This window comes from Ornithinimicrobium sp. (assembly GCF_035267225.1).
Classification (GTDB): Bacteria; Actinomycetota; Actinomycetes; order Actinomycetales; family Dermatophilaceae; genus Ornithinicoccus.
Window position 1 is genome coordinate 1 of the sequence record NZ_DATFMA010000121.1, and the last position, 56,059, is coordinate 56,059.

The 56,059-nt window shown below is 71.1% G+C and carries 55 protein-coding genes and 1 tRNA gene (1 of these 56 cut by a window edge); 37 read left to right on the top strand and 19 right to left on the bottom strand.

Annotated elements, in window-relative coordinates:
* From VJ976_RS11950 to VJ976_RS11990, 9 genes are all read left to right on the top strand, one after another.
* Positions 1-981: MazG family protein (locus VJ976_RS11950; protein ID WP_324100451.1), on the top strand; the 981-nt coding region annotated here is incomplete at its 5' end.
* A gap of 105 nt (positions 982-1,086) precedes the next feature.
* The gene (gene eno, locus VJ976_RS11955) at positions 1,087-2,367 is read left to right on the top strand and encodes a phosphopyruvate hydratase (protein WP_324100452.1); all 1,281 of its coding nucleotides are present in this window, start codon (positions 1,087-1,089) and stop codon (positions 2,365-2,367) included.
* Positions 2,368-2,590: 223 nt separating this feature from the next.
* The gene (locus VJ976_RS11960; RefSeq protein WP_324100453.1) at positions 2,591-2,992 is read left to right on the top strand and encodes a septum formation initiator family protein; all 402 of its coding nucleotides are present in this window, start codon (positions 2,591-2,593) and stop codon (positions 2,990-2,992) included.
* A complete protein-coding gene (locus VJ976_RS11965; RefSeq protein ID WP_324100454.1) occupies positions 2,982-3,521 on the top strand; it encodes a DUF501 domain-containing protein in 540 nt (179 codons plus the stop codon). The genes VJ976_RS11960 and VJ976_RS11965 overlap by 11 nt, the downstream gene beginning before the upstream one ends.
* A complete protein-coding gene (locus VJ976_RS11970) occupies positions 3,518-4,495 on the top strand; it encodes a Ppx/GppA phosphatase family protein (protein ID WP_324100455.1) in 978 nt (325 codons plus the stop codon). The genes VJ976_RS11965 and VJ976_RS11970 overlap by 4 nt, the downstream gene beginning before the upstream one ends.
* Positions 4,492-5,319 carry a uracil-DNA glycosylase gene (locus VJ976_RS11975; protein WP_324100456.1) on the top strand — a complete coding sequence of 276 codons (828 nt, stop codon included), beginning with the start codon at positions 4,492-4,494 and terminating at the stop codon, positions 5,317-5,319. Before VJ976_RS11970 ends, VJ976_RS11975 begins: the two co-directional genes overlap by 4 nt.
* Before the next feature lie 35 nt (positions 5,320-5,354).
* A tRNA-Leu gene (locus VJ976_RS11980) sits at positions 5,355-5,428 on the top strand.
* Between the two features lie 107 nt (positions 5,429-5,535).
* Positions 5,536-6,441: a Bax inhibitor-1/YccA family protein gene (locus tag VJ976_RS11985; protein ID WP_324100457.1), complete on the top strand. Its 906-nt coding sequence runs from the start codon at positions 5,536-5,538 to the stop codon at positions 6,439-6,441.
* Between the two features lies 1 nt (position 6,442).
* The gene (locus tag VJ976_RS11990; protein WP_324100458.1) at positions 6,443-6,751 is read left to right on the top strand and encodes a hypothetical protein; all 309 of its coding nucleotides are present in this window, start codon (positions 6,443-6,445) and stop codon (positions 6,749-6,751) included.
* An 8-nt stretch (positions 6,752-6,759) separates the two neighbouring features.
* On the opposite strand, the gene VJ976_RS11995 is transcribed toward VJ976_RS11990, so the two are convergent.
* Positions 6,760-7,980 (bottom strand): acetyl-CoA C-acetyltransferase, encoded by a 1,221-nt coding sequence (locus tag VJ976_RS11995; RefSeq protein ID WP_324100459.1) that lies wholly within the window; start codon positions 7,978-7,980, stop codon positions 6,760-6,762.
* Positions 7,981-8,071: 91 nt separating this feature from the next.
* Between VJ976_RS11995 and ald the strand changes: the two genes are divergently transcribed.
* Entirely contained in the window at positions 8,072-9,193 is a 1,122-nt protein-coding gene (gene ald, locus VJ976_RS12000; protein ID WP_324100460.1) for an alanine dehydrogenase, read from the top strand.
* On the opposite strand, the gene VJ976_RS12005 is transcribed toward ald, so the two are convergent.
* Genes VJ976_RS12005 through VJ976_RS12020 form a run of 4 tightly spaced genes read right to left on the bottom strand, consistent with a single transcriptional unit; the run spans position 9,162 to position 14,898 of the window.
* Positions 9,162-10,175: an SGNH/GDSL hydrolase family protein gene (locus VJ976_RS12005; RefSeq protein ID WP_324100461.1), complete on the bottom strand. Its 1,014-nt coding sequence runs from the start codon at positions 10,173-10,175 to the stop codon at positions 9,162-9,164. The genes ald and VJ976_RS12005 overlap by 32 nt on opposite strands.
* A 27-nt stretch (positions 10,176-10,202) precedes the next feature.
* Positions 10,203-11,207: an NAD-dependent epimerase/dehydratase family protein gene (locus tag VJ976_RS12010; RefSeq protein WP_324100462.1), complete on the bottom strand. Its 1,005-nt coding sequence runs from the start codon at positions 11,205-11,207 to the stop codon at positions 10,203-10,205.
* Positions 11,207-13,879 carry an alpha/beta fold hydrolase gene (locus VJ976_RS12015; RefSeq protein ID WP_324100463.1) on the bottom strand — a complete coding sequence of 891 codons (2,673 nt, stop codon included), beginning with the start codon at positions 13,877-13,879 and terminating at the stop codon, positions 11,207-11,209. The genes VJ976_RS12010 and VJ976_RS12015 overlap by 1 nt, the downstream gene beginning before the upstream one ends.
* Positions 13,876-14,898 carry a 3-oxoacyl-ACP synthase III gene (locus tag VJ976_RS12020; RefSeq protein ID WP_324100464.1) on the bottom strand — a complete coding sequence of 341 codons (1,023 nt, stop codon included), beginning with the start codon at positions 14,896-14,898 and terminating at the stop codon, positions 13,876-13,878. Before VJ976_RS12020 ends, VJ976_RS12015 begins: the two co-directional genes overlap by 4 nt.
* A 124-nt stretch (positions 14,899-15,022) precedes the next feature.
* Between VJ976_RS12020 and VJ976_RS12025 the strand changes: the two genes are divergently transcribed.
* From VJ976_RS12025 to VJ976_RS12065, 9 genes are all read left to right on the top strand, one after another.
* Complete coding sequence (locus VJ976_RS12025) at positions 15,023-15,817, top strand: hypothetical protein (RefSeq protein ID WP_324100465.1); 795 nt, start codon at positions 15,023-15,025, stop codon at positions 15,815-15,817.
* A gap of 87 nt (positions 15,818-15,904) precedes the next feature.
* Complete coding sequence (idi, locus tag VJ976_RS12030; protein ID WP_324100466.1) at positions 15,905-17,563, top strand: isopentenyl-diphosphate Delta-isomerase; 1,659 nt, start codon at positions 15,905-15,907, stop codon at positions 17,561-17,563.
* Positions 17,556-18,212 (top strand): lysophospholipid acyltransferase family protein, encoded by a 657-nt coding sequence (locus VJ976_RS12035; protein ID WP_324100467.1) that lies wholly within the window; start codon positions 17,556-17,558, stop codon positions 18,210-18,212. Before idi ends, VJ976_RS12035 begins: the two co-directional genes overlap by 8 nt.
* Positions 18,209-19,288, top strand: coding sequence for a glycosyltransferase family 2 protein (locus VJ976_RS12040; protein WP_324100468.1), 1,080 nt, complete (start codon positions 18,209-18,211; stop codon positions 19,286-19,288). The genes VJ976_RS12035 and VJ976_RS12040 overlap by 4 nt, the downstream gene beginning before the upstream one ends.
* Entirely contained in the window at positions 19,285-20,472 is a 1,188-nt protein-coding gene (locus VJ976_RS12045; protein WP_324100469.1) for a cytochrome P450, read from the top strand. Before VJ976_RS12040 ends, VJ976_RS12045 begins: the two co-directional genes overlap by 4 nt.
* Positions 20,469-21,944 (top strand): phytoene desaturase family protein, encoded by a 1,476-nt coding sequence (locus VJ976_RS12050; protein ID WP_324100470.1) that lies wholly within the window; start codon positions 20,469-20,471, stop codon positions 21,942-21,944. Before VJ976_RS12045 ends, VJ976_RS12050 begins: the two co-directional genes overlap by 4 nt.
* Entirely contained in the window at positions 21,941-22,837 is an 897-nt protein-coding gene (locus VJ976_RS12055; protein ID WP_324100471.1) for a phytoene/squalene synthase family protein, read from the top strand. The genes VJ976_RS12050 and VJ976_RS12055 overlap by 4 nt, the downstream gene beginning before the upstream one ends.
* Entirely contained in the window at positions 22,834-23,217 is a 384-nt protein-coding gene (locus tag VJ976_RS12060) for a lycopene cyclase domain-containing protein (RefSeq protein WP_324100472.1), read from the top strand. The genes VJ976_RS12055 and VJ976_RS12060 overlap by 4 nt, the downstream gene beginning before the upstream one ends.
* Positions 23,210-23,542 carry a lycopene cyclase domain-containing protein gene (locus VJ976_RS12065; protein ID WP_324100473.1) on the top strand — a complete coding sequence of 111 codons (333 nt, stop codon included), beginning with the start codon at positions 23,210-23,212 and terminating at the stop codon, positions 23,540-23,542. The genes VJ976_RS12060 and VJ976_RS12065 overlap by 8 nt, the downstream gene beginning before the upstream one ends.
* Positions 23,543-23,596: 54 nt before the next feature.
* Here VJ976_RS12065 and msrA read toward each other — a convergent pair whose 3' ends face one another.
* Positions 23,597-24,262: a peptide-methionine (S)-S-oxide reductase MsrA gene (msrA, locus tag VJ976_RS12070; protein ID WP_324100474.1), complete on the bottom strand. Its 666-nt coding sequence runs from the start codon at positions 24,260-24,262 to the stop codon at positions 23,597-23,599.
* A 69-nt stretch (positions 24,263-24,331) separates the two neighbouring features.
* Between msrA and VJ976_RS12075 the strand changes: the two genes are divergently transcribed.
* Both VJ976_RS12075 and VJ976_RS12080 read left to right on the top strand, forming a co-directional pair.
* Positions 24,332-24,673, top strand: coding sequence for a hypothetical protein (locus VJ976_RS12075; protein WP_324100505.1), 342 nt, complete (start codon positions 24,332-24,334; stop codon positions 24,671-24,673).
* A 17-nt stretch (positions 24,674-24,690) separates the two neighbouring features.
* The gene (locus tag VJ976_RS12080; RefSeq protein ID WP_324100501.1) at positions 24,691-26,010 is read left to right on the top strand and encodes a glutamate mutase L; all 1,320 of its coding nucleotides are present in this window, start codon (positions 24,691-24,693) and stop codon (positions 26,008-26,010) included.
* Here VJ976_RS12080 and greA read toward each other — a convergent pair.
* Entirely contained in the window at positions 25,998-26,495 is a 498-nt protein-coding gene (gene greA / locus VJ976_RS12085) for a transcription elongation factor GreA (protein ID WP_324100475.1), read from the bottom strand. The genes VJ976_RS12080 and greA overlap by 13 nt on opposite strands.
* A gap of 144 nt (positions 26,496-26,639) precedes the next feature.
* Positions 26,640-27,011 (bottom strand): DUF4307 domain-containing protein, encoded by a 372-nt coding sequence (locus tag VJ976_RS12090; protein WP_324100476.1) that lies wholly within the window; start codon positions 27,009-27,011, stop codon positions 26,640-26,642.
* A gap of 114 nt (positions 27,012-27,125) precedes the next feature.
* Between VJ976_RS12090 and mca the strand changes: the two genes are divergently transcribed.
* Both mca and VJ976_RS12100 read left to right on the top strand, forming a co-directional pair.
* Entirely contained in the window at positions 27,126-28,223 is a 1,098-nt protein-coding gene (gene mca / locus VJ976_RS12095) for a mycothiol conjugate amidase Mca (RefSeq protein ID WP_324100477.1), read from the top strand.
* A complete protein-coding gene (locus VJ976_RS12100; RefSeq protein ID WP_324100478.1) occupies positions 28,220-28,438 on the top strand; it encodes a hypothetical protein in 219 nt (72 codons plus the stop codon). The genes mca and VJ976_RS12100 overlap by 4 nt, the downstream gene beginning before the upstream one ends.
* On the opposite strand, the gene trhA is transcribed toward VJ976_RS12100, so the two are convergent.
* A complete protein-coding gene (gene trhA / locus VJ976_RS12105) occupies positions 28,419-29,156 on the bottom strand; it encodes a PAQR family membrane homeostasis protein TrhA (protein ID WP_414693636.1) in 738 nt (245 codons plus the stop codon). The two genes, VJ976_RS12100 and trhA, sit on opposite strands and share 20 nt — an antisense overlap.
* A 103-nt stretch (positions 29,157-29,259) precedes the next feature.
* Here trhA and VJ976_RS12110 point away from each other — a divergent pair, with 103 nt between their 5' ends.
* The 4 genes from VJ976_RS12110 (at position 29,260) to VJ976_RS12125 (ending at position 33,715) form a co-directional block, all read left to right on the top strand.
* Entirely contained in the window at positions 29,260-30,024 is a 765-nt protein-coding gene (locus VJ976_RS12110) for an isoprenyl transferase (protein ID WP_324100479.1), read from the top strand.
* A gap of 225 nt (positions 30,025-30,249) precedes the next feature.
* On the top strand, positions 30,250-31,632 hold the full coding sequence (locus tag VJ976_RS12115) for a PhoH family protein (protein WP_324100480.1): 1,383 nt from the start codon (positions 30,250-30,252) through the stop codon (positions 31,630-31,632).
* A 267-nt stretch (positions 31,633-31,899) separates the two neighbouring features.
* Positions 31,900-32,820, top strand: coding sequence for a hypothetical protein (locus tag VJ976_RS12120; protein WP_324100481.1), 921 nt, complete (start codon positions 31,900-31,902; stop codon positions 32,818-32,820).
* Positions 32,821-32,899: 79 nt separating this feature from the next.
* Positions 32,900-33,715 carry a DUF1206 domain-containing protein gene (locus tag VJ976_RS12125; RefSeq protein WP_324100482.1) on the top strand — a complete coding sequence of 272 codons (816 nt, stop codon included), beginning with the start codon at positions 32,900-32,902 and terminating at the stop codon, positions 33,713-33,715.
* 24 nt (positions 33,716-33,739) lie between these two features.
* Here VJ976_RS12125 and VJ976_RS12130 read toward each other — a convergent pair whose 3' ends face one another.
* Both VJ976_RS12130 and coaA read right to left on the bottom strand, forming a co-directional pair.
* Entirely contained in the window at positions 33,740-35,185 is a 1,446-nt protein-coding gene (locus VJ976_RS12130; protein WP_324100483.1) for a class II fumarate hydratase, read from the bottom strand.
* A gap of 27 nt (positions 35,186-35,212) precedes the next feature.
* Entirely contained in the window at positions 35,213-36,166 is a 954-nt protein-coding gene (gene coaA / locus VJ976_RS12135; RefSeq protein WP_324100484.1) for a type I pantothenate kinase, read from the bottom strand.
* 51 nt (positions 36,167-36,217) lie between these two features.
* Between coaA and glmS the strand changes: the two genes are divergently transcribed.
* Genes glmS through VJ976_RS12150 form a run of 3 tightly spaced genes read left to right on the top strand, consistent with a single transcriptional unit; the run spans position 36,218 to position 39,993 of the window.
* Positions 36,218-38,077 carry a glutamine--fructose-6-phosphate transaminase (isomerizing) gene (gene glmS / locus VJ976_RS12140; RefSeq protein WP_324100485.1) on the top strand — a complete coding sequence of 620 codons (1,860 nt, stop codon included), beginning with the start codon at positions 36,218-36,220 and terminating at the stop codon, positions 38,075-38,077.
* 13 nt (positions 38,078-38,090) lie between these two features.
* Complete coding sequence (locus VJ976_RS12145; RefSeq protein ID WP_324100486.1) at positions 38,091-38,441, top strand: holo-ACP synthase; 351 nt, start codon at positions 38,091-38,093, stop codon at positions 38,439-38,441.
* Between the two features lie 49 nt (positions 38,442-38,490).
* A complete protein-coding gene (locus VJ976_RS12150; RefSeq protein WP_324100487.1) occupies positions 38,491-39,993 on the top strand; it encodes an NAD(P)H-hydrate dehydratase in 1,503 nt (500 codons plus the stop codon).
* On the opposite strand, the gene leuA is transcribed toward VJ976_RS12150, so the two are convergent.
* From leuA to leuC, 3 genes are all read right to left on the bottom strand, one after another.
* Positions 39,977-41,650, bottom strand: coding sequence for a 2-isopropylmalate synthase (gene leuA / locus VJ976_RS12155; RefSeq protein ID WP_324100503.1), 1,674 nt, complete (start codon positions 41,648-41,650; stop codon positions 39,977-39,979). The two genes, VJ976_RS12150 and leuA, sit on opposite strands and share 17 nt — an antisense overlap.
* A gap of 233 nt (positions 41,651-41,883) precedes the next feature.
* Positions 41,884-42,480, bottom strand: a complete 597-nt coding sequence (gene leuD / locus VJ976_RS12160) for a 3-isopropylmalate dehydratase small subunit (protein ID WP_324100488.1) — start codon at positions 42,478-42,480, stop codon at positions 41,884-41,886.
* Positions 42,480-43,901: a 3-isopropylmalate dehydratase large subunit gene (gene leuC / locus VJ976_RS12165; protein ID WP_324100489.1), complete on the bottom strand. Its 1,422-nt coding sequence runs from the start codon at positions 43,899-43,901 to the stop codon at positions 42,480-42,482. Before leuC ends, leuD begins: the two co-directional genes overlap by 1 nt.
* A 94-nt stretch (positions 43,902-43,995) precedes the next feature.
* Here leuC and VJ976_RS12170 point away from each other — a divergent pair, with 94 nt between their 5' ends.
* From VJ976_RS12170 to VJ976_RS12190, 5 genes are read left to right on the top strand one after another with little or no spacing between them, the layout of a single operon-like run.
* Complete coding sequence (locus tag VJ976_RS12170) at positions 43,996-45,135, top strand: 3-isopropylmalate dehydrogenase (protein WP_324100490.1); 1,140 nt, start codon at positions 43,996-43,998, stop codon at positions 45,133-45,135.
* Entirely contained in the window at positions 45,128-46,294 is a 1,167-nt protein-coding gene (gene alr / locus VJ976_RS12175) for an alanine racemase (protein WP_324100491.1), read from the top strand. The genes VJ976_RS12170 and alr overlap by 8 nt, the downstream gene beginning before the upstream one ends.
* The gene (locus VJ976_RS12180) at positions 46,291-47,295 is read left to right on the top strand and encodes an alpha/beta hydrolase (RefSeq protein WP_324100492.1); all 1,005 of its coding nucleotides are present in this window, start codon (positions 46,291-46,293) and stop codon (positions 47,293-47,295) included. Before alr ends, VJ976_RS12180 begins: the two co-directional genes overlap by 4 nt.
* The gene (tsaE, locus tag VJ976_RS12185) at positions 47,292-47,795 is read left to right on the top strand and encodes a tRNA (adenosine(37)-N6)-threonylcarbamoyltransferase complex ATPase subunit type 1 TsaE (protein WP_324100493.1); all 504 of its coding nucleotides are present in this window, start codon (positions 47,292-47,294) and stop codon (positions 47,793-47,795) included. Before VJ976_RS12180 ends, tsaE begins: the two co-directional genes overlap by 4 nt.
* Complete coding sequence (locus VJ976_RS12190) at positions 47,792-48,418, top strand: low molecular weight phosphatase family protein (protein WP_324100494.1); 627 nt, start codon at positions 47,792-47,794, stop codon at positions 48,416-48,418. The genes tsaE and VJ976_RS12190 overlap by 4 nt, the downstream gene beginning before the upstream one ends.
* Here the strand turns inward: VJ976_RS12190 and VJ976_RS12195 are convergent.
* Together VJ976_RS12195 and VJ976_RS12200 are read right to left on the bottom strand one after the other, a co-directional pair.
* Entirely contained in the window at positions 48,387-48,746 is a 360-nt protein-coding gene (locus VJ976_RS12195; RefSeq protein ID WP_324100504.1) for a S24/S26 family peptidase, read from the bottom strand. The genes VJ976_RS12190 and VJ976_RS12195 overlap by 32 nt on opposite strands.
* A 27-nt stretch (positions 48,747-48,773) precedes the next feature.
* Positions 48,774-49,490, bottom strand: a complete 717-nt coding sequence (locus VJ976_RS12200) for an ABC transporter substrate-binding protein (RefSeq protein WP_324100495.1) — start codon at positions 49,488-49,490, stop codon at positions 48,774-48,776.
* A 444-nt stretch (positions 49,491-49,934) separates the two neighbouring features.
* Here VJ976_RS12200 and VJ976_RS12205 point away from each other — a divergent pair, with 444 nt between their 5' ends.
* Together VJ976_RS12205 and pheA are read left to right on the top strand one after the other, a co-directional pair.
* Positions 49,935-51,503, top strand: coding sequence for a sugar transferase (locus VJ976_RS12205; RefSeq protein WP_324100496.1), 1,569 nt, complete (start codon positions 49,935-49,937; stop codon positions 51,501-51,503).
* Between the two features lie 47 nt (positions 51,504-51,550).
* A complete protein-coding gene (pheA, locus tag VJ976_RS12210) occupies positions 51,551-52,492 on the top strand; it encodes a prephenate dehydratase (RefSeq protein WP_324100497.1) in 942 nt (313 codons plus the stop codon).
* Between the two features lie 15 nt (positions 52,493-52,507).
* Here pheA and VJ976_RS12215 read toward each other — a convergent pair whose 3' ends face one another.
* From VJ976_RS12215 to VJ976_RS12225, 3 genes are all read right to left on the bottom strand, one after another.
* A complete protein-coding gene (locus tag VJ976_RS12215) occupies positions 52,508-53,140 on the bottom strand; it encodes a GDSL-type esterase/lipase family protein (RefSeq protein ID WP_324100498.1) in 633 nt (210 codons plus the stop codon).
* Positions 53,141-53,235: 95 nt separating this feature from the next.
* Positions 53,236-54,312: a GNAT family N-acetyltransferase gene (locus VJ976_RS12220; RefSeq protein ID WP_324100499.1), complete on the bottom strand. Its 1,077-nt coding sequence runs from the start codon at positions 54,310-54,312 to the stop codon at positions 53,236-53,238.
* Positions 54,309-56,059, bottom strand: part of the annotated coding region (locus VJ976_RS12225; RefSeq protein WP_324100500.1) for a multifunctional oxoglutarate decarboxylase/oxoglutarate dehydrogenase thiamine pyrophosphate-binding subunit/dihydrolipoyllysine-residue succinyltransferase subunit (this coding region is incomplete at its 5' end). 513 nt of the annotated region lie beyond the right edge of the window; 1,751 of its 2,264 annotated nt are in view. The genes VJ976_RS12225 and VJ976_RS12220, both read right to left, overlap by 4 nt.

The following is a 56,059-nucleotide window of genomic DNA, read 5'->3' on the forward strand; positions in this document are numbered from 1 at the left end:
ACCTCCCCCCGGGTGGCGCCCGGGCTGCTCTCGTATCAGGCCTGGCAGTCCCTCGAGCAGGCCACCGGGCTCTATGCCCGCACTCTGGAGCCCGCGAGCACCGCGAGCGTGGTCGCAGCCACCGGGTATGAGGTGCACGCGGTCGGGGACGAGCCGGCACCTGTCCTGGCGCGTCGCCTGGTCGATCTGGCCGATGGTGGTCGAGTCGTGTGGGTGGGCTCGCTGGACGCCGACCCGGGCCTGAGCGAATCCCTCGCCTCCGAGCTCGCCGGCCGCGAGGACCCGCCTGAGCTGGAGGTGCTCATCGGCTCCTGGGACGTCCCCGGCGCGCGGCTGCTCGACGCCGTCACGGTGATGGACCGGCTGCGCTCGCCGGGAGGCTGCCCCTGGGACGCGGAGCAGACCCACGAGTCGCTGGTGCCTTACCTGGTCGAGGAGACGTACGAGTGCGTGGAGGCGCTGGAGTCCGGGGACCGGGAGCACGCGCTGGAAGAGCTCGGAGACGTGCTGCTGCAGGTGCTCTTCCACGCGCGGGTCGCCGAGGAGGCCGAGGACGGCTACGACATCGACGACATCGCGGCAGCGCTGGTGGACAAGCTCATCCGCCGGCATCCGCACGTCTTCGCGGGAGCGAGCGCCGAGAGTCCGCACTCGGTGGAGTCGAGGTGGACCGAGCTGAAGCGGGCCGAGAAGCCCGATCGCGAGCATCCGGTGGACGGCATCCCGGCCGGGATGCCCGACCTCGCTCGCGCGGTGAAGGTGACCTCACGGCTGACCCGCGCCGGCCACGGGGCGTGGCTCGGCGAACAGATCGCCCTGGCCGGGGAGCACGGCCCGTCGGGACGCCTGGCCGCCGACCTGCTCAGGGCGGTGGTGCGGGGCCAGGAGGAGGGGATCGACCCCGGCAACGCCCTGCGCCAGACTCTGCGCGCGGTGGAGTCCTCCAGCCGCGAGATCGGGACCGGCGACCGCGACCCCTGACGGGCCCGACCACGGCGCGGGTTGGTACACCGCCGCCTCCCCCTCGGCGGCTAGGCTGGCTGGCGCGAGCCCCGTCCACGCCCACCCCGCCGTCAGGAGTGCCCCATGGCCGTCATCGACGCCATCATCGCCCGCGAGATCCTGGACTCGCGTGGCAATCCCACCGTGGAGGTCGAGGTCGGTCTGGACGACGGCACGGTGGGCCGGGCGGCGGTTCCGTCCGGCGCTTCGACCGGGCAGTTCGAGGCCGTGGAGCGCCGGGACGGTGACACCAGCCGCTACCTCGGCAAGGGGGTGCAGGAGGCTGTCCAGGCCGTGATGGACGACCTGGAGCCGCGGTTGCTGGGCTTCGACGCCAGCGAGCAGCGCCTCGTGGACCACGAGATGGTGGCCGTCGACGGCACCGACAACAAGGAGAAGCTGGGCGCCAACGCCATCCTCGGCGTCTCGCTCGCGGTCGCCAAGGCCGCCGCCGAGTGCGCTGGGCTGCCCCTGTTCCGCTACCTCGGCGGGCCCAACGCGCATGTGCTGCCGGTGCCGATGATGAACATCCTGAACGGCGGGTCGCACGCCGACTCCAACGTGGACATCCAGGAGTTCATGATCGCTCCGGTCGGCGCCGGGTCCTTCCGCGAGGCGCTGCGGTGGGGGGCGGAGGTCTACCACGCGCTGAAGTCGGTGCTCAAAGAGCGAGGCCTGGCCACCGGCCTGGGCGACGAGGGCGGATTCGCGCCCGACCTGGGCTCCAACCGAGAGGCCCTCGACCTCATCCTCGAGGCGGTCACCAAGGCCGGCTACACCCCCGGCAGCGACATCGCCCTGGCCCTGGACGTGGCCGCGACCGAGTTCTGCGAGGACAACCAGTACTCCTTCGAGGGCCAGGTCAAGACGGCCGCCGAGATGACCGACTACTACGCCCAGCTCGTCGAGGACTATCCGCTGGTCTCCATCGAGGACCCGCTCGACGAGGACGACTGGAGCGGGTGGACCACGATCACCGACCGCCTCGGTGGCCGGGTGCAGCTGGTCGGCGACGACCTCTTCGTGACCAACCCCACCCGGTTGCAACGCGGCATCAGCGAGCGGTCCGCGAACGCGCTGCTGGTCAAGGTCAACCAGATCGGCTCGGTCACCGAGACGATGGACGCGGTGACCCTGGCTCAGACCCACGGTTTCCGGTGCATGATGAGCCACCGCTCCGGCGAGACCGAGGACGTGACGATCGCCGACCTCGCGGTGGCCACCAACTGTGGCCAGATCAAGTCCGGGGCCCCGGCCCGTTCCGAGCGCGTGGCGAAGTACAACCAGCTGCTGCGGATCGAGGAGGAGCTGGACGAGGCAGCCCACTACGCCGGGGCCGAGGCCTTCCCTCGGTTCAGCGCCTGATCCGGAGCCGGTGTCGATGGCCTCGGCGGGGAGCAGCAAGCGACGGGCGGCCAGCCAGCGGGTTGAGGGCGCCGCCCGCACCGCACCGCCCAAGCGAGCCGGGCCGGCGCGGCGAGGACCCGGGCACTCGCGCCCGCAGACCTCGCGTGCCGGCACCCGCCCGGGCGCGCCGTCGGCCCACGGCGCCACGGGTTCGCCCCCGGGACGCGGGGGTGCGCCGCAGGTGTGGCGCCTGGCCGCCCTGTCGCTGGTGCTCGTGCTCCTCGGGGTGTTCTTGTTCCCGACCGTCTCCGGCTTTGTTGAACAACGCCGCGAGGTCAGCAGGCTGGAGCGCCAGATCGAGGCTCAACGCGCCGACATCGCCGAGCTGGAGAAGCAGAAAAGGGAGTGGAACAACCCCGACGTCATCGAGCGGCGGGCCCGGGAGCGGTTGCGGTTCGTCCGTCCTGGCGAAGTCGCCTTCACGGTGGTCGACGACACGGGCGAGATGCTGACCGAGCCGGTCCCCGGGATGACGGCCGTGACCAACGACGTGCACGAGTCCCGCCCGTGGTACGGGGAGATGTGGGAGTCGATCAGGACCGCCAACGAAGGGCTGCCGGAGACCGCGCCCGATGCCCCCTGAGACCCGGCTGCGGCGCGACCTGGAGACGGTGCGGGTCCAGCTCGGTCGACCACCCCGCGGCGTGGTCGACATTGCCTACCGATGTCCCTGCGGATGCCCGGCGGTCGTGCGCACCCGCCCCACGCTTCCGGACGGCACCCCGTTCCCCACGCTGTTCTACGCCACCTGCCCGGCCCTGACCGCGGCTGTCTCGAGACTGGAGAGCGAAGGGATGATGGCCGAGATGACACAGCGTCTGAGGAACGACCCCAGCGGCCCGCTGGCCCGGGCCTACCACTCGGCGCACGAGGACTACCTACGCAGACGAGCCGAGCTGGGGACCCCGGCCCGACTCGCCGGCGTGTCGGCCGGTGGCATGCCCACCCGCGTGAAGTGCCTGCACGTGCTGGTCGCGCACAGTCTGGCCACCGGCCCCGGGGTCAACCCGCTGGGCGACGAGGCCGTCGCGGCCCTCGGGTCATGGTGGAGCGACAGCTGCTGCGCGGCGAGGCTGACGGGTGACGTGGATGACGAGGGGGCAGGTTCGTGAGCGGCCCGCAGCGCGTGGCCGCGGTGGACTGCGGGACGAACTCGATCCGCCTGCTGGTCGCCGACGTCGACCCTGGAGCGGAGCAGCCGGTCGGCGACGTGGTGCGCACCATGGACGTCGTCCGGCTGGGCGCAGGGGTCGACCGCACCGGCCGCTTCGACAGCGCGGCGGTGGAACGGACCCTCCAGGTGGCTCACCGGTACGCGCAGCAGTGCCGGTCGACGGGCGTGCGGTCCGTCCGCTTCGTGGCCACCTCGGCGACCCGGGACGCCGCCAACGCTCGCGACTTCACCGACGGCATCGCCGAGATCTTCGGCGACTTCGGCACCACGGTCGAGGTGATCAGCGGTCAGGAGGAGGCTGCGCTGTCCTTCGCCGGGGCGACCGCCGAGCTGAATGGGGCGCTCGTGCCCGCTCCCTACCTGGTCGTGGACATCGGGGGTGGCTCGACCGAGTTCGTCCGGGGCGCCGGTGCGCTCGAGCAGGCCACGTCGGTGAACATCGGGTGCGTCCGGATGACCGAGCGGCACCTGCGCAGCGACCCTCCCACCGAGGAAGAGGTCTGGGCGTGCCTGGCCGACATCACGGGGGCGATCGACGAGGTGACCGCCACCGTGGACCTGGGCGGGGTGGGGACGCTCATCGGGCTGGCCGGCACGGTGACCACGGTGACGGCGCGGGCGATGGGCTTGCACGCCTACGACCCGGTGCGCATCCACGGGTCCGTGCTGCCGGTCGAGGACGTCGTCGACGCGGCCACCGGCCTGCTGCGGGACGACCGGGACACCCGTGCCGCCGCCGGGTACATGCACCCGGGGCGAGTGGACGTGATCGGCGCCGGAGCGCTCATCTGGCGCACGGTGGTGCAGCGCCTCGTCCGGGACTCGGGGATCGGCACGGTGCGGACCTCCGAGCACGACATCCTGGACGGCATGGCGTGGTCTCAGGTGGCTCCCGAGCCCACAGGCGGATGAACCAGGGCGAGCCCCACCCGATGACCGGCCAGTACTTCGACTCGCCGGTTCCCCCCGGCGCCGGCTGGCCGGGCGACCCGGCCACGGCCGCCACCCGGCGCGCCGGTGACCCTGAGCAGGTGGCGGCGCTGGCCGCCTCCGCCGGCGACGTGCCCGAGCTCGACGCCCGGGTCTCGGTGTGCCGGGCGTGTCCGCGCCTGGTCGACTGGCGCGAGAGCGTGGCCCGCGAAGGGCGACGAGCCTCGTTCGCTCACGAGCCCTACTGGGGACGCCCCGGGCCCGGCTTCGGCGACCCGGCACCCTCCGTGCTCGTGGTCGGGCTGGCGCCGGCGGCCAACGGCACCAACCGGACCGGCCGCATGTTCACCGGGGACCGCAGCGGCGACTGGATCTACTCCGCTCTGCACCGCGCCGGGTACGCCGAGCAGCCGGGCAGCAGGCACAGTGGCGATGGGCAGCGTCTGCGCGGGGCGCGGATCGTGGCCGCCGTGCGATGCGCGCCACCGGGCAATGCACCCACCGGTGCGGAGCGCGCGGCCTGCCGCCCGTGGCTGGCGCGGGACCTCGGCCTGGCCGAGCCGACGCTGCGTTCGGTCCTGGCCCTGGGCTCGATCGCCTGGGACGCCACGATCGCCGCCGCCCGCGCGCTGGGTTGGCAGGTGCCGCGGCCCAAGCCCCGGTTCGGCCACGGGGCGCAGACCGGGCTGACGACCGGCGACGGGCGCCGCATCGAACTGTTCGCGAGCTACCACGTCAGCCAGCAGAACACCTTCACCGGACGCTTGACCGAGCCCATGCTCGACGCCGTCATCGCCCGGCTGTAACACGCCGCGGCGATACACTCACGCGCACCGGAGCGGCCCCCGTAGCCCAACCGGCAGAGGCAGCCCACTTAAAATGGGCCCAGTGCGGGTTCGAACCCCGCCGGGGGCACGTCGAGCACAGATGTCCGGGAACACCGGGGCGACGTCAAACGCTCTACTATGTACCACCTAGATGCGTGTGCGCAGCGCACTCGCACCAGAGACTACGGAGGGCAGATGGCCACCAACCCGGTGTTCAACCGGATCGACCGCGAGACCAGCGGCTACGCCGGTTTCGGAAACCCGCCACAGCAGGGCGGTGGGCAGTACGCACCGCCGCGCGGCGCCCCGCGTCAGGGCCCGCCACCCCCCAGCGGGTACGGCGGCCAGTCCGGGTCGATGTCGAACGAGCAGCTGGAACAGATGTACGGCCAGGCTCCGGCCACGCCGCAACAGACCGGCCGGCTGACCCTCGACGACGTCATCATGAAGTCCCTGATGCTGTTCGGCATCGTGGTGACGGTGGCGGCCGCGACCTGGTTCTTCGTGCAGCCCCCCGAGGGCAGCACGCAGATGAACCCGTTGGCGATGCCGATCTGGTTGGTCGGCATGTTCGGCTCGCTGGGTCTGTCGTTCGCCATCGCCTTCTCCAAGAAGGTCAACGTCCCGTTGATCATGGTTCACGCCGTGCTGCAGGGCGCCTTCCTGGGCGCGGTGAGCGCGGTCTTCAACGCTTCCTACCCGGGCATCGTCAGCAGTGCGGTGCTCGCCACGATGGGCACCTTCGCCGGCATGTTCCTGGCCTGGAAGGTGGGCTTCATCAAGGTCACCAGCAAGTCGCGCCGCATCTTCGGGATGATGGCGATGGGCTACATGGTGTTCCTGCTCATCAACATCGGCGCGAGCTTCCTCGGCTTCGGCAACGTCTACGCCAGCGGTGGGATCCTCGCGATCGTCATCTGCCTCTTCGGGGTCGGCATGGCCTCCTACTCTCTGGCCATCGACTTCGACTCCATCGACCGTGCCGTCGGCGCCGGTGCTCCGGAGAAGTACTCGTGGCTGCTGGGTCACGGGCTGGTGGCCAGCCTGGTCTGGCTGTACATCGAGTTCCTGCGCCTGTTCGCGGTGCTGCAGAACGACTGAGATGACCGGCTCCGCCGAGAACGCGGCGGAGCGAGCCCAGCGTGAGCTCGAGCGCGTGGTCCGGCGGTGGCAGCAGCTGCCCCTGGGCCACGCGCTTGCTGCGTCCGAAGTGGCGCGACACACGGTGCAGCGTCTCGCCGACGAGGTGGCCGCCGCGCAGACGCACCGGCCCGAGCAGCCGGTCCCGGACCTCGGCCCTGCGGTGCTGATGGATCAGCTCGCGGTCGTGGTGTACGACCACCAGGAAGCGGGCTTGAGCGCGCGCCATCGAGCCGAGGCCCTCACCACCCTGAGGCGGTCCCTGCCGTAGCCCGGTGCTCAGAGGCGCTCGAGCACCATCGCCATGCCCTGCCCGCCGCCGACGCACATCGTCTCCAGGCCGAACTGCGCGTCGCGGACGCGCATCGCAGTCAGCAGGGTGGTGGTGATGCGAGCGCCGGTGGCGCCGAACGGGTGACCGTAGGCGATGGCGCCGCCGTGCACGTTGAGCCGCTCCAGGTCCATCCCCAGGTCGTCGGCGCTGGCCAGCACCTGGACGGCGAACGCCTCGTTGATCTCGTACAGATCCATGTCCGCGATGCCCAGACCCGCCCGCTGCAGCGCGAGCCGCGAGGCTCCGACCGGACCCAGACCCATGATCTCGGGTGACAGAGCTGTGGCGGCGGTGGACACGATCCGCGCCAACGGGGTCAGCCCCAGCTCGGCGGCCCGGGCGTCGCTCATGACGACGACGGCCGCCGCACCGTCGTTCAGCGGGCAGCAGTTGCCCGCGGTGACGGTGCCGTCGGGTCGGAAGACCGGCGACAGCGCCGCGACCTGGTCGTAGGTGACACCCGCCCGAGGCCCGTCGTCGGTGCTCACGACGGTCCCGTCCGGGAGGGTGACCGGGGTGATCTCGGCGTCGATGGCACCCCGGCGGATGGCCTCCTCGGCCCGGTTCTGGCTGACCACCCCCCACTCGTCCTGGCGCCGGCGGCTGATGTTGCGGACGGTGGCGACGTTCTCGGCGGTCTGACCCATGGCGATGTAGGCGTCCGGCATGGCGCCCAGCCCCCGGGGGTCCACCCACGTGTCGTTGCTCACCGCCATGGCGGCTGTTCGCTCGGCCGCCGCGGCGAACCGGGGGTTTGCCGTCTCCGGCGCGTCGCCCCCGGCGCCGGCGAAGCTGCTGTAGCGAGAGACGCACTCGACCCCGGCGCTGATGAAGGCCGAGCCCTCCCCGGCCTTGATCGCGTGGAAGGCCATCCGGGTGGTCTGCACGGACGAGGCGCAGAACCGGTTCACGGTGGAGCCAGGCAGGGCATCTGCGCCCATCAGCACGGCCACGACCCGGGCCATGTTGCGCCCGTGCTCCCCGCTGGGCTCGGCGCAGCCGAGGTAGAGGTCGTCGAGCTCGTCGGTGTCGAAGCCCGGCAGGTCCGCCAGCGCTCCCTCGATGGCCACGGCGCTCAGGTCGTCGGGACGCACTCCGGTCAGCCGCCCCTTGACCGCCCTCCCGATGGGGGTGCGGCGTGCAGCGACGATGACGGCCTCGGCCATGGTCGAACTGTACGCGTGTGCCCGCCTCCTGCCACGATGAGGTCACCACACCAAGGGGCCCCTGCGGGCCTGCGAGTCAAAGGAGACCGTGATGCGCATCGGCGTGCCCACCGAGGTCAAGAACCATGAGTACCGAGTGGCGTTGACGCCCGCCGGCGTGCACGAGCTCGTACGCCACGGCCACGAGGTGCTGGTGCAGCACGACGCGGGCCAGGGCTCCTCACTCGACGACGACGAGTTCGTCGCCGCCGGGGCGACGATCGCCCCCGACGCCGAGACCACCTGGGGGGAGGCGGACATGGTGATGAAGGTGAAGGAACCGATCGAGAGCGAGTACAGGCACCTGCGCAAGGACCTGGTGCTCTTCACCTACCTGCACCTGGCCGCGTCCCGGCCGTGCACCGAGGCCCTCGTCGACGCCGGCACCACCTCCATCGCCTACGAGACCGTCCAGCTCCCCAACGGCAGCCTGCCGCTGCTGTACCCGATGAGCGAGGTGGCCGGGTGCCTGGCACCACAGGCGGGGGCGCACTCGATGATGCGCGCGTACGGCGGTCGTGGGCTGTTGATGGGGGGCGTCTCCGGGGTCGACCCGGCCAAGGTGGTCGTCCTCGGCGGCGGTGTCTCCGGCTCCCACGCTGCGACCATGGCCCTCGGGCTGTGGGCGGACGTCACGGTGCTGGACACCGACGTGGACAAGCTGCGGACCCTGGACCGTCGATGGAACGGGCGGATCAAGACCGCCACCAGCAACGCCTACGTGTTGGAGGAGCATCTGCTCGAGGCCGACATGGTCATCGGAGCGGTCCTCATCCCTGGTGCCAAGGCTCCCTCGCTGGTGAGCAACGATCTGGTGAGCCGGATGAAGCCCGGCAGCGTGCTGGTCGACATCGCCATCGACCAGGGCGGGTGCTTCGAGGACTCCCATCCCACCACCCACGACGACCCCATCTTCGAGGTCCACCGCTCGGTGTTCTACTGCGTGGCCAACATGCCGGGCGCGGTTCCGCGGACGTCGACTTTCGCGCTGACCAACGTGACGTTGCCGTATGCGGTGGCTATCGCCAACAAGGGCTGGCGACAGGCGCTGGCGGACGACACGGTGCTGGCGCCGGGGTTGAACACGGTCGACGGCTCCGTGACCAACGCCGGGGTTGCCGCGGCCCACGACCTGGACCCCGTCAGTCTGAAGCAGGTTCTCCGCTCGGAGTGAAGGGCTCGGGTACCTCGGGACGGTGACGTCGCAGGAGCTGGGCCCAGCGGCCCCGCTCGCCGCGGACGTTGCCGTCCACCGCGACCCCGCTGACCTCGCTTCCCGGATCGTCGACGGCTCGCTCGGCTGCAGCAGGCAGAGGCTCGACGGCCTCGCCACGTCGGTGGTCCAGGGAACGCCCGGAGTCGATGGTGGACTCGCCCAGCGCATCGAGCACACTGGGCAGCATCGCGGCCGCGGCTCGGGCATACCCCGCCGAGGAGGGGTGGAACCGGTCGGCGCTGAACAGCTCGGGTAGCTCGTGGAAGTCCGGCCCGATCAGGTCACCGATGGACACGGTGCGCCCGCCGGTCTCCACCACGGCAACGGTCTGCGCCGCGGCGAGGTCGCGGCTCCATCGTTGAGCCAGTGCCCGCAGGGGTTGCGGCACCGGACGGATGGTGCCGAGGTCGGGGCACGTGCCGACCACCACGCGGACGCCCGCCCCCTGCAGTGCTGAGGTGGCCTCGGTCAGCGCCCGCACCGACCGCGTCTGGTCGACGCGGTTCTTCACGTCGTTGCTGCCGATCATCACGATGGCCACCTCGGCCTCGGGCATCGCCTCACAGCCGCGTTCGACCTGGTCGGCGAGGTCCAAAGAGGTGGCCCCGCTGCGGCCGAGGTTGACCAGGTGGACGGGGCGTCCGGTGATCGCGGCCACCCCGATGGCCACGGTGGCCCCCATCGTCGTGCTGGCGTCGTCGGCGCCCACCCCGGCGGCCGTGCTGTCCCCCAGCAGGAGGAGCTGGTGCGCACGCCCCGTGCCCGCGCCGTAGGTGCCCGAGTCCTCGTGGCCGGCGCCGGGGGACTCGCCGATGAGGTGGCGGGCGAGCTCGGCCTCGGCGCGCAGGACGCCGACCCCGAGCAGACCGGCCGCGGCCAGCCCGCCCCCACCGAAGGCGGCCCGAGCCGCGATGGTGCGGGCCCGCTCGGCTCGGCTCATGGCGTGACCCGCCCCCGTCCGCTCGGTTCAGCTGCCGGCACGAGACTGTCCGGCATGGTGGTCTCTCAGCCTCGCCAGTCCCTCGGAGAGACTGACCCGCGGAGTCCAGTCCAGGACCTCGCGGGTGCGCTGCTGGTCGAACCAGTGTGCCGTCGACAGCTGGCCGGCCAGGAACCGGGTCACCGGCGGTTGCTGGATGGGCGGGACAACGGGCAGACGGTGGCTGGCCGCGGTGAGCCCTTCGACCAGGCCGCCCACCGCCCACGCCACGGGGTAGGGCACCGAGTGACGAGGTGGAGGCGCGCCGCAGGCGCGGCAGATGTCGCTGACCAGCTCGCCGATCGGCCGCGGCTCGCCGTTGGTCACGACCAGCGCCTGCCCGGCGGCCACGTCGATGCGCCTCAGGGCGGCCACGATCGCTTCGGCGGCGTTGTCGACGTAGGTCGAGTCGACCAGCGCGGCACCGGAGCCGACCAGGACCAGGCGCCCGCGCCGCGCGCGGTCGACGATGCGCCCCACCAGCTGGGTGTCGCCCGGTCCCCAGACCAGATGAGGGCGGATCGCGGCCACGGCGAGGTCTGGTCCGTGGGCGTCCAGCGCCAAGCGCTCCGCCATCGCCTTGCTGCGGGCGTAGTGCCCGTGCGAGCGGGCCTGGTCGTCCGCCGGAGCCGAGCCCTCGCCCACGATCGAGGCGCCGGAGTGGGCCACCGACGGCGAGGACACGTAGACGACCTTGCCCACCCCGGCGGCGCGGGCGGCGTCGAGCAGGTGGCGGGTGCCGTCGACGTTGGTGGCTCGGTAGTCGACCCACCTGCCGACCACGTCGACCTTCGCCGCCAGGTGGACGACGGCTTCGGCGCCCTCGACGGCTCGCCCGACCGCCACAGCGTCGGTGACATCGCCCAGCACCTCGCGGTGCCGACCCCCGGCGGTGCGCCGCTGCATGACGACGACCTCGTTGCCCTGGGCGGCCAGTAGGTCGGCCACGGCTCCGCCGAGCATCCCGCTCGCGCCGGTCACCAGGACGCGCATCAGCGGCTTCTCGTCCTGGGTGCGCTCCTGCCGGAACCCACGACCGGGATCCTGCGCATCAGCTCGTGGATCCGACCCGAGCCACGGCCACGCAGCACGTCGTCCGCCCAGAGCGCCAGGCTCGTCCGGTCCACCTTGGATGCGTGCCGGATGTCCACGGGCAGCCAGTCGCGACGCAGGACGGCCGCCACCGGCACCTCAGCGGCCACCCGCACGGCCGCGCTGAGCCGTGCGTCGGCCAGCGGGGAGGCGCGTCTGCCGATGCGACGCGGCGGCACGACGATGACGACGACCTGCGTCGCGCCGTCGGGGCCCACCCCGACCACCGCTGCGTCCTCCACCTCCGGCAGCGCGGCGACCCGGTGCTCCACGGGGTAGGGCGTCACCAGCCCGTGCGGGGTGCGCAGCACGTGCACCTTGCGGCTCTGGACCCACAGGCGTCCATCGTCGTCGAGGTACCCCACGTCGCCGGTCCGGTGCCATCCGAGCGGTCGCGCGGCCGCCCGCTCCGCGTCCCAGGCGTGGTGGTACCGCTCCTTGACGTGAGGGCCGCGCACCACGATCTCACCGAGGACCCCGGTCGCGTCGGTCAGCTCCTCACCGGAGCCGGACCACGGCGCGATCCGCACGGACACTCCCGTCACCGGGTGGCCGACGCACACTCCGCCTGCGGCCAGGTCGTCCTCGTCGGCCACCGACCAGTCCATCGGCCCGGAGGAAGGCAGTCCGCCTCGGGCCAGGTCGGAGGGGTCGAGCTCGGTGGGGTCGATGGTGGCCACCGGCAGCGCCTCGGTCATGCCGTACGGGGTCTGGGTCTCGGCGGCCGGCATCAGGCGCTTGACCTGTCGCAGCAGCGAGGTGGGCACGGGCGCTCCGGCCGAGAGCACCAGCCTCGGACGGGTGAGGGCCTCGCGCTGCTCCCCTGAGAGCTCGTGCGCCGTGGCCACGACGTTGCGCAGGGCAGCAGGAGAGGCGAACACCGACTCCGCGTCTACGGCGGCGACGGCGTCCGCGAGCGCCGCGGCGGTCAGGGTGTGCGGAGCGGTGACGTCCATGTCGGGCACGGCGCAGGGCAACCCCAGCGGGGGGCCGTACAGGGCGAACGGCGCGAAGGCGGCCACGAAGCCTCGGCCCTCGGTCAAGCCGAAGGTTCGGGCGACCAGGGTGACCTGGGCGCTGAGCTGGGCGCGGGTATAGACGACCCCCTTCGGAGGGCCCGTTGCTCCCGAGGTGAACAGGATCGCTGCCACGTCCGAGGTCGGGTGGTGCGGGTCCTCGGGCAGCGGCGGCAGGGACTGGGCTTCGGCGATGAGGTCGACGACGGCGTCCGCGTCGGCCCGGATGGTCGCACCCGGGACCCGGGTCGAGCGCGCGAGCACGAGCGCAGCCCGGATGCCGATGACGTGGTCCGGCCCCGCGCTACGCAGAGCCGCTCCCAGTCGGCCCAGGCCCAGCCCGGCATCGGCGATGACGACCACCGCCCCGAGCCGCCACACGGCGTAGACGATGGTGTTCAGGTCGATCCCTGGCGGCACCAGCACAGCGACCCGGTGTCCCCTCCGCAGACCATGGGCGTACAGGGCGCGGGCGACGTCCTCGACCCGCCTCGCCAGAGTCTCGCGGGTGATCCGGTTGCCTCCGGTGCCCAGCTCGACGATCGCGGTGGTGCGGCCGCTCGAGGCTCGCACGCTCAGCCCTACCTCGCCGTCGGGTGCGCTGATGCTCTCTCGGGCAGGCGGGTCCGGCCGGGGCGTGGTCTCGCTCGGGCCGAGGGTCGCGGTGATCCAGGACCAGATCATGGGCACCCCCTCGGGAGCGTCTTCGAGGACCAGGTGCGAGGCCTTGGGGTAGACCTGGACGTCGGCCTGCGGGAGGCGCTGCTGAAGGTCGCGCAGGTACCGGGTGGAAAAGACCGGGTCGCGCGCCCCCCACACGAGCAGGGCGGGCACCTCGAGACCGCAGACGCCCCGGCTCACCTCGGCCAAGGTCTCGTGGCTGGGGTGCTCCGGCTCGAACGGGATGTCGGCGACGAAGTCCTGCACGGCGTCACGACGGCCCGGCGAGGCGTACGGTGCTGCGAACGCACGCCGGACTCCACCGGGCAGGCGCGGGCCGCTCAGCACCGTGGTGGCGGCGACGAAGGCAGGAGTCTGCGAGGTGACCAGAGCACGGACACCTCGCCAGCGGGCGACCCGGATGGCCAGGGGTGCCTGCTCGTGTTCCTCCTGGTGCACCGCAGTGTTGGTGAGCACCACGGCACGCACCTGGTCGGGGTGTCGGGTTGCCCATCCGAGCGAGATCGGCCCACCCCAGTCGTGAGCGAGGACCACCACCGGGCCGGCCAGGTCCATGGCTTCGGTGAAACGCCCGAGGTCCTCGATGCGGTCGCTCAGGCGGCGTGGTCTGGTGGTGCGCTCGGAGTAGCCCATGCCGAGCTGGTCCACCGCGACGACCCGCCACCCGGGCGGTGCCTGGGCCAGCACCCGGCGCCACAGGTAGGACCACGTCGGGTTGCCGTGGACGGCCAGGACGGTGCCGACCAAGTCGGCCTGCCGGTCCGGCTCGGGGCAGGTGTCGAGAATGTGCCAGCGCCGGGGGACCCCCTGCGCGTCCGGAACGTGGACGTCACGCGACCACGCCGGATCCAGACCGGGCAGGTCGCGCGGTGTCACCAGACGAGCTCGAGGCAGGTCATGTTCAGGCCCGAGCCGATGCCCATCAGCAGGACCCGGTCGTCGGGCTCGAGCGACTCCACCTCCTTGGCGAGGGTGATCGCCACGGCGGCGGGGCCGACGTTACCCAGGGTGGGGAACGTGAGCGGGATGCGCTCCTTGTCGATGCCGAGGGCTTCGGCGGTACGAGCGGTGTGCACCTTCGAGACCTGGTGCACCACGTACCGTTCCATGTCGCTCCAGTCGAACTCCTCGGCGGCGTCCTTCCACAAGGAGGTGGCCAGCTCGACCCCGGCCAGCAGCAGGCCCGTGGTGTCGGTCCGCATGTGCTCGAAGTCGCCGACGCACAGGTCGTTGTGCTGCGTGGCGGCCCGGGAGGCACCTCCGACCACCCGGTGGGCCCCCGGATGGTCGCTGGAGCGCCCGAGCACCATGGCTGCCGCCCCCGACCCCAGGGTCAACGTGGCGAACTCGCGCTGCAGGTCCTCGGCCGTCGCCTCCGGCGCCGACAACCGTCGCAGCGCGTTCTCCTGCGGGGTACGCGACCCCTCTCCGTCGACGACGAGGGCGTAGTCGATCTGGCCGGCGTCGATCATCGTCGCGGCGAGCTGGATGCCGTTGACGAAGCCCAGGCAGGCGTTGGCGAGGTCGAAGTTGAGACAGCTCGACGGCAGGTCGAGCTGGTGGTGGATGCGCACCGCGACGGAGGGTTCAAGGTGCTCGCGGCTCACCGAGGTGTTGATCAGCATCCCGATCCGGGCGGGATCCACCCCCGACTCGGCGATCGCCTTGGCGCCGGCCTCGACGGCGCCATCGACGAAGCTGGTGCCGACCGGCCACCATCGGCGTTCGACGATGCCGGCCAGCTTCTCGAGCATTCCCGGGCGCAGACCGTTACGTGCGTAGCTGTCCCCGATGATGCGGTCGAACTCGGCGGACGTGACGACCACGGGTGCCTCGACCGCGGTCACGGAGAGCACGGCGGTATCCTGGTGACGGAAGGTGATGTTGCCGCTCAATGGAACCTCGATAGCTGGGCAGACGTTGGGCAGAACGGCACTATCAGATCACAGGCCGCCGAAGTTCTCGCACGGGCACAGGTCGGGGTCTGGGGCCACCCCGTGGCGAGGACAGGAGCACATCATGGCACGAAGCACCACGACCCGCGCTGGCGCGGGACTGACCGCTGTCCTGCTGCTCGGCGGGGTGAGCGCCTGCGGGGGCTCGAGCGACGAGGCCGAGACAGCGCAGCAGTCGCAGCAGCCCGCGACCGCCCTGGAGCCCGGTGACGACGTCGAGCCGACCGCGCTCGTACAGCGGCTCAGCTCGCCGGGGAAGCAGACGCTGAGCTCGTTCACGTTCACCGCCGACGCGGCAGCCGAGGACCAACAGGTGACCATCGCCGGTGGGGTGGATCTCGACGGTGAGTCGCCTACCGCCGAGCTGACGATGGAGCTCCCACCGCTGGGGTCGGTCGACCTGCTGCTCGTGGACGACGTCGGGTACGTCGACATCCCCAACCTCACCCCGCCGGGTAAGTACGTGCAGGTGCCCGCGGATGAGCTGGCCGAGGTGGGGATGTCCGACGTGACGGAGTCACTCGACATCCAGGAGCTGATGCAGAAGTGGGAGTCGAGCGGAGCGGCGATCACCTACGTGGGTGAGGACGAGGTGGACGGGGAGGCCACCGAGCACTTCGAGCTCGTGGTCGACCCGCAGCAGATCCTGGACGAGGCCGGCCAGACCGCCAGCCCCGACCTGGAGGTCGAGGGTGACCTGACCTACGGCGTGTGGGTCGGGCAGGACGATCTGGTCCGGAAGATGCAGCTCGACATCGACGGCGCGGACGCCACCGTCCGGATGGACGACTGGGGCCAGGAGCTGCAGGTGCAGGCTCCGAAGCAGGGTGACATCGTGCAGATGCCGAGCTTCGGATAGCGGTGGCACACCCCCTGTCCTGCTTCGCGCGTGACCGATGGCCCGGATGACCTGGATGACCCCCGTGCCTTGGCATACTGAGCGTCGATGACGCCTCTCGACCACGTCGTGCTGACCGACGAGACCGGCTCGGACGTCGGAACCCTGCCCCGCGCGAGCGTGCATACCGAGTCCACCCCGTTGCACCGCGCCTTCTCGGTGTACCTGGTTGACACGGCCGGGCGCACCGTGCTGACCCGCCGTGCCCTGTCCAAGGTCGCGTGGCCCGGCGTCTGGAGCAACTCGTGCTGCGGCCACCCCCGCCCGGGAGAGGCGCTCACCGACGCGATCTCCCGACGGGTCCGTGAGGAGCTGAGGGTGGACGTGCGCGACCTGCGGTGCGTGCTGCCCGACTTCCGCTACCGGGCGGTGGACCCCGGTGGCGTGGTCGAGAACGAGATCTGCCCGGTGTACGTGGGCTTCGTCGACGCCGACCCCGACCCCGACCCGGCCGAGGTGATGGAGTTCGCGTGGGTGCCCTGGCAGCAGGCGCACCGTGCGCTGACCTCCGCCCCGCAGGTGTTCAGCCCCTGGATGGGCCTGCAGCTGCCGTTGCTCGGGGAGGACCCGCCCGGTCTCGGGGAGCCGGCGGAGCGAGCGCACGACCCTGTCCACCTCCGCGAGCCCACCGCCCCCGCCCCGACCTGGCAGCAGACGCAGGCGCAGGTGGGCGCCATCCTGGCCGAGCAGGTGTCGTGGCTCGCTCGTCGCTGGGCCGACACCGGCCTCGACGCCGCCGACGACCCCGTGCTCACGCGCGACCTCCCGTCGTGGCTGGAGTCCCTGGTCAGCACCGCCGGCAAGCGCATCCGACCGCAGATGTGCCACTGGGGCTATGTGGCCGCCGGTGGCCGGGACGCCACCGAACAGTACGACCAGGTATGCCGGGTCGCCGCGGCGATCGAGCTGCTGCACACCTTCGCCCTCGTTCACGACGACGTGATGGACGAGTCCCTGTGGCGGCGCGGACGGCCCGCGGCTCAGGCTCAGGCGCGCGCCCAGCACGAGAGCGGCGGCTTCGGGGGGGACTCCTCGCGCTTCGGTGACAACATCGCGATCCTGCTGGGAGACCTGGCCCACATGCAGGCCGACCAGCTCGTGGCCGGGCTGCCGCATGACCTGCAGCAGCAGTGGTTCGAGCTGTGCGCCGAGCTCATCGCCGGGCAGAGCGCCGACCTGACGGCGGCCGCGGGCTTCTCGCGCAGCCATGACCAGGCGGAACGCATCGCCTGGCTGAAGTCCGGCGCCTACACCATCGAGCGGCCGCTGCTGTTGGGTGCCGGCGCAGCCGGTGCGGAGCCCGCGACCCTGAGTGCGCTCGGCCGTTACGGTCGGGCTCTGGGTCAAGCCTTCGCGCTGCGCGACGACATCCTGGGCGTCTGGGGCGACCCTGAGGTCACCGGCAAGCCGGGAGGCGACGATCTGCTCGCGCGCAAGCCGACCATGTTGTGGGTAGCGGCCGCGGAGCGCTTGGACGCGGCCGGCCAGCGCGTGCTGAACCGCGTGGGCACGCCGCGCTCCGTCGAGGGCGACGTGGCGCTGCTCCAGGAGGCCATGCTCGAAGCGGGCATCAGGACGTGGGCCGAGAGCCGGGTGCAGTCCCTGGTGGAGCGTGCTCTGCAGGGTCTCGAGGCCGGGGCAGTCACCCACGCCGGGGTGGAAGGTCTCGCCCGGGCCGCCGAGAAGGTGGCCTGGCGCCATGCCTAGTGTGCCCTCGCGCCGCCCAGCCGCACCGGGCCAGGCCCTGCTCTTCTGCTTCGACCAGTTCGTGCGCCTCAGCATGGCCGGCGTCTGGGTCCGCGGGTCGGTCCCGCGCGAGCCCGTGGTCTGGGCCATGAACCACCACCACTGGTGGGACGCTTTCGCCTCCGGTTCCGTCCTGAGAACGGCCGGCCAACACCCGACCGTGCTGGTCTCGGACCGCAACCTCGCCTCGTTCCCCCTGCTGAAGCTGATCGACGCCGTGCCGGCGGCCCACGCCGAGCACGCCGTCGAGTCGCTGCAGGCAGGACGCAGCCTGGTCATCATGCCGGAGGGGGCGATGCTGCCCCCGGCGTCCGTCGGGCCCGTGCGCGGCGGAGCCGGCCGGATCGCCGCGGCTGCGGGCGTTCCGCTCGTGCCCGTTGCGTTGCGAGTGGTCATCCGCGGGCGACAGCATCCCGAGGTCTACGTCGACGTCGGGGACCCGGTCGCTCCCGTCGACCTGCACGCCCGGATGAGCGAGGCCCTCGCGGCGATGGACGAGGCCCTGGCGACGGCGCCCGTGACCGAGCCTCTCCCGGGGTTCCGTCTGACCGTGGCGGGGCGCTCGTCCGTCAACAACCGGCTGCAGGCTCTGGCCAGGCCGCGCCGGTGAGGGCGCTGCGCCTCGGTGCGACCATCCTGGCCGGGGTCAAGGTCGGCGTCCTGTTGCTGAACTGTGCCCGCTTCCCGGTGCTGGGGCCTCGTGGTGACGGCGACCTGAGGAAGACCTCCGTCCTCGTCCCCGCACGGGACGAGGCGGAACGGCTACCGCACACCCTGCCGGCGCTGCTCGCCGCCCACGACGTCGAGGTGGTGGTGCTGGACGACTCCAGCAGCGACGGCACCGCAGCTGTCGCGGAGGATCTCATCGCACGCTCGGGGCATCCGAGGAGCCGGGTCGTACGCGGCCGGCCCCTGCCCGTGGGATGGACCGGCAAGACGTGGGCGTGCCACCAGCTGGCCGAGCACGCGAGCGGGGACACGCTGGTCTTCCTCGACGCGGACATCCAGCTGGCTCCCGGAGCGCTGGCAGCGGCCGTGGGAGAGCAGCAGCGGGTCGGCGCGGACCTGTTCTCGGTCTTCCCGCGCCAGGTGACCGCCAGCCTGGGTGAGCACCTGGTGGTCCCGGTGATCGACGACGTCCTGCTCTGCCTGCTGCCACACCCCCTGCTCAGCCTGCCCATCGACGCCGCCGCCACGGCGAACGGCGGGTGCCTGGTCTTCACCCGGACCAGCTACGAGACGATCGGGGGCTTCCGCGCGGTGCAAGGCGAGCTCATCGAGGACGTCGCTCTGGCCCGGAGGACCCGCGGCCTGGGGCTGCGCCTGGGTTTGGCCCTGGGGGGGCCGATGCTGTCCACCCGGATGTACCGCTCCTACTCTGAGGTGGTGGTCGGTCTGGCGCGTGGGCTGCTGTTCATGAGCGGTGGCTCGCGTCTGCTCCTGGTTCTCGGGTGGCTGGCGCATCTGGGGGCCTACACACTTCCTGCGGCCGCGGTGGCATGGGACCGGCGCTGGGCCGTGCCCCTGCTGCTCGCCCTCGCTGAGCGAGCGCTGGTGGAGGTCAAGACCCGCCGGTACGCGGTGTGGCAGTCAGCTTTGGTCCCTGCGGTTGCCCCGGCGATCGGGCCTCTGGTGTGGCGCGCCCTGCGCGGCCCGGCGACCTGGCGTGGCAGGACCTACGCATGAGCGCGGCGCACGCCACCCTTCCGGCTCCGCCTCGCTCTCGCCTCACCGGGCATCTCGGCCGATGGGGGACCGACCCTCTCGGAACGCTCGAGGCGGGAGCGCGGGAGGGCGAGGTGTTCGAGCTGCAGCTCTGGCGGCGAGCCGTCGTCGGCTACTCGACCGAGTGGAACGCCGCGGTGCTCGGTGACCTGGAGACGTTTCGCAGCCGCGGCGGTCTGAGCGGGCTCTCCCCCTACCTCAACGCAGGGATCGTGCAGACCGACCCGCCGCGCCACCGCCCGGCCCGGGCTGCGCTCAACCCCGGCTTCACCCGCTCCTCTCTGGCGGCCCTGACCGAGACCATGCGCGCAAGCATCGCCCGTCGGCTGCCGACGGGGGCCTTCGACGCCGTCGCGTGGTCCTCCACCGTCGTACGCGCCGTGCTGTCGGCGACCTTCCTCGGCACCCGGGAGACCGACCCGGTCCTGGACCGCTGGCTGGGACCGATGGAACGCCCGCTGCCCCACCCCTTCGTGCCTCGGCCGCTGCGCTTCCGCGCGATGGACGCTCGCCTGCAGCGCGCCCTGGACGACCCGCCCCCGGGGAGCCTGGCCGAGGTGTTCGCCGCCCACGGCGGCATCGCGGAGATGCGCGTCGCCTTGGCGGCGGGCTACGACACCACGGCGCATACGCTGGCCTGGCTGCTGGCGCACGTCGCCGCCGACCCCGACCTGCTGCAGCCGGAGCGACACGAGGCCGCGATGGCCGAGACCCTGCGGCTGTATCCCGCCGGATGGACCGGCAGCCGCCGAGCCGCCCGCGACATCACGGTCGCCGGTGTCGACATCGCCGAAGGCACCCTGGTGCTGTACAGCCCCTACCTCACTCACCGCGATCCCGCCCTGTGGCCCGAACCGACCGCCTTCCGCCCGGAGCGGTTCGAGGCGGCCGAGCCGCCGGCCGGCTACTGGGGGTACATCCCCTTCGCCGCCGGGCCGCGCACCTGCCTGGGTCGGCACTACGCGCAGCTGCTCATGCGCACCGCCCTGGGTGCGCTCAGCGAGCATCGGCTGCGCTTCCTCAGCGGTGACCTGACCCCTCGCGCCGGAGTCACCCTGGCACCGGTGGGACCGTTGAACCTTCATCTGGACGGCCCCCGCCGACCAGGCCCGAGCACCACGACACCACCCCAAGGACGTCCATGAGCCGCATCGTCATCATCGGGGCCGGCCTGTCCGGCCTTGCCGCCGCCTGCCACCTCAGCCGTAGCGGGCACGACGTGCACGTGCTCGAGGCGCGCTCCCAGGTGGGAGGACTGGCGGGAGAGGAGTCCGAGGCCGGGCACACCTTCGACCTCGGTCCGACGGTGCTGACGATGCCCGACCTCATCGAGAGCACCCTGGCCGCCGCCGGAGGCAGCCTGGACCTGCTTCCGATGACGCGCCTGGATCCGGCCTACCGGGCGTTCTTCGCCGATGGCAGCCGGATGGACATCTGGAGCGACCACGAGGCGATGCGGGACCAGATCGCACGGATGTGTGGGCCCGGCGACGCCGAGGCCTTCGACGAGTTCGTGCCGTGGCTGCGGCGGTTGTACGAGGTGGAGATGCCCCACTTCATCGATCGCAACTTCGACTCGCCGCTGGGTCTGGTCAGCCGTCCCGCTCCGGCGCTGGACCTCGTGCGCATGGGCGCCTTCGGCAACCTGTCCTCCTTGGTGGGTAAGCGCTTCACCGACCAGCGGCTGCGAAGACTGTTCACCTTCCAGGCGCTGTACGCGGGGTTGGCGCCGCACGAGGCACGGGGCATCTACGCAGTGATCTCCTACATGGACGCCATCAACGGCGTGTACTTCCCGGACGAGGGGATGCACGCCCTGCCCCGTGCCATGGCCCGGGCCGCGAGCCAGGCCGGGGTGCAGATCCGGCTCGATGCGACGGTCAGCGTGCTGCCGCGGGACTCCTCCGGCCGGGTGACCGGTGTGGTCGTGGATCAGGAGTACCTACCCGCCGACGCGGTCGTGAGTACCCAGGACATCCCCACGACGTACCGGACCCTGTTGGCCGACATGAGCACGCCGTTGTCGTTGCGCCGTCCCCGGTACTCACCATCCGCGGTGGTCTGGCACGTCGGCACCGGCGGAGCGACGCAGGAGCAGTTCCTGCATCACAACATCCACTTCGGGCACGACTGGGAGCGCAGCTTCGACGAGCTCATCGGCGGTGGCCGGTTGATGAGCGACCCGTCGCGCCTGGTCACCGTGCCGACCGTGACCGCTCCGCAGCGCGCGCCGGAGGGCGGGAGCACCCTGTTCGTGCTGGAGCCGGTGCCCGACCTCAGTGGCTCGGTGCGCTGGGAGGACGAGCGGGGCCCGATGCGCGAGCGTCTGCTCGCGTTCCTGGAGGCCGAGGGCTACCCGACCGACATCCGGGCCGAGCAGCTGGTGACCCCCGACGACTGGGCGGACCAGGGTCTGTCGTCGGGGACGCCGTTCTCGCTGTCCCACCTGTTCCGGCAGACCGGCCCCTTCCGACCGCGGAACGCCCCGAAGGCGGTGCCGGGGCTGTTCTTCGCCGGTGCCGGCACGACCCCTGGGGTCGGGGTGCCGATGGTGCTCATCAGCGGCAGGCTGGCGGCGGCACGGGCGATGTCGTACCTGGAGGACGCCGCGGCATGAGCTTCACCCCCGGCCCCGATGAGGACCTGTGCCGCCAGATCACCCGTCAGTACGGGACCACCTACTACTGGGGCGCGCGCATCCTGCCGCCGCGACAGCGGTACGACGTGTACGCCGTGTACTCGCTGTGCCGCAGCGCCGACGACATCGTGGACGCACCCGGCGCTACCAGTGCGGACGCGCAGACGGTGGCCGCCACCCAGGAGGCGCTGACCGCCTTCGCCGAGGACTTCGGCCGGGCGATGCGGGGTGAGCGCTCCGCGCATCCGGTGATCCGGGCGTCCGCCGAGACCGCACGCCGGCGCGAGATCGACCCCGAGTGCTTCGACCGCTTCTTCGCGGCGATGGCCATGGATCTCACTCAGGACAGCTACCGCACCTTCGAGGACCTGATGGGCTACATGGACGGGTCGGCGGCGGTGATCGGCGAGATGATGCTGCCGGTGCTGCGCCCGACCGACGCGCGCGCTCTGGGTCCCGCCCGGGACCTGGGGGTCGCGTTCCAGCTGACGAACTTCCTGCGCGACTTCGCCGAGGACCGCGACCTCGGCCGTACCTACCTGCCGCTGGCGGACCTGGAGCGGTTCGGCGTCCCGCGCGACGTCGACGCGCCGACCCCGCAGTTCGCGGCGCTGATGTCCTTCGAGATCGCGCGGACGCGGGAGCTGTACCGCTCGGCGCAGGAAGGTCTGGCCTACCTGCCCGCGACCTCGGCCCGGTGCGTGCAGACCGCCCGAGGCCTGTACGCCCGCATCCTGGACCTGATCGAGGACGCCGACTACGACGTGTTCTCGGGCCGGCTGCGGCTGCCCACGTGGCGCAAGGCGGGGTACGCCGCCCGGTTGATGCTGACTCCGCCACGTGCGCTGCCCGGGGGCGGGGGCACGGGGTGAGCCACTGGCACTACCTGTTCGTGATGGCCGGGTGCCTGGCGATCACCCTGCCGCTGGAGCTCGTGCTGGGAGCCCGGGTCTGGCGCCGGCCGCGCGCCCTGGTGACCGCGCTGGTGCCCACCGTGGTGGTCTTCGTCGCCTGGGACCTGTGGGGCATCTACCGAGGCTCCTGGTTCTACGCCGACGAGTTCATCACCGGGCTGCACCTGGGCCCGATGCCGATCGAAGAGCTGGTGTTCTTCCTGGTCGTGCCGATCTGCGGCGTGCTGACCTACGAAGCGGTGGGTCGCTGCCTGACCTGGGTGAAAGGAGGCCCGGCGCCGTGGGCGGGTCAGGGCGAGCCGGCGCAGGCGCGCGGAGCGCGGGGGACCGATGCCTGAGTACACCCTCATCGCGCTCTGTTCGGTCCTCCTGGTGCTGGGGATCGAGCTGCTCTGGCTGCGCACCGGGATCTTGCGGACGGCGCAGTTCTGGTTGAGCATGCTCATCGTCTGGGGTTTCCAGATCCCGGTCGACGGGTGGCTGACCAAGGCCGAGGGCACGATCGTGGGCTACGACCCGCAGCAGATCACCGGCCTGCGCGTCGGGTGGAACTCCCCGATCGAGGACTTCGCCTTCGGCTTCTCGATGATCACCCTCACCCTGCTCGTCTGGCAGCGGGTGACCCGGCCGGACACGCAGGAGGCGTCGCCGGAACCGCACTGACGTGGTCCGCCGCCGCGGCGCGACGACCAGGTCAGGTCAGCGCGGTTCCGGCGCTCAGCCGGTGATGTCGCGTTGAGCGGGGAGCTCGTCCTGGCGCACGAGGCCGATCGGGCAGGTCAGACCGTGGGGGCCGTGGTTGCAGTAGCCCCGCGGGTGCTTGTGCAGGTACTGCTGGTGCTCCGCCTCGGCGTAGAAGAACTCTCCCGCGGCCTGCGCCGATGCCATCTCCGTGGTGATGGCACCGTGGCCGTGGTCGGTCAACACCCCTTGGAAGGCAGCCTGCGTGGCCTGCGCCGCCTCCTCCTGCTCCGGCGTCGTCCAGTAGATGGCGGAGCGGTACTGCGTGCCGATGTCGTTGCCCTGCCGGTTGCGCGTCGTGGGGTCGTGGTTCTCCCAGAACACCTTGAGCAGCTCTGCGGGGGTCACGACCCGCGGGTCGTACACGACCTGGGCGGTCTCGGTATGGCCCGTCCGTCCCGTGCACACGTCGCGATAGGTGGGGTCCGCGGTCTGGCCACCCATGTATCCGACCGCCGTGCTGATCACCCCCGGCAGTGACCAGTAGAGGCGTTCAGCGCCCCAGAAGCACCCCATGGCCACGTAGAGCACCTCGGCGTGCTCGCCCCACGGCCCTCGCAGCGGTGCGTCGAGCACCTCGTGTCGACTCGGGACCGGGGCGGCGGCGGAGCCGCGAACAGGCTTGGCTGAGAAGAAGCTCACATCCGAGGGAACGTCCCCCGGGGCCACGTCATTCCGATTCCGCCCGCCCGGGCGCGTAGGTTGTCGCACATGCGCGCACCACCTTTCGCTGTCCCGGCGCAGGCCGAGTCGTGGTCCACCTCGGAGGTGGCTCTGGGGTTCGGGCTTCCCGTCGCGGTCGTTCTGGTCGGGCTCACCGTCTTCCTCGGTGGGCGAAGCGAGCGGCGGGCCCTGCGGACCGACGCCGAGCCACAGGACGGGTTGGGCGCTCCACCCGGCTCGACCGACGTCGGCAGCGTCGAGGGCTTCGGTGCCGAGGAGAGGCCTCGCCTCATCATGGCGGCGAGCCGGAAGGTGCTGATCGGCTTGTTCATCACTTTGGCCGGGGCGCTCGCTCTGCTCTTCTCGACCGTGACCAGGTTGCTGTCCTGAACCTGCTCTGCCTGGACATCGGGTCCACCTACACCAAGGGCGCGCTGGTCGACCCCGATGCCGGACGGCTCCTGGCCACCGCGTCGACCGCCACGACCAGCGACCGGGACGTGTGGGAGGGCGTGGCCCAGGTGCGCGACCTCGTAGCGGCTCAGGCGCCTGCGCCGCTGCTGCACGACGGGGGACATGTGCTGGCGTGTTCCAGCGCAGGCGGCGGGTTGCGACTGGCGGTGGTGGGCTTCGAGAGGGACGTCACGGCTCGCGCCGGGCGGATGGTGGCACTGTCCGCCGGTGCGAGCGTGGTGTTCCTCAGCAGTGGGCGCCTGGGTGAGCAGGAGGTGCAGGGACTGCGCCTGGCCGCGGCCGACCTGGTCCTGCTCGTGGGCGGAACGGACGGCGGGAACGCGGACACGCTCCTACACAACGCGACGCGGCTGGCGCAGGCCGGTCTGAACCTGCCGGTGGTGGCAGCGGGCAACCGGGACGCCACCGCACAGGTGCAGGCGATCCTGGTCGCGGCCGGAGTGACCACCGCCACGGCGGGCAACGTGCTGCCACGGATCGGCCACGTCTCGCCCGAGCCGGCGCGCGCGGCCATCCGCGGCGCGTTCCTCTCGCACGTGATCGGCGGCAAGCAGCTGTCGCGCCATCCGGCGTTCGCCTCGGCGGTGCGTGCCGCTACCCCGGACACCATCCGGGCGGCCGTGGGCGTGCTGAGACAGGTGACCGGGGAGGACGTCATGGTGATCGACGTCGGGGGAGCGACCACCGATGTGTACTCGGCCGTGGAGCCGCACGGGGGTGAGGCGGCCCCACGGCACGACGTCGTGGGCAGCTTGCGGGTGGCCCGCACGGTCGAGGGCGACCTCGGCATGCGTTACAGCGCCGGGGGAGTGATCGCGGCGGCAGGCCATGAGGCGCTGCCCGTGGGCCCTGAGCTGGAGCAGTGGGCGCAGACTGTGGTCACCCGGCCCGGTACGGCGTCACAGAGCAGTCGGGAGCGGCACGCCGACCTGCAGCTGTCCGGGCTGTGTGCGCTGATCGCGGCCCGTCGCCACGCGCGTCCGCACCAGCCCACGGCCGAACCCCGCGCGCTGGGCGAGGTGCGGACCGTCGTCGTCTCTGGTGGGGTCTTCCGGCGCGAAGGGCCGCACCGAGCCCGCGGCGCGGTGGGCCCCGTGCTGAGCGACGTCGGTGGCGGGTGGCAGCCACCGGATCGCGCCAGGGTCATCCTCGACTCGTCGTACGTGCTGGCCGCGATCGGGCTCCTCGCCGAGGACCGTCCGCAGGCCGCGGCCTCACTGGCCGCCGAGGTCGTGGGCGGTCAGGGGCGGTAGGCCTCGGCGCTGACGATCTTGACCTCGATCGACTTGCCGTTCGGAGCCTCGTAGCTGACGGTGTCGCCGGCCTGCTGTCCGAGGATGGCGGCACCCAGGGGGGAGCGCTCGCTGTAGACGTCGATGCTGTCGCCACCGTGGGTGATCTCGCGGCTGCCGATGAGGAACTTCTCGGTGTCGCCGAACATCTCGACGGTCACGACGGTGCCCGGCTCGATGGCCCCTTCCCCGGTGGGGGCTGCCCCGACGGTGGCGTTGTCCAGCAGGTGCTGGAGCTGGCGAATGCGGGCCTCCATCTTGCCCTGCTCCTCCTTGGCGGCGTGGTAGCCACCGTTCTCCTTCAGGTCACCCTCGTCACGGGCCGCTTCGATCCGCTTCGCGATCTCGGTGCGCCCGGGCCCGGACAGCTCCTTCAGCTCGGACTGCAGACGCTCGTAGGCCTCTTGCGTCAGGAAGCTCGACGTTGCCTTGGCGGTCTCGGTCACGATGCTTACTCCTCGGTCGGGGCAGAAAAACAACGTCCGGGCTGTGTGACCGACGAACTCAGGTCACGATCCACGCCCGGACAAGTCATTCATTTTAGCAACGTGCATGAAAGCGACCAAAAGACCGCATTCACTCCGGCCGTGTCACGGCTGCGCGTCGAGGTACTCACAGGTGTCGACGTAGCCGGTCACCGCCGGGGCGGCGGTGCGAACCGTGGCCACGTGGCGACTGGGCGACCGCGAGGCAGCAGCCACTCGCGTGGTCGTCCGCCCCACGACGAAGTGCTGCTCATCCTGAGCCTCGATCACGCACCGCACCGGGCGGTCGGGGTCACGGTGGAGGTCGAAGCGCACGTCCACCTCGTTGTCGGCCACGACCTCGAAGCCGGTGTTCACCCAGTTGACCTTCCCCGATGCGGCAGCCACGCCGAACCACACCGCGACCGCGGTCATCGCGCCGACGCCGACGGCTCCTGTCAGCCACCAGCGGAGCCTGCGCGTGACGGCGACGGCCAAGGTGCTGCCCTCCTCGGGCGGGGGAACGAGGGACGGATGAGATGATGTGTCCAGTATCTCGCACCCGGATCAACGTCTCGGGTGTGCCCACCCGGACGACCCCAAGGAGCACAGGTGGAACAGGGCCTGAGGCTGATGGCGATCCACGCCCATCCCGACGACGAGTCCTCCAAGGGGGCCGCCACCTCGGCCAAGTACGTGGCCGAGGGGGTGGAGGTCCTGGTGGTCTCGTGCACCGGTGGAGAGCGTGGCGACATCCTCAACCCCCAGCTCGCCGCCCATGCCGACAGCATCGCCGACCTGTCCCAGGTGCGGCGCGACGAGATGGCAGCGGCGGCGCAGGCTCTCGGCGTCCAGCACACCTGGCTGGGCTTCGTGGACTCGGGCCTACCGGAAGGGGACCCGTTGCCGCCCCTGCCGGAGGGCTGTTTCGCGCTCGAGCCTGTCGAGGTCACCACCGAGGCGCTGGTGCGGGTCATCCGCGAGTTCCGCCCGCACGTCATCACCACCTACGACGAGAACGGCGGCTACCCCCACCCCGACCACGTGATGACCCACACCGTCAGCATGGCCGCCTTCCAGGCGGCCGGAGATCCCGATGCCTTTCACCACGCCGGCCCGCCGTGGCAGCCGCTGAAGGTCTACTACACCATGTTCTCCCCAGAGCGGCTGCGCAAGCTGCACCAGGCGATGCTCGACGAGGGGTTGGAGTCCCCGTTCGCCGAATGGATCGAGCGCCTGGCCGACCGCCCCGAGCGGGCGATCCACACCCATGTCCGGTGCGACGACCACTTCGCCGACCGGGACGCGGCCTTGCTGGCCCACGCGACGCAGGTGGACCCGGACGGCATGTGGTTCTCCATCCCGATGGAGATCCAGCGACGGGTGCACCCCACCGAGGACTTCGAGCTCGCAGTGTCCCTCGTGCCCGTGGACCTGCCCGAGGACGACCTGTTCGCCGGCCTGGGACCGGTGGCCGAGATGGACGCCCTCGGTGCCGCGCCGCCGGCGCGCCACGACGACGGCACCCTGAGGGCCGCCTACACCTCGCCCCTACCCGAGCCCCCGCAGAAGGTCGCTGAGGCGGCGGAGGAGGCAGACACTCCGCAGGACGAGCTGCGGGCCAGCGAGGGGCACTCCGACGGTGTCGAGGAGGAGCGCTCCGGGGGTGTCGGCCACGAGGGCGGCGAGCAGGTAGAGCGGGCGTCGTGAACGTCAGCGACGTCGAGTTCACCGCCGGGCTAGGGGGCTTCCTGGTCCTGTTCGGCCTCGCCCTGGTGGTGTGGTTCCTCGGCCGCGACCTGACCCGACGCCTACGCCGGATACGACATCGCGAGGCGCAGCGTCTACGGGCCGAGCGCGAGAGCGCGGACGCCGACGAGCCGGGTGACCGCCCGGAGGACGGTGCTACGCAGCGACCGGAGTAGCACCGTACACGGACAACGAGACCGCGATGTAGTGGGTGATGAAGGCGGCCACGGTGAAGGCGTGGAAGACCTCGTGGAAGCCGAACCAGCGTGGCGAGGGGTTCGGTCGCTTCAAGCCGTAGACCACGGCCCCGAGCGTGTAGAGCAGGCCGCCGGCCGCGATGAGGAGCACCACGACCAGCCCACCGTTGCGGTAGAACGGAACGATGTAGATGACGGCCACCCAGCCGAGGGCGACGTAGACGGGGGTGTACAGCCAGCGGGGTGCCCCCACCCAGAAGACCCGGAACAGGATGCCCGCCACCGCTCCCGACCACACGATCCACAGCAGGGTCCGGGCGCTGTCGCTGGGGAGCAGCATCACGGCCATAGGGGTGTAGGTGCCGGCGATGATGAGGAAGATGTTGGCGTGGTCGAGGCGCTTGAGCAGCTTGCTGACCGGCGGCTTCCAGCGCCCGCGGTGGTAGGTCGCCGAGGTGGCGAACAGGAGCACGGCCGTGATCCCGAACACGATCGCGGACACGCGGCCCAGGGTGGTCGGAGCCAGCACCACGAGCACGATCGCGGCGGCGAGGGCCAGCGGCACCATGCCCAGGTGCAGCCAGCCGCGCAGCTTGGGCTTCAGGGTGGCCGCCACGTCGGCCGCGGCTTCGGTGATGTCGTGGGCCATGTGACCCACGGTTGACTCCTCGCGCTCTGGGTGGCTGCGCGGCGTCATGGCGGCCACGCTAACCTACGTTCCCGTAAGTTCGCTGGGCGTGTGCTGGTCCGCCGCAGTTCAGTGCCGCTCCTCGGCCGCGGAGCCCAGTAGGTTGGGTGACATGGCCTCGCTGAGTGATCTCATCTACCGGGCCTACAACGCGTCGTTGGCCAAGTCCATCCCGAGCTCGGGCATCCCCCGGCACGTGGGCGTGATGCTCGATGGCAACCGGCGCTGGGCCCGGCAGCGCGGCGCCGGCACCGCTGCCGGCCATCGGGCGGGGGCGGAGAACATCAAACCGCTGCTGGGGTGGTGTGAGGAGGCAGGCGTCGAGGTCGTCACCCTGTGGCTGCTGTCCACCGACAACCTCGACCGGCCGCCCCAGGAGCTCGACCCCCTGCTGCGGATCATCTCCGCCGTCGTGGACGACCTGGCGGCGAGCCGGAGATGGCGGCTGCACGTCGTGGGGGCCAGCGACCTGCTGCCCGAGCGGACACGCCGTCAGCTCGACCAGGCGGCGGCGACCACGGCCGAGCTGCCGGGCATGTGGGTCAACGTGGCCATCGGGTACGGCGGCCGGCGTGAGATCGCGGACGCCGTGCGCTCGCTGCTCGCCGAGCACGCCGACCGCGGTACGTCACTACGTGAGCTGTCGCAGACGCTGGAGATCGAGCACATCGCCGACCACCTGTACACCAAGGGTCAGCCTGATCCGGACCTGGTCATCCGGACCAGCGGCGAGCAGCGGCTCGGTGGCTTCCTGCTCTGGCAGAGCACGCACAGCGAGTTCTACTTCTGTGAGGCGTTCTGGCCGGACTTCCGCAAGGTCGACTTCCTCCGGGCGCTCCGCTCCTACGCCGAGCGAGAGCGTCGGTACGGCGCCTAGTCCACGACACGCGCGGCGGCGCGCCACGCTGCCGCAGCGGCCCGGTTGCCATACCGTCGGAGCAGCGAGGGCGACCGCCTTCGCCCGGAGGAGGCTCACCAGATGGGGCAAGTGCTCTGGGCGGGGGGCCGACCACGGCTCCACGCCGACGACGGTGCGGCCGATCACGGACGCACCTGACCGCCGCGAGCCACACCCGCGGCGGCGACACCGGTAGGGAGTCGCATGCATTCCACCCGCACGACGAGGTTGGGCGCCGCACCCACGACGGGCACCGGCGGGGCGGTGACCCCGGTGAGCGAGCTGGCCGAGGATCTGAAGACCTACGTCATCGACACCTCGGTGCTGCTCTCGGACCCGCAGGCGATGCTGCGCTTCGCCGAGCATGAGGTCGTGCTTCCGGTGGTGGTCATCAGTGAGCTCGAGGCCAAGCGTCATCACCCCGAGCTGGGGTACTTCGCGCGTGAGGCACTGCGTCTGCTCGACGACCTGCGGGTCCGGCACGGGACGCTCAGCGAGCCCGTGCCGACCGGGGAGCATGGGGGCTCGCTGCGCGTGGAGCTGAACCACACCGACCTTCAGGGGCTGCCCGCGGGCTTCCGGCTCGCCGACAACGACACACGGATCCTTGCGGTGGCCACCAACCTGGCCGGCGAAGGGTGTGACGTCACCGTGGTGAGCAAGGACCTGCCGATGCGGGTCAAGGCGTCCGCGGTGGGCTTGGACGCCCAGGAGTACCGCGCCGAGCTGGCGGTGGAGAGCGGATGGACCGGGATGAGCCAGCTCGACGTCACCGACGCCGAGATGGCCTCGCTCTACGAGACCGGCCGCCTGGCCACGCCCTCGGCCAGCGAGCTGCCCTGTCACACCGGGCTGATGGTCTTCGGGCCCTCGGGCAGCGCGTTGGGGCGCGTGGGGGCCGACGGCGCCGTGCGGCTGGTGCGCGGGGACCGGGACGCCTTCGGGCTGCATGGTCGCTCGGCGGAGCAGCGGATCGCCCTCGACCTGTTGATGGACCCCGACGTGGGCATCGTCAGCCTGGGGGGGCGAGCAGGGACGGGCAAGAGCGCGCTAGCGCTGTGCGCCGGGCTCGAAGCCGTGATGGAGCGCCGACAGCACCGCAAGGTGATCGTGTTCCGACCCCTCTACGCGGTCGGTGGTCAGGATCTGGGCTACCTCCCCGGGTCGGAGAACGAGAAGATGGGGCCGTGGGCCCAGGCGGTGTTCGACACCCTGGGGGCGGTGGTGTCCAAAGAGGTGGTGGAGGAGATCGTCGCGCGCGACCTGCTCGAGGTGCTACCGCTGACCCACATCCGCGGTCGTTCGCTGCACGACGCTTTCGTGATCGTCGACGAGGCCCAGTCGCTGGAGCGCAACGTGCTGCTGACGGTCCTCTCCCGCGTCGGGCAGAGCTCGCGCGTGGTGCTCACCCACGACGTCGCCCAGCGCGACAACCTGCGGGTGGGCCGCCACGACGGGGTCGCCGCGATCATCGAGAAGCTGAAGGGCAATGCGCTCTTCTCACACATCACGCTCACGCGCAGCGAACGCAGCCCCATCGCGGCCCTGGTCACCGAGCTGCTGGAGGGCACGGCGCTGGAGCACTGACGCCGGCGCCCGATCGGCGCGGGACCGGCACCCACGTCCCGCGACGCCTCCGACGCCTGGGGTGGGCCCGCAGGCCGTCGCAGCGGGCAGAGTCTTCCCCGTGCGACACGCCCTCGTGTGACCTTGCCCACGAATGGCCCCGTCAGCTTGATATCGCCGCCGTCGCGGTGCCAGTCTGAATAGACCAGGTCACGAACTGGTAACGCTCGCGTCGACCCGGTCCGCGAGCCCCGTGATGCACACCGCTGTTCCCATCGGAGGTTCTCCATGCCCGACGTCCTGCCTGCCCGCGCTCAGGCCGACGAGCCGCAGCGCGCTGACGAGGTGTCGTTCGAGCGTACGGCCAGCGGCCGGCACGTTCGGCCGACGCTTCCTCAGCACCCCGCGACCGGGGTGAGTGCCGCCCTCGTTGCCGCCTCGGTGGCGATGGCTGGCTTCGCGGCCTACGGCTCCGCCTCTGGCCCTGACACCGAGACGGCGCGCGCGTCGGTCAACGAGGGTGCCCCGCTGCTCGCGGACTCTGCGGTCGTCGGCCTGCGGGACGGCGCGCTGTCCGACGTGGGCGAGGGAACCGCACGGGCCGACCGTGCCGTGCTCAACCTGTCCGCCGCCCAGGCCGCGCAGGACGCCGGTGCGAAGGGCTCCCAGGCGGCGTCCAAGCAGGCCGAGAAGAAGGACGAGGCAGCACAGCGAGCCCGCGCGAAGGAGGCCGCGGCTGCCAAGCGGGCCGAAGAGGCCGCGGCTGCCGAGCGGGCCGAAGAGGCCGCGGCTGCCGAGCGGGCCGAGGAGGCCGCGGCTGCCGAGCGGGAGAGCCAGGCCGCGTCGCGGTCCTCCGAGCGCGAGACGGCGCCGCCGCAGCGGGAGGCTGCCTCCGCCCCGGCGCCCTCCGGGGACCCCCGCTCCATCGCACGTTCGATGCTCGGCAGCTACGGCTGGAGCGGCGAGCAGTTCGGCTGCCTCGACTCGTTGTGGGCGAAGGAGAGCGGGTGGAACCCCTCAGCGAACAACCCCTCCTCCGGGGCCTACGGCATCCCGCAGTCGCTGCCGGGGTCGAAGATGGCCGCCGCCGGGTCAGACTGGCAGACCAACCCGGCCACCCAGATCGAGTGGGGCCTGGGGTATATCGAGAGCGTCTACGGCTCACCGTGTGCTGCCTGGTCGCACAGCCAGGCCAACAACTGGTACTGAGCACCCGCACCACGCCGGCGACAGGGCGGCGACACGCTGGTCAGTGGCGTGTTGCCGCCCTTTCGCACACACTGAGCCGATGACCCGTAGTGCAGAGCAGGTTGCGGACGACATCGGTGACCACCCGGCGTTGGAGTGGATGGCTCGCGCGGGGTACGCCGTCAACGGCCTGCTGCACATCCTCATCGCCGGCATCGTCGTCCAGATCGTGGCCGGGCGGGGTGGGGAGGCCGACCAGGCCGGTGCGTTGCAGGCCGTCGCGCAGCTGCCCCTGGGTGGTGTGATGCTCTGGGTCGGGGTGGTGGGGTACGCCGGGCTGACGATCTGGCAGCTGCTCGATGCGATCGCCGGGTACCGGCCGGGCGCGAAGACCGACGCGGTCTCGGTGGCGGACCGGTTCAAGGATGCGGGCAAGGCCGGTGTGTACGCCGTCCTGGCCTGGACGACCTGGAAGTTCGCCAGTGGGAGCAGTACCGACAGCGGCAAGACGACCTCCGACTTCACCACCACCCTGATGAGCGCGCCTGCGGGGCAGGTCCTGGTCGGGGCGGTCGGGCTGGGCGTGGTCGGCGTCGGCGGCTACCACGTGTGGAAGGGGGTCACCAAGAGGTTCCTGGAGGACCTCGACGACAACGCTCCCGGAAAGCTGGGGCGTGCTGTCGAGCTGGCGGGCCTGGTGGGCTACGGCGCCAAGGGAGTGGCACTGGGGCTCGTGGGCCTGCTCTTCGGCTGGGCTGCGTGGACCACCGACCCCGATCAGGCGACCGGCCTCGACGGCGCGGTGCGCACCCTGGCCAACGAGCCGTTCGGGAGCCTCACCCTGGCGGTCATCGCCGCGGGCTTCGTGGCCTTCGGCATCTACAGCATGGCCCGGGCCCGGTACGCCGACCTGTGAGCCCGCGGTGCGCGGCGGCGAGGGTCAAGGTCGACGCTCACGGGAAGGGGACTCGTGCGGTCGGGCCATCTTCAGCACGTCCAGCGCCTCGTCCATCTGCTGCTCGGTCAGGTCGCCGTCATCGACGTGCCCGCGGGCGATGACCACTTCCCGGATGGTCTGTTCATTGGCCAGCGACTGCTTGGCGACCTTGGCGGCGTTCTCGTAGCCGATCCATCGGTTCAACGGGGTGACGATCGAGGACGAGCTCTGCGCCATCTCGCGGCACCGCGCCTCGTCGGCCTCGATGCCGTCGATCACGGAGTCGGCCAGGACCCGCGAGCTGGACGCCAAGATGGTCAGCGACTCCACGGTGCAGGCCCCCATGACGGGGAGCATGACGTTGAGCTCGAAGGCGCCGGAGGCCCCGGCGACGGTCATCGTGGTGTCGTTGCCCATCACGCGGGCACAGACCATGAGCGTCGCCTCGGGAACGACCGGGTTCACCTTGCCGGGCATGATGCTCGACCCCGGTTGCAGGTCGGGCAGGTGGATCTCACCCAGCCCGGCCCGGGGACCCGAACCCATCCACCGCAGGTCGTTGCAGATCTTGGTGAGCGACACAGCGACCACCTTGCAGGCGGCGGACAGCTCCACCAGGGCGTCCTGAGCCGACTGGGCCTCGAAGTGGTCGCTGGCCTCGACGAGCTCCAGGTCCAGCTCCTCGGCCAGGCGGGCGATCACCCGAGAAGCGAACTCGGGATGCGCGTTGAGCCCCGTGCCGGCCGCGGTGCCGCCCAGCGGTAGCTCGGCGGCGTGCCCGGCGGCGGCGTCGAGCCGCTCCCGACCGAGCTCGATCTGTCGCGCGTAGCCCGCGAACTCCTGGCCGAGCGTGACGGGCACCGCGTCCATCAGGTGCGTGCGCCCCGCCTTCACCACCTCCCGCAGCTCCTCCGCCTTCGCGGCCAAGGCCGTCTGCAGGTGCTCCAGGGCCGGGTCGAGCCGTTGCCGTGTCAGGCGCACCGCCATCACCCGCAGCGCTGTCGGGAAGGTGTCGTTGCTGGACTGGCCGGCGTTGACGTGGTCGTTCGGGTGCACCGACTCGTCGCCGGAGGTGCTGGCCAGACGGGCCACCACCTCGTTGACGTTCATGTTCGTCGAGGTGCCCGACCCGGTCTGGAAGACATCGATGCGGAACTGGCCGTCGTGCTCACCCGCCGCCACCTCAGCCGCGGCCGCCGCGATGGCGTTCGCGATCTCGGGGTCGACCACCTCCAGGTCGGCGTTCACCCGGGCCGCGGCCTGCTTGATCCGGGCCAGCTCGTGCACGATCTCCACCGGCAGGGGCTGACCGGAGATCGGGAAGTTCTGCATCGCGCGAGCGGTCTGCGCTGCGTACAACGCGTCGACGGGCACCTGCACCTCGCCCATCGAGTCGTGCTCGGTGCGGGTCTGACCCGCGGAGTCCGTGGTCGGCTGCGTGGAGTCCATCCCTCAGTTCTACACCTCGCGCGTCGCTCACAGGCGGCGTAGGCGCACCCGCCGGACCGAATGGTCCTCTCCCTTGGACAGCACCAAGGTGGCCAGGCTGCGCGTCGGCATGATGTTCTGCCGCAGGTTCGGCGCGTTGATGGTCTCCCAGATGTTCTCGGCCAGGTCGATGGCGGCGTCGTCGGACAGGCTGGCGTAGCGGTGGAAGTGCGACTCGGGCTGCGCGAACGCGGTCTCGCGCAGCCGGAGGAACCGTCGTACGAACCATGCCTTGATGTCGTCCACATGGGCGTCGACGTAGACCGAGAAGTCGAAGAAGTCACTCACGGCGACCCCGGACCGGTTGCCGGTTCTGGGCTGGGGCCGCTGGAGCACGTTCAGGCCCTCGACGATCAGCACGTCGGGTGCGCGCACCACGATCTGCTCGTTCGGGACGATGTCGTAGGTCAGGTGCGAGTACACCGGCGCCGGCACCTCGGCCTTACCCGCCTTCACCTCGGCCACGAAGCGCAGCAGGGCCCGCCGGTCGTAGGACTCGGGAAAACCCTTGCGGGTCATGAGGTCGTGCTGCTCGAGCACGGCGTTGGGGTACAGGAAGCCGTCCGTGGTCACCAGCTCGACCGAGGGCCGGGACTCCCAGCGTGAGATGAGCTCGGCCAGGATACGCGCGGTGGTCGACTTGCCCACGGCGACCGAGCCGGCGACGCCGACGACGAACGGGGTGCGGGCGCGCTTCTCACCGAGGAAGTCGGTGGTCACCTGGTGCAGGTCTCGCGTTGCCCGGTCGTAGAAGGCCAGCAGTCGTGACAGCGGCAGGTACACCTGCTCGACCTCGTACAGGTCCAGCCGGTCCTCCAGGCCCTGCAGCCGCGCAACGTCGTCGGCGTCGAGCTCCATCGGGTAGTGCTCGCGCAGCCGGGCCCAGGAGGCGCGGTCCAGTTCCACGTAGGGGGAGGGCAGCGTGGCAGCGGTGTCGGCCATGCCGGTCATTGTGCCCGTCTCACGGCCTCGTGACGGATTAGGGTGAGCGGCATGTGTGGAATCGTCGGCTATGTCGGGCCCGAGTCGAGCGAGAAGGCTCTTGCCGTGGTGATGGAGGGTCTGGGCCGTCTGGAGTACCGGGGCTACGACTCCGCCGGGGTGGCGCTGGCCGCCGAGGGGAGGCTGGTCTCACGCAAGCGCGCCGGCAAGCTGACCAACCTGCACACCGCGCTCAGCGAGTCGCAGATGCCCGCGGCCGCCACCGCGATCGGGCACACGCGCTGGGCCACCCACGGGGGGCCGACCGACGCCAACGCCCACCCGCACCGCGGCGGTCCCGAGGGGAAGCTCGCGCTCGTGCACAACGGGATCATCGAGAACTTCCATGCGCTGCGCACCCGGCTGCTGGCCGACGGTCTGGAGTTCACCAGTGAGACCGACACCGAGGTCGTCGCTCATCTGCTCAGCCGCGCCTACGACCGCAGCGGCGACCTGACCCGGGCGATGCGCGAGGTCGTGAACGAGCTCGAGGGTGCCTTCACGCTGCTGGCCGTCCACGCGGACTCCCCGGACACCGTGGTGGCCGCCCGCCGGAACTCGCCGCTGGTCGTCGGTCTCGGGGAGGGGGAGAACTTCCTCGGCTCGGACGTCGCCGCCTTCATCGGGCAGACCCGTCACGCCCTGGAGCTCGGGCAGGACCAGATCGTCACCATCACCGCCGACTCCTACAGCGTGGTCGACTTCGACGGCACCCCCAGTGACGGGAAGGCGTACGAGGTCACCTGGGACGCCACCGCCGCGGAGAAGGGCGGCTTCGAGACCTTCATGGAGAAGGAGATCCACGAGCAGCCGCAGGCGGTGCGGGACACGCTGCTGGGTCGCACCGACGAACACGGACGCCTGGTGCTGGACGACATGAGCATCTCGGAGGAGGAGCTCGGGCGGATCACCAAGATCGTCATCGTCGCCTGCGGCACCGCCGCCTACGCCGGCATGGTGGCCAAGTACGCGATCGAGCGATGGACCCGGATCCCGGTGGAGGTGGAGCTGGCTCACGAGTTCCGCTACCGGGACCCGGTCATCGACGAGCGCACCCTGGTGGTGTCGATCTCCCAGTCCGGGGAGACGATGGACACGTTGATGGCGGTGAGGCATGCGGTCGAGCTGGGCGCCAGGACCGTGTCCATCTGCAACACGCACGGCTCGACCATTCCCCGCGAGTCCGACGCCGTGCTCTACACCCACGCCGGCCCGGAGATCGCCGTGGCCTCGACCAAGGCCTTCCTGGCCCAGATCACCGCCAGCTACGTGCTCGGGCTCTACCTGGCCCAGCTGCGGGGGGAGCATCACGGCCGCGCCGCCGCCGACGTCATGCAGGACCTGCACCGCATACCCGGCCTGATCCAGTCGCTGCTGCGCGACATGGACCGTGTGCACGAGATCGCGCACTTCATGGCCGACACCCGCTCCGTGCTGTTCCTGGGCCGGCACGTCGGCTACCCGGTCGCGATGGAAGGGGCGTTGAAGCTCAAGGAGCTCGCCTACATCCACGCCGAGGGGTTCGCGGCGGGGGAGCTCAAGCACGGTCCGATCGCCCTGATTGAGCCGGGCCAGCCGGTGTTCATCGTCGTGCCCTCACCCAACGCCGAGCACGGGCTGCACGGCAAGGTGGTCTCCAACATCCAGGAGATCCGCGCCCGCGGCGCCCGGACCCTGGTCATCGCCGAGGAGGGGGACGAGGACGTGGTGCCGTTCGCCGACGAGGTCATCAGAGTGCCGAGCACACCGGCGCTGCTGGCCCCGCTGCTGACGGTCGTGCCGCTGCAGGTCTTCGCGCTGCACCTGTCCACCGCCAAGGGCCTGGACGTCGACCAGCCGCGGAACCTGGCCAAGTCGGTCACGGTCGAGTGAGCCGGCCGCGTCGATGATCATCGGAGTCGGGATCGACGTCGTGGACATCGCGCGCTTCGGCGCCCGACTGGAGCGCACCCCGCGCCTTCTCGAGCGGTTGTTCACCGCCTCCGAGCGCACCCTGCGGCCCGAGTCCCTCGCGGCACGGTTCGCCGCCAAGGAGGCTCTGGCCAAGTCCCTGGGCGCGCCGGTGGGTCTGCACTGGGCCGACGTGACCGTCGCCCGCGACGACGACGGCCGACCTCACCTGCAGGTGGAGGGAACCGTGGCCGCGCGCGCCGAGCGGCTGGGGGTGCGCCACCTGCATGTTTCCCTCTCCCACGACGCTGGAGTGGCCTCAGCGGTGGTCATCGCGGAAGGATGAGGCGGATGAGACGGACACCCAGTGCGCCGGCCGCGGGCGGTGGTGTGCCGTGATCCGCGCCTACGCCGTGGCCGACGTCCAACAGGCCGAGGCGGAGCTGATGGCCACCCTGCACGAGGGCGAGCTCATGTTGCGCGCCGCCCACGGGCTGGCCGGCGTGGTCCGTGCCCGCGCTCGCGAGCTCGGAGCCGAGTCGATCGTGGTCCTGGTGGGGCCGGGGAACAACGGTGGCGACGGAATGTTCGCCGCCGCGGACCTGGCGCCCGACCACCGGGTGCAGGTGGTGCACGTCGGTGAGGCAGTACACCCCGACGGGCGCAAGGCGGTGGAGGCCGCCCACGTGCCGCTGGTCGGCGTCGAGCGGGCCAACGTCGACCTGCTTCCCGAGGTCCTCGACGCTCTCGCGGGCGCCGACCTCGTCCTGGACGCCCTCCTGGGCATCGGCGGTCGCGCCGGGCTCAGCGGTGCCATGGGCGCCCTGGTCGACCGCATCCCCGACACGGCCTACGTCGTCGCGGTGGACACGCCCAGCGGGGTGGATCCCGCCGGTCACCACATCGGCCCGCATGCCGTCTTCGCCGACGAGACGGTGACGTTCGCGGTGGCCAAGCCGGTGCATCTGCTGCCGGTGACCGGGCCGGCGGTGGGCCTGCTCACAGTGGTGGACATCGGTCTGCAGATGACGGTCACGGCGGGGGTCGAACGGATGGAGGAGGACGACGTCGCGGACCGGTGGCCGGTGCCGACGACGACCGACCACAAGTACTCGCGCGGCGTTGTCGGGGTGGTGGCGGGCAGCGACTCCTTCCCCGGGGCTGCGGTGCTGACGAGTACGGCGGCGGTGGAGTCCGGCGCGGGAATGGTGCGCTACGTCGGACCCGAGCGCGCCACCGGGTTCGTGTTGCAGGCCGCACCCGAGGTGGTGCCGGCCGAGGGTCGGGTCCAGGCGTGGGTGCTGGGACCCGGGGTCGACCCGGACGCCAGCGACGGCGGCAGCCAGAGGCAGGTCCAGAAGGTCACCGCCGCGCTGGAGTCGGACGACCCGTGCGTGGTGGACGCCGGCGCGCTGTCGTTGTTCGACTACCCCCGAGCGGGCGCCACGCTGCTCACGCCCCACGCCGGTGAGCTGGCACGGCTGCTCACCGGCTGGCCCGGGCACCAGGAGGTGACCCGCGCCGAGGTCGAGGCCGACCCGGTGGCGTGGGCGCAGGCCGCCGCCCACGAGACGGGAGCCACGGTGCTGCTCAAGGGCGGGACCACCGTCATCGCCGACCCGGACGTGCATTGGCCCGTGCGGGTCGCCTCCAGTGCGCCGGCCTGGCTGGCCACCGCCGGCGCCGGAGACGTGCTGGCCGGGCTGGCCGGCACCCTGCTGGCCGCCGGGCTCTCTCCTCGCGACGCCGGCTCGCTGGCCGCCCTGGTGCACGGGGTGGCCGCGCACGAGGCCAACCCGGGAGGGCCGGTCCGCGCCCTGGCGGTGGCCTCCCGTATCCCCGGCACGGTCGCCCGGCTCCTGCAGCGCGAGGAGCCCGGGGCTACCGACCCCGGTTGATCGCGCTGGTGATGCCGCGCAGCGAGGCGGTCACGATGTTGGCGTCGATGCCGACCCCCCAGCGCACCTCGCCGTCGATGGCGCACTCGACGTAGGCCGCGGCCACCGCGTCGTCCCCGGAGGACAGCGCGTGCTCGGCGTAGTCCAGCACGCGCACGTCGTGGCCCTGCGTGGACAGGGCGGCGACGAAGGCGTTGATCGGGCCGTTGCCCACCCCGCGGACCTCACGCTCGACTCCGTCCAGCACGACGGTGGCCGTGATCATGTCCTTGCCGTCGTCGGCGGTGTGCGTGTCCACCTTGCGCAGCATGACCGGGTTTGTGGGCACGAGGTACTCGTTCTCGAACGCGGCCCAGATCGCTGCCGCCGACATCTCGCCGCCGGCCACCTCGGTGTACTGCTGGATGACCCGGCTGAACTCGATCTGCAGCCGCCGCGGTAGGTCGAGGTGGTGCTCGGTGCGCATGATGTAGGCGACGCCACCCTTGCCGGACTGGCTGTTGACCCGGATGACCGCCTCGTACGACCGGCCGACGTCCTTGGGGTCGATGGGTAGGTACGGCACTGCCCACGGGTGGTCCTGGAGATCGGCGCCGGCCGCGTCGGCATCGCGCTGCAGCGCGTCGAGGCCCTTCTTGATGGCGTCCTGGTGCGAGCCGGAGAAGGCGGTGAACACCAGGTCGCCCCCGTAAGGATGACGTTCCGGCACCGGCATCTGGTTGCAGTGCTCGACGGTCCGGCGGATCTCGTCGATGTCGGAGAAGTCGATCTGTGGGTCGATGCCCTGGGAGAACAGGTTCAGGCCGAGCGTCACGAGGCACACGTTGCCCGTGCGCTCCCCGTTGCCGAACAGACAGCCCTCGATGCGGTCGGCCCCGGCCAGGTAGCCCAGCTCGGCGGCGGCGACGGCGCATCCGCGGTCGTTGTGCGGGTGCAGCGACAGCACAACGTGCTCGCGGTGGTTCAGGTGCGCGCTCATCCACTCGATGGAGTCGGCGTACACGTTGGGCGTGGCCATCTCGACCGTGGCCGGCAGGTTGACGATGAGGGGGCGCTCGGCCGTCGGCTCGAGGACCTCCATCACCCGGTTGCAGATCCGGGCCGCGAACTCGAGCTCGGTGCCGGTATAGGACTCCGGGCTGTACTCGTAGTACACCTCGGTGTCACCGGGCAGCTGCTCCTCGTACTTCTTGCAGAAGCGGGCGCCGCTCATCGCGATGTCGATGATGCCGTCCATGTCGGTGTCGAACACGACCCGGCGCTGCAGCGTCGAGGTGGAGTTGTACAGGTGCACGATCGCCTGCTTGGCGCCCACGATGGACTCGAACGTCCGCTCGATCAGGTGTTCGCGGGCCTGGGTCAGCACCTGGATGACGACGTCGTCGGGGATGAGGTCCTCGTCGATGAGCAGCCGCACGAAGTCGAAGTCGGTCTGGCTGGCCGACGGGAAGCCGACCTCGATCTCCTTGTAGCCCATCGAGACCAGGAGCTCGAACATCCGACGCTTGCGTTCCGGGGTCATCGGGTCGATGAGGGCCTGGTTGCCGTCCCGCAGGTCGACCGCGCACCAGCGGGGAGCCGTCGACATGGTGCGGCTCGGCCACCGGCGCTCCGGCAGGTCGATGGGGGTGAACGGGGCGTAGCGCGCGAACGGCATACCGCTGGCGCGTTGCGGGTTGGTCTTGATGGTCACTGTTCGGCTTCCTCTGGGCGGGTGCGAGGCGTCCGACGCGCAGCGACTCCGCAGCGAGGGCCGGACCTAGAGGGTCTCGCTGCGGCAACCGAGGAGGAGCAGATGAGCCATGGGACACGACTCTAGCCCACCGTCGCGACGCCACGTCAAGCATCCCACGCCGCGCACCACGGCTGATGCCGACGGCCACACGCGGGTCAGGGGGTGACGCGGGGCAGGTGAGGGTGGCGGCGCTCCTCGTAGGCCGCGATGTGGTGCTCATGCTGCAGCGTGAGGGAGATGTCGTCGTGGCCGTGGTACAGCCGCCATGCGGTGTAGTCGTCCACCTCGAAGTGCGCCACGATGTCGCCGGCCAGGATGTGCCGGCCCACCAGGTCGACGCTGAGCGTCGCGCCCGGCTCGTTCTCCAGGTACTTCCAGATCAGCTCGACGTCGTCCTGGCTGGCCTGCGCGCACAGCAGCCCCTGCTTGTGCGCGTTGCCGCGGAAGATCTCCCCGAACCGGGCCGACACGACCGCCCGGAAGCCGTACTGCATCAGGGCCCAGACGGCGTGTTCACGCGACGAGCCGGTGCCGAAGTCCGGCCCGGCCACGAGCACCATGTGCTCGCTCATGTCGTACAGGGGATGGTTGAGCACGAACGAGGGGTCCTCGCGCCACCTCGCGAACAGCCCTTCCTCGAACCCGGTGCGGCTGACCCGCTTGAGGAAGTGGGCCGGGATGATCTGGTCGGTGTCCACGTTGCTGCGTCGCAGGGGAACGCCGACGCCGGTGTGCCTGGTGAAGGCCTGCATCAGCGCGCTCCCACGGGCTCGCGCGCCGGCTCCAGGTCGACCGGGCTGGAGAGGGTGCCGCGGACGGCGGTGGCGGCGGCCACGGCCGGCGAGACGAGGTGCGTGCGCGAGCGGGCTCCCTGCCGCCCCTCGAAGTTGCGGTTGGACGTCGAGGCGCACCGCTGCTGCGGCGCCAGCTGGTCAGGGTTCATTCCCAGGCACATCGAGCATCCCGCCAGCCTCCAGTCGCCGCCGGCGTCGATGAAGACGCGGTCCAGCCCTTCGGCCTCGGCCTGCAGGCGTACGGCGTGTGAGCCCGGGACGACCAGCAGCTGCACCCCGTCGGCGACCCGTCGGCCGCGCAGGACCTCGGCCGCGACGCGCAGGTCCTCGATCCGACCGTTGGTGCAGCTGCCGAGGAAGACGACGTCGACGGCGAGGTCGCGCATGGGCAGCCCAGGCGGCAGGTCCATGTACTCCAGCGCCCGCACCGCCGCGTCCTTCTCGCCCTCGTCGCTCATGTGCTCCGGATCGGGCACGGCAGCGTCCAACGGGACCGACTGACCCGGGTTGGTGCCCCAGGTGACGTAGGGGGACAGCTCGGCCGCGTCGATGACGATCTCCGCGTCGAAGACGGCGTCATCGTCGGTCCGCAGCGAGCGCCACAGCTCTTCCGCGGCCTCCCACTCCTGCTCGGTGGGGGCGTGCTGGCGGCCCCTGAGGTAGGCGAAGGTCGTCTCGTCCGGCGCGACGAGCCCGGCACGAGCCCCCGCCTCGATCGACATGTTGCAGATCGTCATGCGCCCCTCCATGGACAGCGCCTCGATCGCGGCGCCGCGGTACTCCACGATGTAGCCGGCGCCGCCGCCCGTGCCGATGCGGTTGATGACGGCGAGGATGATGTCCTTGGCGGAGACCCCGGCAGGCAGCTCGCCCTCGACGGTGATCGCCATCGTCCTCAGCGGGGCCAGCGGCAGGGTCTGCGTAGCCAGCACGTGCTCCACCTCGCTGGTGCCGATGCCGAAGGCCAGGGCGCCGAAGGCTCCGTGGGTAGAGGTGTGCGAGTCCCCGCAGACGATCGTCATCCCGGGCTGGGTCAGGCCGAGCTCGGGCCCGATGACGTGGACGATGCCCTGCCCCACCCGGCCGCGCTCGTAGTGTCGGATGCCGTGCTCGGCGCAGTTGTCCTTCAGCGCCTCCAGCTGGGTGCGGCTGACCAGGTCGAGCACCGGCCCGGTGGTGGTCGGGACGTTGTGGTCCTCGGTGGCCACCGTCAGGTCGGGACGCCGGACGCGGCGACCCGCGGCGCGCAGCCCTTCGAACGCCTGCGGGCTGGTGACCTCGTGCACGAGGTGCAGGTCGATATGCAGCAGGTCGGGCTCCCCGTCGCCGTGGCGTACCACGTGGCTGCGCCACAGCTTCTCGGCTAACGTGCTGCCCATCGACAACTCCTGGGTCTTGAGAACAATCTGGATGAGACTGTAGTACGACCGCCACCGACCGCCCGACACAGCGGGCGCACATCAGGGAGTATCGATGCCCCCCACGTCCACCCGTGAGCACCGCCTTGCCGTCATCCCCGGTGACGGCGTGGGTCCTGAGGTCAACGCCGGGGCCATGGCCGTGCTCGACGCCGCCGAGCAGACCTTCGGCTTCACGACCCGGCGCACGGTGCTCCCCTTGGGCGCCGAGCACTACCTGCAGGCCGGTGAGCTGCTCACCGACGAGCACATCGACACCCTGCGCGAGCAGGACGCGATCGTCTTCGGCGCGGTGGGGAGCCCGCAGGTCAGGCCCGGCGTGCTGGAGCGCGGCATCATCCTGGCTCTTCGCTCCTCGATGGCCCAGGCCATCAACCTCCGGCCGGTGCGGCTCTACCCGGGGGTGGCCACGCCCATCGCCGGGCTGACCCCGCAGCGGTGTGATCTGGTCGTGGTGCGGGAGAACACCGAGGGGGCCTACGTCGGCACAGGGAGCATGGTGCACCGGGGCACGCCGGCGGCGGTGGCGACCCAGGAGTCGATCACCACCTGGTACGCGTGCGAGCGCGCGATGGAGTTCGCCTTCGCCCTCGCCATGCAACGGCGCCGCCGGGTCACGCTGTGCCACAAGACCAACGTGCTGGTGCAGGCCGGCGCCCTCTGGCTCGCGGTGCTGGAGGCCGTCTCGGCGCGCTACCCCGACGTGCAGACCGACTACGTGCACGTAGACGCCATGTGCATGCACCTGCCGGTGCACCCGGAGCGCTTCGACGTCGTGATCACCGACAACCTCTTCGGCGACATCGTCACCGACCTCGGCGCGGTGGTGCAGGGCGGGCTCGGGGTGGCGTCCAGCGGCAACCTCAACCTGGATGGCACCGGCACCTCGATGTTCGAGCCCATCCACGGCTCGGCCCCGGACATCGCCGGCCAAGGCATCGCCAACCCCGCCGGGGCCACGCTGTCCCTCGCGCTGTGCCTGGCCTCGCTCGGCGAGGCGGCGGCGGCCGCGGCGGTGGAGGCAGCCACCGTGGAGGTGCTCGGTGAGCTTCCCGCTCTGGCCGGCCCGGAGATGGGCCGCTCCACCGCAGAGATCGCCGAACGGATCGCCGAGCAAGTGCGTGCCCAGAGGCCGGGCACGGCTGATCCGGCCTCGCTCATGACGCAGCTCGCGGCGGTGATGCCGCATGCGTGAGGCCGCCTTCGATCCCGAGGTCCACCCGGCATGGGCCACCGTCGACCTCGACGCGATCGAGCACAACGTCCGGCAGCTGCGTCGCCGGGCGGGGTCCGCCGCCCTCATGGCCGTGGTCAAGGCGGACGCCTACGGGCACGGGCTGGTCCCCAGCGCGCGGGCGGCCCTGCGTGGGGGAGCCGACTGGCTCGGCGTGGCGCAGATGTCCGAGGCTCTGGCTCTGCGTGCCGCCGGCGTCGACGCCCCCCTGCTGACGTGGCTGCACACCCGTGGCGTCGACTACGCGCGCGCTATCGCCGCCGACGTCGAGATCGGGCTGTCCGCACCGTGGGCCGTGCAGCAGGTCTGCGAGGCCGTGGCGTCCGTGGGACGACCTGCGCGCGTGCACCTCAAGGCCGACACCGGCCTGGGGCGCAACGGGGCCTACACGGCGAGCCGCGACTGGGCCGACCTCGTGCACGCGGCAGCATCGGCGCGCAGCGAGGGGTTACTCGAGGTGACGGGCCTGTTCACCCACTTCGCGCACGCAGACGCCCCCGGCCATCCCACGGTGCGAGGGCAGGAGGAGGCCTTCGCCACCGCCGTCGAGCTGGCCGAGGCGGAGGGCCTGCGGCCCGAGCTGCGGCACATGTCGAACTCGGCAGCCACGCTCACCAACCCCGGTGCTGCCTGGGACATGGTGCGCCCCGGGTTGTCGGTCTTCGGGCTGTCCCCGGTGCCCGACATCGGCGCCCCGGCGGACTTCGGCCTGGTCCCGGCGATGACGGTGACGGCGCGCATCGCCACGGTGAAACGGGTACCGGCCGGTCAAGGTGTCTCCTACGGCCACACCTTCACCACCGAGCGTGAGACGACACTCGTCGACGTGCCGGTCGGCTACGCCGACGGAGTGCCCCGACACGGTTCCAATGTGGTGCAGGTGTCCATGGCCGGCCACCGCCGCTCCATCGCCGGCCGAGTCTGCATGGACCAGATCGTCATCGACGCCCAGGACCTGGACGTCGCTGCGGGCGACGAGGTCATCCTCCTCGGCACCGGAGAGCACGGAGAGCCGACCGCCGCCGAGTGGGCCGACGCAGTCGGGACCATCGACTACGAGATCGTGACTCGTTTCGGCCCGGCGCTGCCACGGGTCTACGTCGGGGCGCAGGCAGGGTGAGCCCGGCCAGGTTCGTCGACGCGGACGACGGGGTACGGCTGCACGTCGAGCTCGAGCCGGCCGTGGGCTCGACGGCGGCGCCACGCCCGACGCTGGTGCTCTGCCACGGGTACACGCTGGACCGGCGGTGCTGGACCTCCCAGCGGCGCGCGTTGAGCCAGGCGGGATACCCGGTCGTGGTCTGGGACCAGCGCGGGCATGGCCGCTCCGGCACCGGAGAGGCCAGCAGCTACAGCATCGACCAGCTCGGTCGCGACCTCGCCGCCGTCGTCGAGGAGGTGGTGCCCGCCGGGCCCGTCGTGCTCGTCGGGCACTCCATGGGCGGCATGGCGATCATGGCCATGGCCGGGCAGGGGCACCATGACGTGCTCGCTCGGGTGGTCGCCGTGGCGTTCCTCGACAGCAGCGCCGGCGACCTGCACCGCGTCGACTGGGGCCTGGGCGCGCTGGTCGGCGGATGGGTGAACCGGCACGGCCCGACCGTGACCGCAGGGCTCGCCCCTCACCAGCGACGGGTCCGGGCGGCGTTCGCGCGGTACCCGTGGCTGGTCACGCCGGTCGTCGCGGCATCCTCCTTCGGCTCTCGTGTCTCCCCGGAGGTAGCCCGGTTGACCGCGCGGATGATGCTCGACACCGACTTCACCGTCACCGCGGAGTTCGCCCCGACGCTGACCGCCCACGACCAGCGCGGTGCGGTGAGCGCGTTGGCCCACCTGCCGGCACTGGTGATGGTGGGAGACCGCGACGTGCTGACTCCCCCGGACCACAGCGACGACCTGGCCCGGTCCCTTCCGCTGGCCACCCATGTCGTGGTGTCGCGCGCCGGGCACATCATGATGCTCGAGCACCCTGAGCTGGTGAACGACCGGCTGCTGGCGTGGTGTCGGAGCGTGGAGGACCCGCCGAAGTGGCGTGCGGTCAACGCCGGGGTACCGCAGCGCGCGGTAGACCTGCGACCGGGGCGAGGACGTGCGGCGCTGACCACGGGGCGACCGACATGACCGAGCTCACGGGCACCCTGCCGAACCCGCAAGACACCCATACCTTCGGCGCGGCCCTGGGGCGTCTGCTGCGTGGGGGGGACCTGGTCCTGCTGACGGGCGACCTGGGAGCCGGCAAGACCACGCTGACCCAGGGCCTCGGAGCCGGCCTGGGTGTCCGGGGACCGATCACCTCGCCGACCTTCGTGATCGCTCGCGTGCACCCCTCGCTGGGCCAGGGGCCGGCGCTGGTCCATGCCGACGCCTACCGGCTCGGCGGTCGGGCCGAGCTCGACGACCTCGACCTCGACACCGACCTCGCCCGGGCCGTGACGGTCGTCGAATGGGGCTCCGGAGTCGCCGAGAGGCTGGGGGAGGACCGGCTCGAGCTGGCGCTGCATCCGCAGCCGGACCACCAGACCCGTACGGTCCACCTGCGAGCCGTCGGTCGGCGCTGGAGTGACGAGGACGCGGCCAGTGGCCTGCGCGAGCTGTTGCAGGTTGCGCGGAGGGCGACATGACCGCCGGGCCCCCACCGCCGACCGCCGAGGGGCCACCGGGCCGCATCCTGGTGGTCTGCACCGGCAACATCTGCCGCTCCCCCTACCTGGAGCACCTGCTCCGCAACAGCCTGGACCGTCAGTGGGGCCCAGGTCGGATAGTGGTCGGCAGCGCCGGGCTCCGTGGGTTGCAGGGCGACCCGATGTTCCCGCCCGCCGCCGCCCAGCTGCACGCCCGGGGCCTCGCTGCGACCGGTTTCCGCGCCCGCCGGCTCGAGGCGGTTCATGTGGCACAGGCGGACCTGGTGCTGGCGGTGACCCGGGAGCATCGGGCAGCCGTGCTGCGTCTGGTGCCCGCTGCCCTGCGTCGCACGGTGACCCCGGCCGAGGTCGCCCTGGCCGAGGGCACGGTCCGTCGCGTCGACTCCGGCGAGCCGGACCTCGCGCGCTACCTGCGTGCCGCGGCGGCGGCCGTGGTGTCGGCGCGTCCGTCGCTGTCCTCGCTGGACCAGGCCGACCTGGACATCGAGGACCCGTACGGGCGTAGCGAGCAGGCGTACATCCAGATGGCCGAGCAGGTGCAGCGGATCTTTGCGGACCTGCTCGCCGCGCTCAGCCCCGCCGGATCCGCTGTGGAGGAGTGAGCCAGGCCAGGACGCGCGCCCGCAGTGCGGAAGCGGGCAGCGCACCCAGACTCCAGCTGTCGACAGCGCCGGGAGCGCCAGGGTTGTCGGACTCGACCCACAGCATGCCCTGCCCCTCCCGACGGGTGAGCCGCTTCAGGGCCGGTGGCCTCGCGCGCCCCGACCGATCCGGTGGCAGGTCAACCACCACCAGGTCCCCCGGACGCGCTGCGGTGCCGTACCGCACGAGGAGCAGCTGCCCGGGACGCGCGGTGGGTTCCATCGACAGGCCGTGCACGCGGACCAGCCCGAGACGGGGCCAGGCCGGCGCTGGGCGGGCGTTCAGGATGACCTCGAGCTCGGCCTCGGGGGCGACTCACGGGTTGATGGCGAAGTCGTTGATCGCTCCATCACTTTGCCCCCATTTCTCGAGCACCTTGCCGTAGGTTCCCTCGTCGGCCAACGTGACCAGCGCCATCTGTATCGCGTCGGCGAGCTCGGGGTTGTCCCTACTGATGACGTAGCCGTAGTCAGCGGTGTCGTAGGCCTTTCCCGCCGCCTCGATCTCGCCCTGGTGCTGCTGTGTCGCATACGAGATCACGGGGGAGTCGGCGACCATGGCATCGGCTTCTCCGGCGAGGAGCGCCGACGTCGCCTCCTCCTGCGTGCCGAACGGCAGGACCTGAAGGCCCTCTCCGTCGGCCAGACAAGCCGCGGCGCTGGTCGGAAGGTCACGCTGCCCCTGCACCGTGCTGGCTTTCACCGACACCGCCAACCCGCATGGCGCTTGCGGGTCCACCTGTTTCGGATTGCCGTCGGGCACCGCCCATCGAGTGCCGGCGGTGAAATAGCTCACCATTGTGACTTCGAGCTTTCGCTCCTCATTGATGTTGAAACTCGAAACACCAATGTCGTAGTTCCCCTTGTTGACCTCGGTGATGATGGACTCGAAGTCCTCGCTGGTGTAATCGGTTCTCAGGTCGAGCTCATCGGCGACGGCGTCGAAGAGGTCGATGTCCATGCCCACGATCGTCTGGCCGTCGGTATCCAGGAACTCGTTCGGTGGATACCCGGGGTCCGTCGCGATGCTCAACGTGCCCTCCTCGCGGATCTGAGCGGGGACGAGCCTGCCCGCCTCGCTGAGCTCGGAGGTGGAGACGTCCGACCCACTGGACCCGCTGGAGTCGTCGCCGCACGCCGCGGCGCTCACCGCGAGGGCCGTGAGGCAGACGGCGGCCGTCGGCCGCCGTGGGCGGTGCAAGATCATCGGTGTGCCTCCCGGGGACCGTCGTGGTTACCCACATGGTGCCACCACGGCGCCAGGGACCCGAAGAAGAGAATCTTTACCGAATCTTTACCTAGCAATGGGCCACCGCCACAAGGGAAGTCGCTTGTCAACTGAGGTGGCGAGCCAGTTGCTACCAATCCAGTTTGTGCGCTGGGTCGAAGTTCTGTCTATAGTAAGTAAAGATTTGGTCAAGTACATCACTGGGGATGCTGGCCGAACTCCTGCTTCGCTGACCGCGCTAGGATCATCATGACCACCACCGTAGAGCCCACTACGGCCTCGCACGACCACACGCCGCTGACGGCTACGCTGGCGCGCACCAACCCCAGCACCCGTTTCACACTGCCCGATGCGGGCACCCTGCCTGCCGCGACGCGTCCGACGAAGCCGCACCAGGCTCGCCGCTACCTCCGCGGATACCTGCGGACGCTGTTCCTGCTGGACTTCCTGGTCATCTCGTTCGCCGTCGGCGTCGCCCAGGTGGCCCGCTTCGGATGGTCGCCCAACGAACGGGTCGTCGGCTACTCCGCCTCGCTGCTGACCTACAGCACGCTCTCGGTGCTGCTCATCGTCGGCTGGCTGGCGATGCTGCACCTCCAGGATGCCTACGACGGACGGCTCAGCGGCCACGGCGTCCAGGAGTACCGGGCCATGTTCGCCGCCTCCGTGTGGCTCTTCGCCGTCCTGGCGATCGCCTCGTTCGCCCTCCGGCTCGACTTCGCCCGGGGATACGTGCTCATCGCCTTCCCCCTGGGCACCTTCCTGCTCCTCGCCGGTCGCTGGTGCGCGCGTCGCTGGCTGGTCAGGCAGCGCGAGTGTGGGCGCCTGTCCGACCAGGTTCTGCTCGTGGGCGACCAGGCCGACCTGTCTGCGCTGATCACCGCCCTGCATCGCACCGCCAGCGCCGGTTACAACGTCACCGGCGTCTGCACGGACGATTCTGGTGGAGTCCGCATCGGAGGTGTGCCCGTGGTCGGGGGATGCAGCGACGCGGTCGTCAGGGCGATGGAGATGAACGTGGACGTCGTGGCTGTCTCGTCCTCCTCCGGGTTGGGCAGCGAAGGCCTGCGCCGTCTGGGCTGGGCGCTGGAGGGCACCGACATCGACCTCGTGGTCGCGCCCGGGATCATGGACGTGGCCGGGCCGCGTGTGATGACCCGTCCCGTCCAGGGCCTGCCGTTGATCCACGTCGAGGCGCCGACCTTCGTCGGCCCGCAGCTGGTCTTCAAGCGGACCGCGGACCGAGTCGGGGCCGCCATCGGTCTGGTACTCCTCGCCCCCGTGCTGGCGTTGATCGCCCTGCTGATCGTGCTGGACGACCGCGGGCCGGTCTTCTTCGCGCAAGAGCGCACAGGTCGCGACGGGCGGCCGTTCAAGCTGGTGAAGTTCCGCAGCATGGCGGTGGACGCCGAGGCGCGACTGGCTCAGCTGATGGCTCAGAACGAAGGCTCCGGACCCCTGTTCAAGCTCAAGGACGACCCGCGGGTGACCAAAGTGGGTGCCTTCATCCGCAAGTACAGCCTCGACGAGCTTCCGCAGCTGATCAACGTCGTGCGCGGCGAGATGTCGCTGGTCGGCCCTCGCCCGCCGCTGCCGCGCGAGGTCGCCGAGTACGAGGACGCTACGCATCGTCGGCTGCTGGTCAAGCCGGGCATGACTGGGCTGTGGCAGATCAGCGGCCGTAGCGACCTGTCCTGGGAGGAGGCCGTGCGCCTCGACCTCTACTACGTCGAGAACTGGACCCCGCTGCTGGACCTCATGATCCTGTGGCGCACGGTGCGGGTGGTGGCCAACCCCGACCAGGCCGGCGCCTACTGAGGTCTCGCCCGGCTCGCGACGGGCACCCAGGCAGTAGGGTGCGGCGGATGAGCGCTGATCCTGCTGTTCCCCCGACCGTGGATGCGGCCTACCTGGGGCCCGCGGGCACCTTCACCGAGCTCGCAGTCGCCGCGCTGCTGCCGGCGGACACCTCCAGCGCCGCCGTGTTGACCGTCCAGGACGCCTTGGACATGGTCGCCGAAGGTGAGGCGCACAGTGCCGTGGTCCCGTTCGAGAACTCGGTCGAGGGGTCGGTGTCGGTCACCCTGGACGCGCTGATCCACGGGTCGCCCTTGGTGATCGTGGCCGAAGCCCACGTCGCGGTGCGCTTCGTCGTGGTGGCGCGGCACGGCACAACGCTCGCCGACGTCCGGCGGGTCGGCACTCACCCGCACGCCGCCGCACAGACCCGAGCCTGGACCGCTGCGCACCTCCCCGAGGCGGAGGTGCTGCCCGAGACGTCCACGGCGCGTGCTGCCGAGCTGGTGGCGGCGGGAGACTACGACGCCGCCGTGGCTGCTCCCACCGCGGCGACACGGCACGGTCTGCAGGTGCTCGCCGAGAACGTGGCCGACCGGCCAGGAGCGGTGACCCGGTTCGTCCGGCTGACCCGGCCGTGCCCGCCGCCGGTGGCGACCGGAGCGGACACCACGACCCTGGCCGCCTTTCTCAGGCACAACCACCCGGGCGCCCTGCTGGAGCTGCTCGAGCAGTTCACCGCCCGCGGCGTCGACCTGACGCGGCTGGAAAGCCGGCCGACCGGCGAGGCGCTGGGTCAGTACTGCTTCGCCATCGAGGCCGACGGCCATCTGAGCGAGCCCCGCATGGCCGAGGCGCTGACCGGGCTGCACCGCACCTGCCGCCAGGTGCGCTACCTGGGGAGCTACCCGCGAGCCGACCGGGCAGGCCACGAGGTGGCCGCACAGGCGGCGGAGCCGGCGTACCGGCGGGCGCGAGCATGGGTGGAGTCGCTGACCCGAGGCCGGTGAGGCAGGGTCAGCGACTCAGCCCTTCAGCTGCAGCCAGCGCTGCCAGCCGTAGTGCAGCACCAGCCAGGCGATCAGGCCGTACCCGGCCTGTCCCGGATGGGTGCCGTCGCCCGCCGAGAGATCGGACAGCCACTGGTCGTGGTGCAGCAGCGGGCGGAAGCAGTCCACGAAGGGCACGTTGCGACGGTCGCAGACGTCGGCCTGGGCGCTGGCGAGGACCTCCAGACGTGCGTTGACCTCGGAGTCGAGGGTGGGAGCGGGGCCGACGACGAAAGTGGCGATGCCCGAGGTCGCTGCCTCGTCGAGCACGTTGGCCAGGTTCAGGCGGGAGCGGGCCGTGCTGACCCCGGCCGGGACGTCCCGCGCTCCCACGCCCACCACCAGCCGGCGCTCGGAGCGACCGGCCCAGCGAGGGGCGCACTCCGCCCGCCACCGGTGCATCACGTCGGCACTCGAGTCGTCGCGCACACCCAGGTTGTAGGCCGTCAGGTCGGCATCGCGGGTGGGCGTCCGACCGACCACCCGGGACACCCAGCCGAGCGCCTTGGGGTCGCCATAGCCGGCGACGAACCCGTCGCCGACAAAGCAGAGCCCGATGTCGCGCGGTCCCTCGCCGACCCCGAACTCGGCGCTGGGAGTGAACTCCACTGCCGATCGCTGTGCTCCGAAGCTCACCGGTGTTGCCTCTTCCTGCCGTGGTCCAAAGTCCCCCCGACCCTAACGTCCCGCGACTCGGCCGAGGCTCATCCCGCTGACGGGTCGGCGCGCAGGGCGAGCTCCTTGTGCCAGGACTGCGTGGTGTACGCCGTCTGCCAGCCCATGGAGGTGTAGAGCCCGTCAGCTCCGGTGGGGGAGTCCGCGTCGACCTCGAGACCCACCTTGTTGCGACCGCGAGCAGCCGCGTCAGCGATGACCGTGTGCAGCAGCGCCTTGGCGACGCCTCGACCACGTGCGTTGCTGTCCACCCCGATGTACTCGACGTAGGAGGAGTCCCGCTGGGGGGCGCCGTCGTCGTCGACGCGGCCGGTGATGGTGGTGGCCACCAGCGCTCCGGCCGGCTCACCGTCGACCGTGGCGAGCCACCAGTGGTCCCACCGGTGGCCCGGGTCCTCGCGCAACCGTCCCACGAACTCCTCGAAGGTCTCGCGGTAGGAGTTGAAATGGTCGGCGAAGGAGACCTCCAGCATCCGGTGCACGTCACGCAGGTCGTCCTCGTCGGGCATGCCCACCGCGTCGTCCCGCCGGACCCGACGCACCTGCACGCCCTCGCGGGGTGCTGGCAAGGAGCTCTGCTCGTGCTCGGCCACTGGGCGTGACATCTGCCACCAGTCGCGGACCAGCTCGAAGCCGGCCTCGGAGAGCCATCGCCCCTGACGCTCGTCGCCGGCGAAGGCGCCTGAGTCCATGTGCGAGCGCGGAGCCCGGCGTTCTCGTGCGATAGCTGTAGAGAACTGCTCGGCCACCCCGAAGCAGTGCCGGGCCACCTGGTCGGCCACCGCATCGTCCAGGTCCGGGTCGACGGTGACACCTACCAGGACGCGCTCGATCGCGCGGTCGTGACAGCTGACCCAGGCACGTGCGCGGCCGTGATCGTCCCGCACGATCTCGTGGGTGTGGGTGCGCATGCCGCGACCGGTCACCTCGGCGGCGACGTTCTCACTGTCGGCGCCCGGGAAGCCGCGAGCCTCGCGCTCGTGCCGGCGCAGGAGCCGGACCAGATCCTCCACGTCGGCGTCCACCGGGGTTGCCGAGCTCCATCCGGCAGGCAGGTGGGGGACGTCGCGGACCACCGGAGCGCCGCGACCGGGGTCGGCGCTCACCGCTCGAAGGCGGCGGCGAAGAGGTCCTCCTGCTCCGCCGCGTGCACCTTGGCCGAGCCGGTGGCCGGGGAGGCCGACGCTGGCCGGGAGACGACCCCGATCGGCCTGCTCTCGTCGTGGCGCGACAGCGAGTGGGACAGGTTCATCGCCATGAAGGGCCAGGCGCCTTGGTTCCTCGGCTCGTTCTGCACCCAGCGCACCGTGGCGTCCGGGTAGCGTCGCAACAGCGCGGCCAGCTCCTCACCCGGACAGGGGTACAGCTGCTCCATCGCGAGGACGGCGACGCGTTCGTCCTCCCGCTTCGTCCGCTGGTCGACGAGGTCGTGGACGAGCTTGGAGGACGCCAGCAACACCAGATCCACGTTCTCTGCATCCGGGCAGGACTCGCCGGAATCTGCAAGCACGGGCTCGAAGACTCCCGACGTGAAGTCGTCAGGCTCGCTGGTCGCGGCCTTGTGCCGCAGCATCCCCTTGGGCGTGAACACGATCAGAGGCTTGCGAGGGCGAGCGTGGGCCTGCCGGCGCAGCAGGTGGAAGAAGGACGCCGGCGTGGACGGGTAGGCCACGACCAGGTTCTCCTCGGCACACAGCCCGAGGAAGCGCTCGATCCGGGCCGAGGAGTGGTCGGGACCCTGACCTTCGTACCCGTGCGGCAGCAACAGCACGACGGACGAGCGCTGGCCCCACTTCTGCTCCGAGGAGGAGATGAACTCGTCGACGATGATCTGGGCGCCGTTGGTGAAGTCGCCGAACTGGGCCTCCCATATCACCAGGGCGTCGGGGCGTTCGACCGAGTAGCCGTACTCGAAGCCCATCGCGGCGAACTCGCTCAGCAGCGAGTCGTAGATCCACAGCTTGGCCTGGTCGTCGCTGAGATGCTGGATCGGTCCCCACTCTCGGGCGGTCGCCTTGTCCGTCAGCACGGCGTGCCGCTGGACGAAGGTGCCGCGACGCGAGTCCTGACCGGACAGGCGCACCGGGATGCCCTCCAGCAGCAGAGAGCCCACCGCAATGAGCTCGCCCATCGCCCAGTCGATGTCCCCGGTGCGCGTCATCTCCCGGCGGCGCTCCATGAGCTGGTTCAGCTTGTGGTGGACGGTGAAGTCCTCGGGGGTCTCGACGAACGCGTCGCCGATGAGCTCCAGCGTCTCCTTGCTGATGGCGCTGGTGAAGGAGGAGCCCTCGGAGGCGTCGTCCTGCTCCTGGGCCCGGGGCCGGTTCAGCCCGGCGTCGCTGTCCGGGTCCTTCAGGGCCGCCTTGGTCTCGGTGAAGACCTGCTCGAGCTGGCGCTGGTAGTCCCGCAGCGCGTCCTCGGCGTCCTCGATGCTGATGTCCCCCCGGCCGATGAGCGACTCGGTGTAGAGCTTGCGCACCGAGCGCTTGGACTCGATCAGGTCGTACATCAACGGCTGCGTCATCGAGGGGTCGTCCCCTTCGTTGTGCCCGCGGCGCCGGTAGCAGACCATGTCGATGACGACGTCCTTCTTGAAGTCCTTGCGGAACTCGTAGGCCAGCTCGGCCACGCGGACGCACGCCTCGGGATCGTCCCCGTTGACGTGGAAGATGGGGGCCTGCACCATGCGGGCGACGTCCGTGCAGTAGACCGACGACCGGGACTGCGTGGGGCTCGTGGTGAAGCCGACCTGGTTGTTGATGATGATGTGGATCGTGCCGCCGGTGCGGTACCCGCGGAGCTGGGACAGGTTCAGCGTCTCGGCCACGACGCCCTGGCCCGCGAAGGCCGCGT

What these genes read in the sequence shown, in the direction of transcription:
- eno (WP_324100452.1), top strand. Translation starts at nt 1,087, where the DNA reads ATGGCCGTCATCGACGCCATCATCGCCCGCGAGATCCTGGACTCGCGT.
- VJ976_RS11965 (WP_324100454.1), top strand. Translation starts at nt 2,982, where the DNA reads ATGCCCCCTGAGACCCGGCTGCGGCGCGACCTGGAGACGGTGCGGGTC.
- VJ976_RS11975 (WP_324100456.1), top strand. Translation starts at nt 4,492, where the DNA reads ATGAACCAGGGCGAGCCCCACCCGATGACCGGCCAGTACTTCGACTCG.
- VJ976_RS11985 (WP_324100457.1), top strand. Translation starts at nt 5,536, where the DNA reads ATGGCCACCAACCCGGTGTTCAACCGGATCGACCGCGAGACCAGCGGC.
- VJ976_RS11990 (WP_324100458.1), top strand. Translation starts at nt 6,443, where the DNA reads ATGACCGGCTCCGCCGAGAACGCGGCGGAGCGAGCCCAGCGTGAGCTC.
- VJ976_RS11995 (WP_324100459.1), bottom strand. Translation starts at nt 7,980, where the DNA reads ATGGCCGAGGCCGTCATCGTCGCTGCACGCCGCACCCCCATCGGGAGG.
- ald (WP_324100460.1), top strand. Translation starts at nt 8,072, where the DNA reads ATGCGCATCGGCGTGCCCACCGAGGTCAAGAACCATGAGTACCGAGTG.
- VJ976_RS12005 (WP_324100461.1), bottom strand. Translation starts at nt 10,175, where the DNA reads ATGAGCCGAGCCGAGCGGGCCCGCACCATCGCGGCTCGGGCCGCCTTC.
- VJ976_RS12010 (WP_324100462.1), bottom strand. Translation starts at nt 11,207, where the DNA reads ATGCGCGTCCTGGTGACCGGCGCGAGCGGGATGCTCGGCGGAGCCGTG.
- VJ976_RS12025 (WP_324100465.1), top strand. Translation starts at nt 15,023, where the DNA reads ATGGCACGAAGCACCACGACCCGCGCTGGCGCGGGACTGACCGCTGTC.
- idi (WP_324100466.1), top strand. Translation starts at nt 15,905, where the DNA reads ATGACGCCTCTCGACCACGTCGTGCTGACCGACGAGACCGGCTCGGAC.
- VJ976_RS12035 (WP_324100467.1), top strand. Translation starts at nt 17,556, where the DNA reads ATGCCTAGTGTGCCCTCGCGCCGCCCAGCCGCACCGGGCCAGGCCCTG.
- VJ976_RS12045 (WP_324100469.1), top strand. Translation starts at nt 19,285, where the DNA reads ATGAGCGCGGCGCACGCCACCCTTCCGGCTCCGCCTCGCTCTCGCCTC.
- VJ976_RS12050 (WP_324100470.1), top strand. Translation starts at nt 20,469, where the DNA reads ATGAGCCGCATCGTCATCATCGGGGCCGGCCTGTCCGGCCTTGCCGCC.
- VJ976_RS12055 (WP_324100471.1), top strand. Translation starts at nt 21,941, where the DNA reads ATGAGCTTCACCCCCGGCCCCGATGAGGACCTGTGCCGCCAGATCACC.
- VJ976_RS12065 (WP_324100473.1), top strand. Translation starts at nt 23,210, where the DNA reads ATGCCTGAGTACACCCTCATCGCGCTCTGTTCGGTCCTCCTGGTGCTG.
- VJ976_RS12075 (WP_324100505.1), top strand. Translation starts at nt 24,332, where the DNA reads ATGCGCGCACCACCTTTCGCTGTCCCGGCGCAGGCCGAGTCGTGGTCC.
- trhA (WP_414693636.1), bottom strand. Translation starts at nt 29,156, where the DNA reads ATGACGCCGCGCAGCCACCCAGAGCGCGAGGAGTCAACCGTGGGTCAC.
- VJ976_RS12110 (WP_324100479.1), top strand. Translation starts at nt 29,260, where the DNA reads ATGGCCTCGCTGAGTGATCTCATCTACCGGGCCTACAACGCGTCGTTG.
- VJ976_RS12115 (WP_324100480.1), top strand. Translation starts at nt 30,250, where the DNA reads ATGCATTCCACCCGCACGACGAGGTTGGGCGCCGCACCCACGACGGGC.
- VJ976_RS12120 (WP_324100481.1), top strand. Translation starts at nt 31,900, where the DNA reads ATGCCCGACGTCCTGCCTGCCCGCGCTCAGGCCGACGAGCCGCAGCGC.
- VJ976_RS12125 (WP_324100482.1), top strand. Translation starts at nt 32,900, where the DNA reads ATGACCCGTAGTGCAGAGCAGGTTGCGGACGACATCGGTGACCACCCG.
- VJ976_RS12130 (WP_324100483.1), bottom strand. Translation starts at nt 35,185, where the DNA reads ATGGACTCCACGCAGCCGACCACGGACTCCGCGGGTCAGACCCGCACC.
- coaA (WP_324100484.1), bottom strand. Translation starts at nt 36,166, where the DNA reads ATGGCCGACACCGCTGCCACGCTGCCCTCCCCCTACGTGGAACTGGAC.
- glmS (WP_324100485.1), top strand. Translation starts at nt 36,218, where the DNA reads ATGTGTGGAATCGTCGGCTATGTCGGGCCCGAGTCGAGCGAGAAGGCT.
- VJ976_RS12145 (WP_324100486.1), top strand. Translation starts at nt 38,091, where the DNA reads ATGATCATCGGAGTCGGGATCGACGTCGTGGACATCGCGCGCTTCGGC.
- leuA (WP_324100503.1), bottom strand. Translation starts at nt 41,650, where the DNA reads ATGCCGTTCGCGCGCTACGCCCCGTTCACCCCCATCGACCTGCCGGAG.
- leuD (WP_324100488.1), bottom strand. Translation starts at nt 42,480, where the DNA reads ATGCAGGCCTTCACCAGGCACACCGGCGTCGGCGTTCCCCTGCGACGC.
- leuC (WP_324100489.1), bottom strand. Translation starts at nt 43,901, where the DNA reads ATGGGCAGCACGTTAGCCGAGAAGCTGTGGCGCAGCCACGTGGTACGC.
- VJ976_RS12170 (WP_324100490.1), top strand. Translation starts at nt 43,996, where the DNA reads ATGCCCCCCACGTCCACCCGTGAGCACCGCCTTGCCGTCATCCCCGGT.
- alr (WP_324100491.1), top strand. Translation starts at nt 45,128, where the DNA reads ATGCGTGAGGCCGCCTTCGATCCCGAGGTCCACCCGGCATGGGCCACC.
- tsaE (WP_324100493.1), top strand. Translation starts at nt 47,292, where the DNA reads ATGACCGAGCTCACGGGCACCCTGCCGAACCCGCAAGACACCCATACC.
- VJ976_RS12190 (WP_324100494.1), top strand. Translation starts at nt 47,792, where the DNA reads ATGACCGCCGGGCCCCCACCGCCGACCGCCGAGGGGCCACCGGGCCGC.
- VJ976_RS12205 (WP_324100496.1), top strand. Translation starts at nt 49,935, where the DNA reads ATGACCACCACCGTAGAGCCCACTACGGCCTCGCACGACCACACGCCG.
- pheA (WP_324100497.1), top strand. Translation starts at nt 51,551, where the DNA reads ATGAGCGCTGATCCTGCTGTTCCCCCGACCGTGGATGCGGCCTACCTG.